This is a genomic window from Pseudomonas sp. GW823-FHT06B06 (assembly GCF_058795195.1).
This window is the reverse complement of the sequence record NZ_JBXAHO010000010.1, coordinates 1-55460: the sequence shown is the minus strand read 5'-3', so window position 1 is coordinate 55460 and position 55460 is coordinate 1. Positions and strand designations below refer to the sequence as shown.

At 57.1% G+C, this 55460-nt stretch carries 57 protein-coding genes and 2 pseudogenes (1 of these 59 running past the window's edge); 28 read left to right on the top strand and 31 right to left on the bottom strand.

Translation table 11 applies throughout. The features are described 5' to 3' along the window. The 9 genes and pseudogenes from lhgO to AC1Q8Q_RS11290 form a co-directional block, all read left to right on the top strand. A protein-coding gene (gene lhgO / locus AC1Q8Q_RS11330) for an L-2-hydroxyglutarate oxidase (protein ID WP_023048104.1) crosses the window boundary here: on the top strand, window positions 1–918 show its 3' portion. It extends 312 nt beyond the left edge of the window; only the last 918 of its 1230 coding nucleotides appear in the window; its start codon lies beyond the left edge, outside the window; it ends in the stop codon at window positions 916–918. Between the two features lie 238 nt (window positions 919–1156). Then, window positions 1157–2524, top strand: coding sequence for an aspartate aminotransferase family protein (locus AC1Q8Q_RS11325; RefSeq protein WP_023048105.1), 1368 nt, complete (start codon window positions 1157–1159; stop codon window positions 2522–2524). A gap of 109 nt (window positions 2525–2633) precedes the next feature. After that, window positions 2634–4085, top strand: coding sequence for an NADP-dependent succinate-semialdehyde dehydrogenase (gene gabD / locus AC1Q8Q_RS11320; protein ID WP_024075423.1), 1452 nt, complete (start codon window positions 2634–2636; stop codon window positions 4083–4085). 786 nt (window positions 4086–4871) lie between these two features. Next, window positions 4872–5183 (top strand): annotated as a pseudogene (locus AC1Q8Q_RS11315) (endonuclease); the annotation flags it as partial. After that, window positions 5165–6118, top strand: a complete 954-nt coding sequence (locus AC1Q8Q_RS11310; RefSeq protein ID WP_024075422.1) for a branched-chain amino acid ABC transporter permease — start codon at window positions 5165–5167, stop codon at window positions 6116–6118. The pseudogene AC1Q8Q_RS11315 and the gene AC1Q8Q_RS11310, both read left to right, overlap by 19 nt. After that, window positions 6115–6873 carry an ABC transporter ATP-binding protein gene (locus AC1Q8Q_RS11305; protein ID WP_023048108.1) on the top strand — a complete coding sequence of 253 codons (759 nt, stop codon included), beginning with the start codon at window positions 6115–6117 and terminating at the stop codon, window positions 6871–6873. The genes AC1Q8Q_RS11310 and AC1Q8Q_RS11305 overlap by 4 nt, the downstream gene beginning before the upstream one ends. Further along, window positions 6873–7589, top strand: a complete 717-nt coding sequence (locus AC1Q8Q_RS11300; RefSeq protein WP_024075421.1) for an ABC transporter ATP-binding protein — start codon at window positions 6873–6875, stop codon at window positions 7587–7589. Before AC1Q8Q_RS11305 ends, AC1Q8Q_RS11300 begins: the two co-directional genes overlap by 1 nt. A gap of 539 nt (window positions 7590–8128) precedes the next feature. Continuing rightward, window positions 8129–8521: pseudogene (locus AC1Q8Q_RS11295) on the top strand (methyl-accepting chemotaxis protein); the annotation flags it as partial. 368 nt (window positions 8522–8889) lie between these two features. Next, window positions 8890–10341: an aldehyde dehydrogenase gene (locus AC1Q8Q_RS11290; RefSeq protein ID WP_023630205.1), complete on the top strand. Its 1452-nt coding sequence runs from the start codon at window positions 8890–8892 to the stop codon at window positions 10339–10341. A gap of 222 nt (window positions 10342–10563) precedes the next feature. Here AC1Q8Q_RS11290 and AC1Q8Q_RS11285 read toward each other — a convergent pair whose 3' ends face one another. After that, complete coding sequence (locus AC1Q8Q_RS11285) at window positions 10564–11640, bottom strand: DUF2955 domain-containing protein (RefSeq protein ID WP_078451698.1); 1077 nt, start codon at window positions 11638–11640, stop codon at window positions 10564–10566. Next, window positions 11630–12691 carry an HlyD family secretion protein gene (locus AC1Q8Q_RS11280; RefSeq protein WP_023663266.1) on the bottom strand — a complete coding sequence of 354 codons (1062 nt, stop codon included), beginning with the start codon at window positions 12689–12691 and terminating at the stop codon, window positions 11630–11632. Before AC1Q8Q_RS11280 ends, AC1Q8Q_RS11285 begins: the two co-directional genes overlap by 11 nt. A gap of 147 nt (window positions 12692–12838) precedes the next feature. Between AC1Q8Q_RS11280 and AC1Q8Q_RS11275 the strand changes: the two genes are divergently transcribed. Then, window positions 12839–13774, top strand: coding sequence for a LysR family transcriptional regulator (locus AC1Q8Q_RS11275; RefSeq protein WP_023629250.1), 936 nt, complete (start codon window positions 12839–12841; stop codon window positions 13772–13774). Between the two features lie 156 nt (window positions 13775–13930). Then, window positions 13931–14158: a DUF2790 domain-containing protein gene (locus AC1Q8Q_RS11270; protein WP_023629249.1), complete on the top strand. Its 228-nt coding sequence runs from the start codon at window positions 13931–13933 to the stop codon at window positions 14156–14158. A 73-nt stretch (window positions 14159–14231) separates the two neighbouring features. Here the strand turns inward: AC1Q8Q_RS11270 and AC1Q8Q_RS11265 are convergent, their stop codons facing one another. Further along, window positions 14232–15134 carry a LysR family transcriptional regulator gene (locus AC1Q8Q_RS11265; protein ID WP_023629248.1) on the bottom strand — a complete coding sequence of 301 codons (903 nt, stop codon included), beginning with the start codon at window positions 15132–15134 and terminating at the stop codon, window positions 14232–14234. Window positions 15135–15261: 127 nt separating this feature from the next. On the opposite strand from AC1Q8Q_RS11265, the gene salA reads away from it, so the two are divergent. Further along, window positions 15262–16551 (top strand): salicylate 1-monooxygenase, encoded by a 1290-nt coding sequence (gene salA / locus AC1Q8Q_RS11260; protein WP_024075419.1) that lies wholly within the window; start codon window positions 15262–15264, stop codon window positions 16549–16551. 73 nt (window positions 16552–16624) lie between these two features. Then, complete coding sequence (locus tag AC1Q8Q_RS11255) at window positions 16625–17971, top strand: MFS transporter (RefSeq protein ID WP_023629719.1); 1347 nt, start codon at window positions 16625–16627, stop codon at window positions 17969–17971. Window positions 17972–18749: 778 nt separating this feature from the next. Here the strand turns inward: AC1Q8Q_RS11255 and AC1Q8Q_RS11250 are convergent. From AC1Q8Q_RS11250 to AC1Q8Q_RS11230, 5 genes are all read right to left on the bottom strand, one after another. Further along, entirely contained in the window at window positions 18750–20042 is a 1293-nt protein-coding gene (locus AC1Q8Q_RS11250; RefSeq protein ID WP_028688854.1) for a tyrosine-type recombinase/integrase, read from the bottom strand. A gap of 277 nt (window positions 20043–20319) precedes the next feature. Beyond that, entirely contained in the window at window positions 20320–21495 is a 1176-nt protein-coding gene (locus AC1Q8Q_RS11245) for a site-specific integrase (protein WP_223194055.1), read from the bottom strand. Between the two features lie 335 nt (window positions 21496–21830). Further along, entirely contained in the window at window positions 21831–22802 is a 972-nt protein-coding gene (locus tag AC1Q8Q_RS11240) for a DNA replication terminus site-binding protein (RefSeq protein WP_102685583.1), read from the bottom strand. 197 nt (window positions 22803–22999) lie between these two features. Further along, the gene (locus tag AC1Q8Q_RS11235; protein ID WP_043094363.1) at window positions 23000–23185 is read right to left on the bottom strand and encodes a hypothetical protein; all 186 of its coding nucleotides are present in this window, start codon (window positions 23183–23185) and stop codon (window positions 23000–23002) included. 59 nt (window positions 23186–23244) lie between these two features. Then, window positions 23245–24747, bottom strand: a complete 1503-nt coding sequence (locus AC1Q8Q_RS11230) for a 3'-5' exonuclease (protein ID WP_033050535.1) — start codon at window positions 24745–24747, stop codon at window positions 23245–23247. A gap of 147 nt (window positions 24748–24894) precedes the next feature. Here AC1Q8Q_RS11230 and AC1Q8Q_RS11225 point away from each other — a divergent pair, with 147 nt between their 5' ends. Both AC1Q8Q_RS11225 and AC1Q8Q_RS11220 read left to right on the top strand, forming a co-directional pair. Then, entirely contained in the window at window positions 24895–25215 is a 321-nt protein-coding gene (locus AC1Q8Q_RS11225) for a hypothetical protein (protein ID WP_102685584.1), read from the top strand. A gap of 100 nt (window positions 25216–25315) precedes the next feature. Continuing rightward, complete coding sequence (locus tag AC1Q8Q_RS11220) at window positions 25316–25657, top strand: hypothetical protein (protein WP_016502326.1); 342 nt, start codon at window positions 25316–25318, stop codon at window positions 25655–25657. Between the two features lie 170 nt (window positions 25658–25827). Here the strand turns inward: AC1Q8Q_RS11220 and AC1Q8Q_RS11215 are convergent, their stop codons facing one another. Further along, on the bottom strand, window positions 25828–26694 hold the full coding sequence (locus tag AC1Q8Q_RS11215; protein WP_011154372.1) for a replication initiation protein: 867 nt from the start codon (window positions 26692–26694) through the stop codon (window positions 25828–25830). A 1024-nt stretch (window positions 26695–27718) separates the two neighbouring features. Between AC1Q8Q_RS11215 and AC1Q8Q_RS11210 the strand changes: the two genes are divergently transcribed. The 8 genes from AC1Q8Q_RS11210 (at window position 27719) to AC1Q8Q_RS11175 (ending at window position 35187) form a co-directional block, all read left to right on the top strand. Continuing rightward, window positions 27719–28198 carry a hypothetical protein gene (locus AC1Q8Q_RS11210; protein WP_023049062.1) on the top strand — a complete coding sequence of 160 codons (480 nt, stop codon included), beginning with the start codon at window positions 27719–27721 and terminating at the stop codon, window positions 28196–28198. Window positions 28199–28407: 209 nt separating this feature from the next. Beyond that, window positions 28408–29541: a ParA family protein gene (locus tag AC1Q8Q_RS11205; protein ID WP_033962545.1), complete on the top strand. Its 1134-nt coding sequence runs from the start codon at window positions 28408–28410 to the stop codon at window positions 29539–29541. 153 nt (window positions 29542–29694) lie between these two features. Beyond that, complete coding sequence (locus tag AC1Q8Q_RS11200; protein WP_031312470.1) at window positions 29695–30711, top strand: ParB/RepB/Spo0J family partition protein; 1017 nt, start codon at window positions 29695–29697, stop codon at window positions 30709–30711. 390 nt (window positions 30712–31101) lie between these two features. Then, window positions 31102–31407, top strand: coding sequence for a hypothetical protein (locus AC1Q8Q_RS11195; RefSeq protein WP_023049065.1), 306 nt, complete (start codon window positions 31102–31104; stop codon window positions 31405–31407). A gap of 929 nt (window positions 31408–32336) precedes the next feature. Beyond that, window positions 32337–33320 (top strand): ParB/RepB/Spo0J family partition protein, encoded by a 984-nt coding sequence (locus tag AC1Q8Q_RS11190; protein ID WP_031312472.1) that lies wholly within the window; start codon window positions 32337–32339, stop codon window positions 33318–33320. 65 nt (window positions 33321–33385) lie between these two features. Continuing rightward, window positions 33386–34012, top strand: coding sequence for a hypothetical protein (locus tag AC1Q8Q_RS11185; protein ID WP_023049068.1), 627 nt, complete (start codon window positions 33386–33388; stop codon window positions 34010–34012). A gap of 186 nt (window positions 34013–34198) precedes the next feature. Next, a complete protein-coding gene (locus tag AC1Q8Q_RS11180) occupies window positions 34199–34558 on the top strand; it encodes a histone-like nucleoid-structuring protein, MvaT/MvaU family (RefSeq protein WP_023049070.1) in 360 nt (119 codons plus the stop codon). A 143-nt stretch (window positions 34559–34701) separates the two neighbouring features. Further along, entirely contained in the window at window positions 34702–35187 is a 486-nt protein-coding gene (locus AC1Q8Q_RS11175; protein ID WP_023049071.1) for a hypothetical protein, read from the top strand. Window positions 35188–35236: 49 nt separating this feature from the next. On the opposite strand, the gene AC1Q8Q_RS11170 is transcribed toward AC1Q8Q_RS11175, so the two are convergent. From AC1Q8Q_RS11170 to AC1Q8Q_RS11125, 10 genes are all read right to left on the bottom strand, one after another. Then, window positions 35237–36493 carry a tyrosine-type recombinase/integrase gene (locus AC1Q8Q_RS11170; RefSeq protein ID WP_023049072.1) on the bottom strand — a complete coding sequence of 419 codons (1257 nt, stop codon included), beginning with the start codon at window positions 36491–36493 and terminating at the stop codon, window positions 35237–35239. Further along, complete coding sequence (locus tag AC1Q8Q_RS11165) at window positions 36474–36899, bottom strand: hypothetical protein (protein ID WP_023049073.1); 426 nt, start codon at window positions 36897–36899, stop codon at window positions 36474–36476. The genes AC1Q8Q_RS11170 and AC1Q8Q_RS11165 overlap by 20 nt, the downstream gene beginning before the upstream one ends. Window positions 36900–37258: 359 nt before the next feature. Further along, entirely contained in the window at window positions 37259–37945 is a 687-nt protein-coding gene (locus AC1Q8Q_RS11160) for a GNAT family N-acetyltransferase (RefSeq protein ID WP_102685585.1), read from the bottom strand. Between the two features lie 25 nt (window positions 37946–37970). After that, entirely contained in the window at window positions 37971–38360 is a 390-nt protein-coding gene (locus AC1Q8Q_RS11155) for a hypothetical protein (protein WP_102685586.1), read from the bottom strand. 123 nt (window positions 38361–38483) lie between these two features. Then, window positions 38484–40217, bottom strand: coding sequence for a DUF4942 domain-containing protein (locus AC1Q8Q_RS11150; RefSeq protein WP_158247791.1), 1734 nt, complete (start codon window positions 40215–40217; stop codon window positions 38484–38486). Window positions 40218–40275: 58 nt separating this feature from the next. Next, a complete protein-coding gene (locus tag AC1Q8Q_RS11145) occupies window positions 40276–40626 on the bottom strand; it encodes a hypothetical protein (RefSeq protein WP_102685588.1) in 351 nt (116 codons plus the stop codon). 12 nt (window positions 40627–40638) lie between these two features. Continuing rightward, a complete protein-coding gene (locus tag AC1Q8Q_RS11140) occupies window positions 40639–40914 on the bottom strand; it encodes a hypothetical protein (RefSeq protein WP_033045049.1) in 276 nt (91 codons plus the stop codon). 14 nt (window positions 40915–40928) lie between these two features. After that, window positions 40929–41213, bottom strand: a complete 285-nt coding sequence (locus AC1Q8Q_RS11135; RefSeq protein WP_102685589.1) for a hypothetical protein — start codon at window positions 41211–41213, stop codon at window positions 40929–40931. Between the two features lie 13 nt (window positions 41214–41226). Then, entirely contained in the window at window positions 41227–41466 is a 240-nt protein-coding gene (locus AC1Q8Q_RS11130) for a hypothetical protein (protein WP_033045051.1), read from the bottom strand. A 53-nt stretch (window positions 41467–41519) separates the two neighbouring features. Beyond that, entirely contained in the window at window positions 41520–42020 is a 501-nt protein-coding gene (locus AC1Q8Q_RS11125; protein WP_102685590.1) for a hypothetical protein, read from the bottom strand. A 122-nt stretch (window positions 42021–42142) separates the two neighbouring features. On the opposite strand from AC1Q8Q_RS11125, the gene AC1Q8Q_RS11120 reads away from it, so the two are divergent. Beyond that, window positions 42143–42862, top strand: coding sequence for a hypothetical protein (locus tag AC1Q8Q_RS11120; protein WP_102685591.1), 720 nt, complete (start codon window positions 42143–42145; stop codon window positions 42860–42862). Between the two features lie 15 nt (window positions 42863–42877). Here AC1Q8Q_RS11120 and AC1Q8Q_RS11115 read toward each other — a convergent pair whose 3' ends face one another. From AC1Q8Q_RS11115 to AC1Q8Q_RS11075, 9 genes are all read right to left on the bottom strand, one after another. Beyond that, entirely contained in the window at window positions 42878–43075 is a 198-nt protein-coding gene (locus AC1Q8Q_RS11115) for a hypothetical protein (protein WP_102685592.1), read from the bottom strand. A 165-nt stretch (window positions 43076–43240) separates the two neighbouring features. Beyond that, window positions 43241–43498: a hypothetical protein gene (locus AC1Q8Q_RS11110; protein ID WP_047297019.1), complete on the bottom strand. Its 258-nt coding sequence runs from the start codon at window positions 43496–43498 to the stop codon at window positions 43241–43243. 116 nt (window positions 43499–43614) lie between these two features. Further along, on the bottom strand, window positions 43615–43968 hold the full coding sequence (locus tag AC1Q8Q_RS11105; RefSeq protein WP_084341938.1) for a hypothetical protein: 354 nt from the start codon (window positions 43966–43968) through the stop codon (window positions 43615–43617). Window positions 43969–44034: 66 nt separating this feature from the next. Next, the gene (locus tag AC1Q8Q_RS11100) at window positions 44035–44427 is read right to left on the bottom strand and encodes a hypothetical protein (protein ID WP_102685593.1); all 393 of its coding nucleotides are present in this window, start codon (window positions 44425–44427) and stop codon (window positions 44035–44037) included. 269 nt (window positions 44428–44696) lie between these two features. Beyond that, window positions 44697–45227 (bottom strand): protein-tyrosine phosphatase family protein, encoded by a 531-nt coding sequence (locus AC1Q8Q_RS11095; protein WP_102685594.1) that lies wholly within the window; start codon window positions 45225–45227, stop codon window positions 44697–44699. Window positions 45228–45253: 26 nt separating this feature from the next. Continuing rightward, complete coding sequence (locus AC1Q8Q_RS11090; protein ID WP_102685595.1) at window positions 45254–45934, bottom strand: hypothetical protein; 681 nt, start codon at window positions 45932–45934, stop codon at window positions 45254–45256. A gap of 77 nt (window positions 45935–46011) precedes the next feature. After that, window positions 46012–46893, bottom strand: a complete 882-nt coding sequence (locus AC1Q8Q_RS11085; RefSeq protein WP_102685596.1) for a prohibitin family protein — start codon at window positions 46891–46893, stop codon at window positions 46012–46014. 298 nt (window positions 46894–47191) lie between these two features. Next, on the bottom strand, window positions 47192–47428 hold the full coding sequence (locus AC1Q8Q_RS11080; RefSeq protein ID WP_033045061.1) for a hypothetical protein: 237 nt from the start codon (window positions 47426–47428) through the stop codon (window positions 47192–47194). After that, window positions 47425–47751, bottom strand: a complete 327-nt coding sequence (locus AC1Q8Q_RS11075) for a hypothetical protein (protein WP_060763795.1) — start codon at window positions 47749–47751, stop codon at window positions 47425–47427. Before AC1Q8Q_RS11075 ends, AC1Q8Q_RS11080 begins: the two co-directional genes overlap by 4 nt. A gap of 133 nt (window positions 47752–47884) precedes the next feature. Here AC1Q8Q_RS11075 and sppA point away from each other — a divergent pair, with 133 nt between their 5' ends. Then, window positions 47885–48820 (top strand): signal peptide peptidase SppA, encoded by a 936-nt coding sequence (gene sppA / locus AC1Q8Q_RS11070; RefSeq protein ID WP_060763794.1) that lies wholly within the window; start codon window positions 47885–47887, stop codon window positions 48818–48820. A gap of 66 nt (window positions 48821–48886) precedes the next feature. Here sppA and yejK read toward each other — a convergent pair whose 3' ends face one another. Together yejK and AC1Q8Q_RS11060 are read right to left on the bottom strand one after the other, a co-directional pair. Then, window positions 48887–49888: a nucleoid-associated protein YejK gene (gene yejK, locus AC1Q8Q_RS11065; protein ID WP_043859657.1), complete on the bottom strand. Its 1002-nt coding sequence runs from the start codon at window positions 49886–49888 to the stop codon at window positions 48887–48889. Window positions 49889–49912: 24 nt separating this feature from the next. Beyond that, complete coding sequence (locus AC1Q8Q_RS11060; RefSeq protein ID WP_060763793.1) at window positions 49913–50458, bottom strand: hypothetical protein; 546 nt, start codon at window positions 50456–50458, stop codon at window positions 49913–49915. A 260-nt stretch (window positions 50459–50718) separates the two neighbouring features. On the opposite strand from AC1Q8Q_RS11060, the gene AC1Q8Q_RS11055 reads away from it, so the two are divergent. Further along, window positions 50719–52209 carry a DEAD/DEAH box helicase gene (locus AC1Q8Q_RS11055; RefSeq protein ID WP_033045069.1) on the top strand — a complete coding sequence of 497 codons (1491 nt, stop codon included), beginning with the start codon at window positions 50719–50721 and terminating at the stop codon, window positions 52207–52209. A gap of 103 nt (window positions 52210–52312) precedes the next feature. Here the strand turns inward: AC1Q8Q_RS11055 and AC1Q8Q_RS11050 are convergent, their stop codons facing one another. Beyond that, window positions 52313–53371 (bottom strand): RNA-guided endonuclease InsQ/TnpB family protein, encoded by a 1059-nt coding sequence (locus AC1Q8Q_RS11050; RefSeq protein WP_102685597.1) that lies wholly within the window; start codon window positions 53369–53371, stop codon window positions 52313–52315. A 166-nt stretch (window positions 53372–53537) separates the two neighbouring features. Between AC1Q8Q_RS11050 and AC1Q8Q_RS11045 the strand changes: the two genes are divergently transcribed. Further along, the gene (locus AC1Q8Q_RS11045; protein ID WP_028622355.1) at window positions 53538–53993 is read left to right on the top strand and encodes a hypothetical protein; all 456 of its coding nucleotides are present in this window, start codon (window positions 53538–53540) and stop codon (window positions 53991–53993) included. Continuing rightward, the gene (locus tag AC1Q8Q_RS11040; RefSeq protein WP_028622354.1) at window positions 53990–55456 is read left to right on the top strand and encodes a 3'-5' exonuclease; all 1467 of its coding nucleotides are present in this window, start codon (window positions 53990–53992) and stop codon (window positions 55454–55456) included. Before AC1Q8Q_RS11045 ends, AC1Q8Q_RS11040 begins: the two co-directional genes overlap by 4 nt. Window positions 55457–55460 lie beyond the last annotated feature (4 nt).

Below are 55460 nucleotides of genomic sequence, written 5' to 3'. Positions count from 1 at the left end.
CTTTGGGAGCGCACTGCAGCCAATGGTCTGGAGCGCGAGTGGCTGTCTGCGGAGCAACTGAAGGAACGCGAACCGAACATCACCGGAATCGGCGGGATCTTCGTGCCCTCCAGTGGTATCGTTAACTATGCCGAGGTCACCGCTGCCATGGCTCGCGAGTTCCAGAGGCACGGTGGCGAGATTCGCTACGACAGCGAAGTCATCGGCCTGGAAGAGCGCGCCACGGAGATGCGGGTTAAAACCCAGCATGAAGAAGTCATTGCACGCTTTTTGGTGACCTGCTCGGGTCTGATGGCCGACCGCATTGTATGTCTACTGGGCTTAGATCCTGGCTTTAGCATTTGCCCGTTCCGTGGCGAATACTATTTGCTGCCTGAGCAGCACAACCGGATCGTCAATCACCTGATCTACCCGATTCCCGATCCCTCCATGCCGTTCCTCGGCGTGCACCTGACGCGAATGATCGACGGCAGTGTGACAGTCGGTCCCAATGCTGTGCTGGCACTCAAGCGTGAGGGCTATCGCAAGCGTGACATATCTTTGTCCGACACGTTCGCAATGCTCACCAATCCGGGCATTCTTAAAGTGCTCAAGGACAATCTGCGGCCCGGCCTGATCGAGATGAAAAACTCGCTGTTCAAGCGTGGTTATCTACAGCAAGTACGCAAGTACTGCCCCAGCTTAACGCTGCAGGATCTCAAGCCTTACCCGGCCGGCGTCCGCGCCCAAGCGGTTTCAGCGGACGGCAAGTTGATCGAGGACTTCCTGTTCCGCAATACCCGCCGTAGCGTCAACGTCTGCAATGCACCATCGCCGGCGGCTACCTCTGCAATTCCCATAGGCGCCTACATCATCAAGCAGATTGATGCACAGCTGCAGGGGCTACCCAGGTTTGTAAAAAACCAACATCCCGCATGAGGCAGTGCGGGGCGAATTCGGCAGTGCACTGGAACGAACAAGACTGTGCGCAAGACGACAAGCCCCGCACCGGCTCAGTCTAATAGGCTATCGGCTAGTGCACTTAACGTCCCCGAGCCAAGTCATCGTTACTGAACTCGTTACCGAATTGAAGTGTGTGATTGTGATCAAAAGCCGGATGCCTACTTATAAGGCTACTCCCAGAAACCATGCTTGTTAGTCATATTGAGAGCGCCCCATGAACCAGTCAGTATCCTCGCTGCCAGAAAAAGACATTCAGTATCAACTGCACCCCTACACCAATGCTCGCCTTCATCAGGAGCTTGGCCCGCTGATCATCGAGCGCGGGGAGGGTATCTATGTTTATGACGATCAGGGCAAGGGTTATATCGAGGCGATGGCTGGGTTGTGGAGCGCCGCGCTTGGCTTTAGCAATCAACGTCTGATCAAGGCAGCTGAGCAGCAATTCAACACCCTGCCGTTTTATCACCTGTTCAGTCACAAATCGCATCGCCCGAGTATCGAGTTAGCCGAAAAGCTGATCGAGATGGCGCCGGTGCCTATGAGTAAGGTGTTCTTCACCAACTCCGGTTCCGAGGCTAACGATACTGTAGTGAAGATGGTCTGGTACCTCAATAACGCTCTAGGCAAACCAGCCAAGAAGAAGTTCATCAGTCGGGTCAACGGCTACCACGGCATCACCGTCGCCAGCGCAAGCTTGACTGGCCTTCCAGGCAACCAGCGCGGTTTCGACCTGCCGCTTCCAGGCTTCCTGCATGTCGGCTGCCCGCACCATTATCGTTTCGCCCTTGCCGGTGAAAGTGAAGAGCATTTCGCTGACCGCCTTGCCGTCGAGCTCGAGCAGAAGATTCTCGCCGAAGGCCCGGAGACTATCGCAGCGTTCATTGGCGAGCCATTGATGGGCGCTGGCGGTGTCATAGTGCCGCCTCGTACCTACTGGGAGAAGATCCAGAAAGTTTGCCGTAAGTACGACATCCTGGTTATCGCCGATGAGGTAATCTGTGGATTTGGGCGTACCGGGCAGATGTTTGGCAGCCAGACCTTTGGTATCCAGCCGGACATCATGGTGTTATCCAAGCAACTGTCATCTTCTTATCAGCCGATAGCGGCGATTCTGATCAATGCCCCAGTATTTGAGGGCATCGCTGATCAGAGCCAAGCGCTTGGCGCGCTTGGGCATGGGTTCACCGGCAGCGGTCATCCGGTAGCTACTGCCGTGGCCTTGGAGAACCTGAAGATTATTGAAGAGGAGAGCCTGGTCGAGCATGCGGCGCAAATGGGCCAGTTGTTGCGCAGCGGCCTACAGCATTTCATCGATCATCCCTTGGTGGGCGAAATTCGCGGTTGTGGACTGATCGCTGCGGTAGAACTAGTTGGCGATCGCGTGAGCAAGGCGCCGTATCAGGCGCTAGGCACCCTCGGACGCTACATGGCCGGCAGAGCCCAGGAACACGGCATGATTACTCGCGCCATGGGTGATGCCGTGGCCTTCTGCCCGCCGTTAATCGTCAACGAACAGGAAGTCGGAATGATTGTAGAGCGCTTTGCCAGGGCGCTGGACGACACCACTCAGTGGGTTGGTTAGATCAATCCGGGGGAGGAGAGAATTGCTTTTATGTGGCTCTCCTCGGCTTAAATTCATAGCTTGGAAAATAGCTGAGCAGCACTGAATGCAGTCTGCGAAGGAGCACGCCATGCAACTCAAAGATACCCAATTGTTCCGCCAACAGGCTTATATCGACGGAACCTGGTTGGACGCGGACAGCGGCCAGACCATTCAGGTCACCAATCCGGCCACCAACGAAGTTATGGGTAGTGTGCCGAAGATGGGGGCAGCGGAAACCCGTCGAGCCATCGAAGCAGCAGATCATGCCCTGCCAGCCTGGCGTGCACTGACAGCTAAAGACCGCGCCAACAAACTGCGCCGCTGGTTTGAACTGATGATTGAAAACCAGGACGACCTGGGTCGTCTCATGACCATGGAGCAAGGTAAGCCACTTGCCGAAGCCAAGGGCGAAATTGCTTTCGCGGCGTCCTTCCTTGAGTGGTTCGCCGAAGAAGCCAAGCGCGTGTATGGCGACGTAATTCCCGGCCACCAACCGGACAAACGCCTGATCGTGATCAAACAGCCCATCGGCGTAACGGCAGCGATTACACCCTGGAACTTCCCGGCAGCCATGATCACCCGTAAAGCCGGCCCGGCCCTGGCCGCCGGTTGTACCATGGTGCTCAAGCCAGCGTCGCAAACGCCTTATTCGGCGCTGGCGTTGGCAGTGCTGGCCGAGCGTGCCGGGATCCCCAAAGGCGTGTTCAGTGTAATCACTGGCAGTGCTGGCGAAGTCGGCAGCGAACTGACTAGCAACCCGATCGTGCGCAAGTTGAGCTTTACTGGCTCCACCGAAATTGGTCGCCAGCTAATGGCCGAATGTGCCAAGGACATTAAAAAGGTGTCGCTAGAACTGGGCGGAAACGCGCCGTTCATCGTATTCGATGATGCCGACCTTGATAAGGCAGTGGAAGGCGCACTGATCTCCAAATACCGCAACAATGGCCAGACCTGCGTGTGCGCCAACCGCCTGTATATCCAAGACGGCGTATACGATGCCTTCGCCGAGAAGCTGAAAATCGCGGTAGCTAAGTTGCAGATTGGTAACGGTTTGGACGAAGGTATCACCACCGGCCCTCTGATCGATGCCAAGGCGGTGGCCAAGGTCCAGGAGCACATTGCCGACGCCATTAGCAAGGGTGCCAAGCTACTCGCTGGTGGTAAGCCGCACGCCCTCGGTGGCACTTTCTTCGAGCCGAGCATCCTCATTGACGTACCGAATAACGCCGCCGTAGCCAAGGAAGAAACCTTCGGTCCGCTGGCGCCGCTGTTCCGTTTTAAGGACGAGGCCGACGTGATCGCGATGTCCAATGACACCGAGTTCGGCCTGGCCTCGTACTTCTATGCCCGCGATATGGGGCGCGTGTTCCGTGTGGCCGAAGCCCTAGAATACGGTATGGTCGGCGTCAATACTGGGCTGATCTCCAATGAAGTTGCGCCTTTCGGTGGTATCAAGGCATCCGGCCTGGGTCGCGAAGGATCCAAGTACGGCATTGAGGATTACCTGGAGATCAAGTACCTCTGCCTGGGTGGTATCTAAGAGCCCGGCGAATAGGCACGTGATTCTCGCTCAGGCCCCACTTGGCGAGCATCATTAATCTTGGCCCGGTCTATAAAACCCGGGCATGCTACATCGGTTGTGGCGCAGACAAAGATTGACGCGGGCTATTTCTACGTCACCGTCTACTTCTCACGGCTGTTGCCGCGCAACCAGAGTCTGGAGGCCTGTATCCGCGTCGACAGCGCCCCCTGTTCGAGCTAGGTGCCTAACATTTCTAACGATTGAGCGTTGCGCGGAGTCCTACACCTAGGCTCTGCGCCTTTTTAATCCCGCCGCGCTAGATTAGGCGAAGTAATGCTGCCTTCACAGCCAGTCCTGCTGGTATGGATAAAGGTGATATCCATCACCTATGCCATGTTAGGGGCGACGGTGAACTCTCTCTAAGATGGTTTGGTGCGATGATTTAAGGCGCCCCAGCGACCGTTGATTGCATCCAATGTGCTCATTAGCTTTTCTGTTCGAGCTGGCTGTTCCTGTGCGAATAGATCCTGTGTGTACTCATCACGCTTACACAGGTCTAGCAGCAACACTTGGGCTTTGGCATAGCTGAAACCCTCTCGTTACAGCCTTTTGATTCCCTCCTGTGCCGCTGCAATGATCAAACGCGTGTCATCGGTCGGGTAGGGCAGTTGGCAAAGCAGGCCGTTGGCGTACTTACCATCATTGAATTCGCTCGGTCGCAATCAGGCGAGCATTCGGGGCTTGGATCACGATCCCTCCAGTCGTAATAGCCACTGGCAGAAATCTTCAAGCAGAGGCACATAAGGTCGTAAGAACTGCGTAGCTGGTGACCCCGTCTTCCGTGCCATGAAAGTTGACCTGACCAACCGCTATCCGTCAGTCGGTGAGGCGAAGCAACTTCCTTTATGGCATGGTGCCACAGTCCCTTATTACGGAACGTGTAGTACCCGCATTGATTTCGTAGGGCGAGCAGCAGTGCCGCGTGATGAAGTGAAAGGCTTGGTCGCTTGCCCGACCTTCTACACGTAGGATCGCTATGGCATGTCCATGTCCTGTCAGCAACAGCAACAGCAACAGCAACAGCAATTGCTTATGGCTTGGGATCGACAGTATCCTTCCACCTGCAGCAACTGACCCACATCATGATTCTCGCCCTGGTCGCTCTCAGCCTCGACCTGTTGGTGGGCGTGACCGGCATGGTCAGCCTGGCCCAGGCGGCCTTCTTCGGCATCGCCGGCTACAGCCTGGTGTTGTTCGCCCCGGAGTTCGAGGCGGTGAACTTCTGGCTGGCGCTGCTGCTGTGCCTGGGCGTCAGCGCCGCAGCTGCGCTGCTGATGGGCCTGCTGATCATCCGCACCTCGGGCATCTTCTTCATCATGGCGACCATCGCCTTCTCGCAGATGCTCTATTACCTGTTCCACGACTCGGCCTTCGCCGGCGGCTCGGACGGCATCTACCTGTTCCTCAAGCCCGAGGTGGCCATCGCCGGGGTGCATCTGCTCGACCTGGAGAACCCGCGCAGCCTGTTCTACCTGGTGCTCGGCTCCCTGGTGCTGGTCTATCTGCTGCTGCGCACCTTCCTGCGCGCGCCGTTCGGCCGGGTGCTGCTGGGCATCAAGCACAACGAGGAACGGGTCCGTTCCATGGGCTACAACCCGCTGTTCTACAAGCTGGCGGCCTTCGTCATTGCCGGCACCATCGCCGGCTACGCCGGCATGCTCTCGGCCACCCAATACGGTTTCGTCAGCCCCGACCAGGTCGGCTGGCAGCTCTCGGCCCACGCCCTGGTGATGGTCATCCTCGGTGGCATGGGCAGCCTGTTCGGCGCCATCTTCGGCGCCTTCGCCTTCGAGGGCCTGCACCATCTGTTCGCCGGCCTGACCCCGCACTGGGAGCTGCCCATGGGGCTGGTGGTCATCGCCATGGTTCTGTTGCTGCCGCGCGGTCTCGCCGGGTTGCTGCTGCAGCTCTGCGACCGGCGCACAGCCACGGCCTGCGACGCAAGTACGGTATCCACCCCCGACGCGATGAAGAAGGAGGCCGGCGTATGACCGCCCATGTTCTAGAAACCCGCGGACTGAGCAAGGCCTTCGGCGGCCTGCGTGCGGTCAACGACATTTCCCTGAGCGTGGCGCCCTGCGAGGTACACGCGATCATCGGCCCCAACGGCGCCGGCAAGAGCACCATGGTCAATCTGCTGTCCGGCCATCTTCAGCCCAGCGCCGGGCAGATCCTCTTTCACGGCCGCGACATCACCGGCTTGGCGCCCAACCGGGTGTCGCACCTGGGCATCGGCCGCAGCTTCCAGCGCACCAACATCTTTCCCAGCTTCACCTGCCTGGAAAACTGCTGGCTGGCGGCGCAGTCGCGGCTGAAGAACTCCTTTCGTTTCTTCCGCCGCTGCGAGGCCTATGTCGAGGTACGCGAGCGCGCCGAACGGGCGCTGGAGCTTTGCGGCCTGGCCGCCCACCGCGACACCCTGGCCGATGCCCTGAGTTATGGCGAGCAACGCCAACTGGAGATCGGCATGGTACTGGCCACCGAGCCGAGCTTCCTGCTGCTCGACGAACCCATGGCCGGCATGGGCAAGGACGAATCGGCGCGGGTGGTCGAACTGCTCGCCAGACTGTCGCAGCAGTACGCCATGGTCCTGGTCGAGCACGACATGGATGCGGTGTTCAGCATCGCCCACCGTCTCACCGTGATGGTCAACGGCGAGCTGCTGGCCAGTGGCCCGCTGGACCAGGTGCGCAACGATCCGGCGGTACAGCAGGCCTATCTGGGCGACGGCGAGGAGCAATTCTGATGAGCGCACAAGCCCTGGTGCAGGCCACCGGCCTGCACACCTATTACGGCAACAGTCATGTGCTGCATGGCGTCGACCTGCAGATCCAGCCGGGCGAGACCCTGGCGCTGATGGGCCGCAACGGCATGGGCAAGAGCACCACCATTCGCTCGTTGCTCGGCCTGACGCCGGCGCGCCGCGGCGAGGTGCTGATCCGCGGCGAGCGCTGCAGCGGCCGCGCCACCCACCAGATCATCCGCCGCGGTATCGGCTATGTGCCAGAGGGCCGCGGCATGTTCCCCAACCTGAGCGTGCGCGAGAGCCTGATCATGGCCGCCCGCCCGGGCCTGGACGGGCGCCGCGACTGGAACCTGGAGCGGGTGCTGGCGACCTTCCCGCGCCTGGCCGAGCGCTTCTCCCACCTGAGCGGCAACCTTTCCGGCGGCGAGCAGCAGATGGTCGCCATCGGCCGCGCGTTGCTGACCAACCCCGAACTGATGATCCTCGACGAGGCCACCGAGGGCCTGGCGCCCTTGATCCGCAAGGAGATCTGGGACGTGATCCGCCTGATCAAGGCCAGCGGTATCGCCACTCTGGTGGTGGACAAGAACGTCAACGTGCTGCTCGACCTGACCGACCGCAGCATGATCATGGTCAAGGGACGGGTGGTGTTCGACGGGCCCAGCGTCGAGCTGAAGTGCCAGCCGCAGATCCTCCAGGAACATATTGGCCTGTGACGCCGGGGAGACTGACGATGAACGAGAAGACCGACGCCCCTGCCCGAAACTGGCAGAAGCCGCTGGCGGCGTTGCTGCAAGCGACGGCGGCGCTGGCCGCAGCCGGCCTGCTGCTGTTGGACAGCGGCCTGCACGGCCCACTGGCGGCCCTGGCGCTGGCCGGCGTCGCCCTGGCCGGCCTGCTCTACCACAGGTTGCCGCCGATCCTGGTCGAGTTGCCGCCACCAGCGCCAGCGCCAGCGCCGCCACCGGCGCCTGAGCCTGAACCGCCGGTGCTGCTGGCGGCGCCTGCTCCCGAGCCGCCTTCCGACCCTGGCCTGCCGCTACGCGCACCCCTGGCGAAGTTGCTCGAGAGCATCCTGCGCACCGAGCAGGACATGCTCTTCGCCACTGAACTGGCGCGCGCGGGCGGAGAAAAGGTGCAGTTCAGCGCCGCCAGCATCCAGGCCTGCGAGGCGGCGATCCGCGAGCTGGCCGGCTACATGGGCACCATCGATCAGGTATTCGACGAACTGTCGCAACAGTCGATGCGCATCGGCGCCATCGTCGGCAGCATCCAGGACATCGCCAAGCAGACCAACCTGCTGGCGCTCAACGCGGCCATCGAGGCGGCCCGCGCCGGTGAGCATGGCCGCGGCTTCGCCGTAGTCGCCGACGAAGTGCGTCACCTGGCCCAGCGCGCCAACGAGTCCAGCGGCGAGATCCAGCAGATCGCCGGCAGCCTGCAGAAGTCGGCGCAGGAGGCGCGGACGGGAGTCGAACACATCGGCCAGTCCACCAGCACCGGCCTGGAGAAGTCCGCCGCGGCCCTGGGCGCCATGGCAGAGATGCGTGCCGGCGCCGCGGTGCGGCTGGAGACGGTCGAGCGCATCGTTCGGCGCCTGAATGAGCAGCGCACCTTGACCCAGGACATGGTCGAGCTGCTGGGTTAGCGGGCTATCGCTGAAGTGGGCACCTTGCGACCCCATCGTTGTGACGCAGTCTTCGTCAGCCGATTCGACTGGCTGTGGAATCACGATCTGCAGCAAGACCTGAACTTGGCCTACAGCCGTTTAGGCTGGAAAGCGGCCCTGGCCGCATGACTCCGCCATTGCCGTGGACGTGATGCCTTCTCGCCTGGAGTTGGCTCGCAGGGTGGGCACAACGCCCATCTTCAATAGCCGGGTAGCAGATCCGGCTACGCGTAGTCGCGCAATCACTGACGCAGCTGCGCAGCGCAGTCCCATTCTGCGTATGCCCGGAGCTGCCGACTGAATGCGGTCGCGTCACACAATTTTCCTACTGTCTAAAAGGTCTAGAAATGAGTGCACAACTGGTAATCGACAATATCAAGCTGGACGCTACCGGAGGCAAGACGATCCAACGGCTTGACCCTGTGTCCGCCAAACTGGTCAGCACTGCGGCTGCCTGCACCCTGGAAGACGCAAAACGGCTCGCGGCCTCATCCGAGCGAGCATTCCGCAAATGGTCCAAGACCGGACCGACCGAGCGGCGTCGTCTCCTGCTCGCAGCAGCGGATGTCCTCGAGGCCAAGATGTCGGAATTCTGCCGGATCATGGCTGAGGAAATTGGCGCATCGCAGCTCTGGGCGCAGTTCAACGTAGGTGCATCGGCGAATCTGCTGCGCGAGGCTGCAGCGCTCACTACTCAAATCAAGGGTGAGACGATTCCAACCGATAAGCTTGGCGCTTTCTCGTTGACGCTTCGCCAGCCGGTGGGCACCGTGCTGAGCATTGTGCCGTGGAATGGGCCGGTGATCCTGGGGGCTCGCGCTATCGCGTATCCGCTGGCGTGCGGCAATACCGTGATCTTCAAAGGCTCGGAAAACAGTCCTCGCACTCATGCCCTTGTGGCCGATGCCTTCATTGAGGCAGGCCTGCCGGCGGGTGTGCTCAATTTCCTGATTACCGCGCCCGAAGACGCATCGGCTGTCACCGAAGCGTTGGTGGCCCACGATACCGTGCGCCGGGTCAACTTCACGGGCTCCACCAAGGTCGGCCGCATGATCGCCGAAACCTGTGCGTCCCATCTCAAGCGCTGTTTGTTGGAGTTGGGTGGCAAGGCTCCTTTCGTAGTGCTGGAGGATGCCGATATCGACGGCGCAGTGAATGCCGCAGTATTCGGCTCGTTCCTGTATCAAGGGCAAATCTGCATGTCGACCGAGCGTTTCGTGGTCGATCAGCGTGTTGCCGACGAATTCGTGAGTAAGTTTTCCGAGCGAATCGGCAAACTGGAGCTTGGCGACCCCACCGCATCTCCGACCTGCGTAGTCGGACCGGTCATCGCCCAGGGCTCGGTAAAGCGGATCAACCATCTGATCGAAGATGCGCTCGGCAAAGGGGCTGTCATCGCCGCGGGCGGTATCGCCGACAGTGCCTTGATGCAGCCCACGCTAGTCGACCGCGTGACCAAGGACATGGAAATCTACGACGAGGAAACCTTTGGTCCTATTACCACGATCGTTCGTGTCGACGGGGCAGAGGAGGCGTTGGAAGTGGCCAATGACACGGCTTATGGCCTCTCATCTGCAATTTTCAGCGCCAATGTCTCCAAAGCGCTTGAGCTGGCAAGTCGGTTGGATGCAGGTTGTGTCCACATCAACGGCGCCACCGTACAAAACGAAGCGCAGGCCCCCTATGGTGGTATGAAGCAGAGTGGATACGGCCGTTTCGATGGAAGCGCTGTGATTGACGAGTTCACAGAAATCAAGTGGGTCACTGTTGAGCCATCTGATCAGCCTTATCCCTTCTGATGTTTCGGGGCCGGCGGAGCAAGTGGATTCGCCGGTTCACGCGCGTTCGCATCATTTCTCCCAGATGATCGTAAAACGCTCGGATCCACGGCCAAGCGCGTCTTGCCGCGAAAGTGTTGCACGCGTGATAACAAATTGTAGCGGTGCGCGGTCGCCGGCTTTGTGTACGAGCAGGAAAAACGCGCGCTGATCTGACAATCGCCGTGGCCGCAGCTGTTGGCTTCAATGGCTGCTGTGGCGAGTAGTGACAAAGCGGTTGAGCAAGCGGTGCACCATGAACACGACGAACAGGGTCAACAGCACCGAGACACACACCGAACTCAGCCGGTAGAGGGTCGCAAATATGATGTCGTGGCTGGGCGTAAGCGACTGGCCGAACAGGATGGCCAGGGTGGTCAAAGCGCCGAAGCCGACGCCGGGCACCCCCTTTTCCAGCATGTGCCAGCGCGCGCAGACCATGGCGGCGATCCATAGCAGCAGGGCGACCAGCGGCAGTAGGTCGTGGTGATCATAGAGCAGCAGCATGATCAGCAGGGCAATCACGCAGCCGAGCAGGGTGCCATGCGCACGGGTACGGCCGGCGAAGCGTGAGCCGTTCCAGTGCATGGGAAACAACAGCAGGATGCTGGCGACCTGAGCCGACAGCGAGTCCTGCAGATCCAGGCACTGGAATACGCTGAACGACAGCGTCGCCACCGTTGCCCCGAGCAGTGCCTCGTGGCGCCGACTGGCGCGGTCTTTGGGCGGCGGCGTGCGTGCGGGGCGCGGCTCGCAGTCGGGAAACAGGTAGAACATCAGCACGGCGATCGCTGCGGCCAGCACGATGGCCAGGCCATTGCTCCCAAGCATGGCGATGACGTCGGTGTGCGGGTAGCTGGCGAAGTTCAGCTGGATCGACAGAAATACTGCGCCGAGGGCGCCGAACAGGAAGTTCGGGCCGCTGGCCATCAGCGCGAAACGGTAGAGAAACAGCAAGAACACCAGCGGAATCATCAGCAGCGGTCGGCCGCCGAACAGACCGTAGAGCAACGCGACCTCCAGGCTGACGACCAGTCCCTGGGTGAAGAACTGGCGCATCAGGTGGGCAGTCAGGCGCGGCACCAGGCCGAGCAGTAGCATCGGATAGACGCAGAAGAAGGCACCGTACTGCAGGTCGAACAGCTTGCACAGGACAAAGGCCAGACTGCCGCCAGTGGCGATGCGCAGACACTGGCGCAGGTCGTTCTTGCCCAGTGACAAACGGGGCGCTGTGGCCCTTTCGGCAAGTGTGTGTGCCGCCGCGGAGGGTTCAGTAGACATAGTGCAACCAACTGATCAGGCGGATCTGCAGCGTAGCGGCGAGGTTCACCAGCGGGTTGTCGAAGGGCTTCAGCTGAACCGTGGCCTTAGCCCCGGTGGGCAGCAGGAACGGCAGCTCTTCATCGAGTGCCAGGTGCACGCGTTGTCGTTGCGCGTCGCGAACCCAGCGCTCGGATTGCGCGGGCGTTGCCAGCTCGCCGTTGGCATCGATCTGGCCTTCCCGGACTCCGGCGTCGAAATGACTGACCCGGGCGCTGAACAGCTCGCCTGGACGGGCGTCGAATACGACCACGGCTGGGGTGTCGACGCCGATGTAGCGCAGGGACTTCTCGCGGAAGTCGGCGATGATGTCCAGGCGGTCCTCGACCAGAGCGGCCACCGGCGTTCCTGCCGCGACGAAGGTGCCGGGGGTGAGCTGCAGGTTGCTGAGCACGCCGCCACGTTCGGCGCGAACCTCGCTGTAGTCCCGCTGCAGGTGCGCCCGGAGCAGTGCATTGCGGGCTTGGCGTAGCCGTAGATTGGCACCGTCGGCGCCGCCGCGACGGGCCTGCAGTTCACGGACTCTGGCCTGCGCCGTACGCAGTTGGGCCTGGGCCATCAGATGCTGCGCTTCGGCCGCATCGTAGGCCTGGCGCGAGACATGCTGGCGTTCGAGCAGGCGCGACAGGCGTAGGGCCTGAGCGCCCGACTCGTTCGACTTGGCTTGGGCCGCGCTGACCTCGGCACGGGCGGCGGCCAGCAGGGCATCGAGTTCAGTGTTGTCCTGGTGTGCCTGTTCGAGCGCCAACTCGGCCCGCTGCACCTCCAGCTCGAATGGCTGCGGATCGAGGCGAAACAGTAACTGGCCAGGTTGTACGTACTGGTTATTGCTCACCGCCAGCTCACTGACCTGGCCTGCGACCCGCGGCGCGACCTTCAGTACCGGTCGGGTCAACTGCGCCTGTGGTGTCAACGGCATGCTCAGGTCGGCGGTTAGGAAGTAGATGAAGCAACAGGCTAGGGCCGAGATAGCGATTTGAACCCAGCGGGCAAATCGTTGATCGGGAGTCATGAATACCTCGGTTAAGCAAAGCGTCGGGGGACGGGCGCACGCTGGAAAGTCCGGGCCGGCCCGCGAAGGCGGCAGTATATTTCCCATGCTTTCATGCAAAAATAGCCGTCTTATGCAAAGAACACTTACTAAATAGGTAACAGTCAGATGGATGTTTTTCAGGCAATGCGGGTGTTTACTCGCGTGGTGGACGCGGGCACCTTCACGGCTGCTGCACAGACGCTGGGCTTGTCCACCGCGCAGGTGTCGCGGCAGGTGTCCGAACTCGAAAGTCATCTGCAGGCACGCCTACTGCAACGTACCACCCGCCGGCTGGGGCTGACCGAGGTAGGCAGCCGTTACCTGGAGCGCTGTCGGCATATTCTCAGCGAGCTGGAAGACGCTGGCGCCGAGGCCGGTGGTGCCTACCTGATGCCCAGGGGGCGCCTGCGGGTGCACGCGATCACCGGTTTGGGCACCCATCTACTTGCACCCTTGGCCGCCCGCTATAGCGAGCTCTACCCGGAAGTGAACCTTGAGCTGACGCTCTCCCAGCGCCACCCTGACCTGCTCGAGGAGGGGCAGGATGTGGTCATTACTCTGGCCCGGGAGTTGCCCGACTCCGAACTGGTCGCTCAACTGCTCGGCACTACCTACAGCGTGGTCTGTGCGGCGCCGAGCTACCTGGGGCAGCACGGTATTCCGATGACTCTCGACGAGCTGAGCCAGCATCGCTGCCTGCGCCTGCTCGACCCGGTTTTTGGCGACAGCTGGACCTTTACCGACAACGGCGTCGAGCGGGCGATCCGTCTGGGAGAAACATTTCAGGTCAACGTCGCCGAGGCGATGGCCCAGGCGGCAGGAGAGGGTATGGGTATTTGCGTACTGCCGGACCTGATAGCGGCCAAGGCCTTCGCACAGGGCCGACTGGTACGCCTGCTGGCCGAACATCGCCTGCACGAGCGGGGTATCTATGCGCTGTACCCGTCGCGGCGCTTTCTCGATGCCAAGGTGAGAACCTGGGTGGAGTTCCTCAAGGAGCAATTACCCCTGGTATTCCGCGGTAATCGAACCCTGGTGGAAAACCCCACCTATTGGGCGTGACCCTGGGAGCAAACCGGTGTGGCCAGGGTTGATGCCCTGTCGCTTAGCGCTCTTCGATTATTACGCTAAAGGCAAAACTACCTTGCCTGGAGTTCGCTGTTTCTTGCCGGAACCACTCCTTAAGCTGATGCTCATCGAGTCATTACGAGGTGCAGCATGAAAGCAAGATACTGGATGATCGGCGTGACACTTGTCGCTCAGTGGGCAGTCGCCGACGATGCGCAGCCATACCATTATGGCCAGGCCATGGATGTCGCCAGGGTCATTTCGATCGAGATGCCTCAGGGCTGTGAGGTGGGCGAGGCGACCATGGTCTATGAGGATTCACACGGCGAGATCCATACCCTGGTGTATCTGCGCCAGGGCGAGAGCTGCGTGTATTGAGTCCGTCGCAGGACTCGGCAGTCAGCCCGATCCCTCATGGCAGGCAATGGGCTGTCAGGCACTTCGGGCGCCGTCAGTCCGCAAATAGCTCGAACATCAGTTGCCTGAGCCAGCGGTTGGCGGAGTCTCGGTGATACTTGGCGTGCCAGAACAGGTTGATATCGATTTCCGGTAGCTGCACGGGGTGGGGCAGGGCCACCAAACCGAAGGGCTGGACGCAGCACTCGGCAAAGCGCTCGGGTACCGTGGCCAGCAGATCGGTGCGCTGGAGAATATGGCCCACAGCGACGAAGTGCGGCACTTCGAGACGGATGTCCCGCTCTATCCCCAGACGCGCCATGTGTGCGTCCACTTCGCCGTGGCCGGTGGTGGCGGCGATGACCCGCACATGACCGTGAGCGCAGAAGCGCTCCAGCGTGAGCGGCTCGCTGGTGACGGGGTGGTCCTTGCGACACATGCATACGTAACGATGATGGAACAGACGGCGAGTGAAGAAGCCTGCCTGCAGGTGTGGCAGCAGGCCTACGGCGAGGTCGACGGTGCCGCTCTGCAGCGCCTCGATCAGGGATACGGAGGTGTTGCGCACGGTACTGATGCGGCAGCCTGGTGCCAGGCGGGAGAGGGCATCCATCAGGCGCGGGGTGAAGTAGATTTCACCGATATCGGTCATCGCGATGGTGAAGGTGCGTTCGCTGGTTAGCGGGTCGAAACTGTCTTGGCGACTCAGCGCCTCGCGCAGGGTATGGATGGCCAGCGACACTGGCTCAGCAAGTTGCTGGGCGTAGGGGGTAGGCTCCATACCCTGATAGGTACGCACGAACAGGTCGTCCTGCAGGGCTGTACGCAGGCGCCTGAGGGCGTTGCTCACGGTGGGCTGGGTCAGACCCAGGCTTTCCGCGGCGGTGGAGACGCGGCGGTCGATCAGCAACTGGTTGAACACCACTAGCAGGTTCAGATCCAGGTCGCGCAGGTCCATGGTCTGCCTCATAGGTTGGTAGGAATATTCAGGTTTGAAATAGTTTGTATGCAGGCTGCGGTATTTATCAATATTTCTCGTGCGCCCATGATGACTTCACTCCAACAACAACATCATGGGTACAAACATGATCACCAAGCCTGCCCTGCGTATCGGCATCATCGGCGGCGGTATTTCCGGCGTCGCCCTGGCACTGGATCTGTGCCGCCATTCCCATCTCGACGTCCAGCTCTTCGAATCCGCACCGGCCTTCGGTGAGGTGGGAGCGGGCGTTTCCTTCGGTGCTAACGCGGTGCGAGCCATTGCCGGTCTCGGCATTGCAGAGCCTTACGCCCAGGTTGCCGATCGCACCCCCGAGCCCTGGCAGGACGTGTGGTTCGAATGGCGCCGCAGCGTCGACGCCGGTTACATTGGCGCGAGCGTGGCTCCTGGCGTGGGGCAGTCTTCGGTGCACCGGGCGGATTTCCTCGACGTGCTCGCCAGCCGACTGCCGGAGGGCATTGCCCGATTCAATAAGCGCGCCGTGGGCGTGGAGCAGCACGGCGATGAGGCCTGTGTGCGCTTTACCGACGGTAGTGAATATCGCGGTGACTTGCTGATCGCCGCCGATGGCATCAAATCGGCTATTCGTGGCCATGTCCTCGAGGGTATCGGGGCCCCGCCCGCCGTGCCGCGCTTCAGTGGTACCTGCGCCTACCGTGGCATGATCGATAGCCTGCACCTGCGCGAGGCCTACCGTGCCGCTGGCGTTGACGAGCACTTGGTGGACGTGCCGCAGATGTACCTGGGCCTGGATGGCCACATCCTTACCTTTCCGGTTAAGCGGGGGCGCATCATCAACGTGGTGGCCTTCGTATCTGACCGCAGTCAGCCCGCGCCCACCTGGCCCGAGAATTCGCCCTGGGTTCGTCAGGCCAGCCAGCGTGAGATGCTCGACGCCTTCGTCGGCTGGGGCGATGCTGCGCGAATCCTGCTGGAGTGCATTCCCTCGCCAACCTACTGGGCTCTGCACGACCTCGCCGAGCTACCTGGTTATGTCCACGGCCGTGTGGCGCTGATCGGCGATGCCGCCCACGCGATGCTGCCGCACCAGGGCGCCGGGGCAGGGCAGGGGCTCGAGGACGCCTACTTCCTCGCCCGCCTGCTGGGAGATGTTCAGGTGAGTCGCGGCAACCTCGATGAGTTGCTGGCTGCCTACGACGCCTTGCGCCGCCCGCGTGCCTGCCGCGTGCAGCGTACCTCCTGGGAAGCCGGTGAACTTTACGAACTGCGTGACCCGGCAGTGGGTGATGACAAACAGGCGCTGGGAGCTACCTTGGCTAGCCGCTTCGACTGGTTGTGGAACCACGACCTCGACGCTGACGTGCGAGATGCCCGCGCTCGACTAGGTTGGACAGCCCTGAGCCACTGCGCCTAGTTGCGCGTCGTTCTACCGGAATCGGCCTCGATGCCGGTTCCGGCTCTATAACAATGACAAGAAGAGCTATGCCATGCGTGATATCGACGTTTCCGCCCTGCTTGACGGGGCCCGCTTCAATACCTTTCACGGGCGCGTGCTGTTCTGGTGCGCGCTGATCATTATCTTCGATGGCTATGATCTGGTTATCTACGGCGTGGTGCTGCCGTCGCTGATGCAAGCCTGGAACCTCTCTGCGCTGCAGGCCGGTCTGCTAGGCAGCTGCGCATTGGTGGGCATGATGCTCGGTGCACTGTTCTTCGGCCCACTGTCGGACCGGATCGGGCGCCGCAAGACCATCATGACCTGTGTGGTCCTGTTCAGCGGTTTTACCGTGATCAACGGATTCGCGCGCACTCCCGAGGAGTTTGCCATTTGCCGCTTTTTCGCCGGGCTTGGTATCGGTGGGGTGATGCCCAATGTGGTGGCGCTGATGAACGAGTACGCGCCGAAGAAAATCCGCAGCACCCTGGTGGCGATCATGTTCAGCGGTTACTCGGTGGGGGGCATGCTCTCTGCGGGTCTGGGCATGGCGTTGATGCCCAGCTGGGGCTGGCAATCGGTGTTCTTCGTGGCGGTTGTACCGCTGCTGGTGCTGCCGTTGCTGGTGCGCCAGCTGCCGGAGTCGTTGAACTTCCTGCTGCGCCAGGGGGAGGTCGAACGCGCCAAAGAGCTGCTGGCCAGGGCAGAGCCCGACTACGTGCCCAAAATGCACGACCGGCTCAATCTGGCAAAGGGGCAGGCGGGCAAGGTGGCCATCTCCCAGTTGTTCCAGGATGGTCGCGCACTGAAAACGCTGATGCTCTGGGTGGCCTTCTTCTGCTGCCTGCTGATGGTCTACGCCCTGAGTTCCTGGCTGCCGAAGCTTATGAACGCTGCCGGCTACGGCCTCAACTCCAGCCTGGCGTTCCTGCTGGTGCTGAACTTCGGCGCCATCTTCGGGGCAATCGGCGGCGGCTGGCTGGGAGATCGCATAGGCCTGGGTCGGGTACTCCTGGCGTTCTTCGCCACCGGTGCGCTGTCGCTGAGTCTATTGGCGCTGAAGTCACCGCTGCCGGTGCTCTACCTGCTGATCGGCGTGGCCGGGGCCTGCACTATCGGTACGCAGATCCTCGCCAATGCCTGCGCCGTGCAATTTTACCCCGCGCATATCCGCTCCACTGGTCTGGGCTGGGCGATGGGAATTGGCCGTATTGGCGCCATCATCGGCCCGTTGCTGGGCGGAGCTTTGCACGCCGCGCAACTGCCGTTGCAGGCGAGCTTTCTGGCGTTCGCGCTGCCGGGGCTGGTGGGCGCCGCCGCCATTATGGGTTTTCTCTGGCACCGGCCGGGTCAGGTCTGCACGCTGATGGAGAAACCTCTGGAATCGACTGCCGGCTGATCCACTGCTATCAGGAACTGAGCACCGCACCCATGTCGGGTGTGGTGCTCTGGTTGACCGCTCGCAACCGGCATATGGAACCACCATGGTCTCGGCTGCTATAGATGCCGATCCGCTGTGCGTAGTCGGATCCTAGGCTAGGCGTTGGATCATGAGAAAGCCTTGAGACTCGAAGCGGCTGCCAACTCGATGGTTAGCAGGTGCTGAGGCGCCGGTCATCACATCCATACTTTTCAATGAACGTGACGGTTGCGCTGCACGTAGCCGTACTGACAGATCTTGAGCAGATTAGCCGGATCATAATCAGGACGCCCCGTACGATGAGACCGGGCCTTGTCGAACCCCAACGCCTGAAGATCGCAGCCTGCGAAATGGGTGGGTGAAGTCCTGCACGGGATTATCAAAGCACAGAGAGTCATCGCTGCCGGCCACCAGTTCTTCACTGCCGCGAACATCGAGAGGCTGGTACATCTCGGAGCCAAGTACAGCACGAAGGCTGCAATGATCGACGATCTTCGAGACGGTCGCTGAAGACCAGTAAGACCAAGACCTCAGCGATTTCGGACGCATCTCCCGTGATGACTTTTTCAATGACGACGGAAGCGCGACCTCCTGATTTCTTGCTGGCGCAGAAACGCGCCAGCAAGCAGATGGCATGTCCGCGAGTCGAGGTCGAGCATGCGCTGGTTGCATAACTCACCCATCACCTGAGCCAAGGAAAATTTTCTCGTTCTCAAGCTATGCGCGATGGCTAAACAAGTGTGTGTTTAATGGGCGTCTAACGTCTGATTGGAAGGCTTTTCACCGAGTGTGCCCGTTGTTCGTCCAGCGAGTTGTAGTACGTATTTTGGGTAGTGCTGAGACTATTGTGACGAAGGTCAGCCTGGAGGTCCTTCATCTCTCGATATGGTGCATCAAAGGTTGCGGAGGTGTGGCGTAACCAATGCAGTGAAGCTGAACGCAACTGGTCTATTTCGTCATCGCTCCAGCCTTCCTCAGCCATACGCCCCATAGCGCGATCAAATAGCCCTTGGAGCAGCAGGCGAATATGTCGATCAGATAGCCCACCACGCCCCTTCAGGGAACTGATCAACGGTGTTTTCTCGTGGGCAGATGGCTGGGGGGAGAGCTGTAAATGCTGGCGATAGCGTATCAGGTAGTTCTGGATGTATTCGTCGCGGATGCTGATCTTGGCGGCCTTGTTGCCTTTGCCCACCACATGAAACCACCAGTTGCCCATGCTATCGCGGCGGATGTCGCCCATGGTAGGCGTCCAGTTGTCACGCCCGACCAGATCGGAGACTCGCAGGTACATGGAGAACAGAGTCGCAACGATGAACAGAGTGCGTTCGTGTGTCGGGTCGGTCGCGGCCATCTGCTCGGCAGTCTCGATCACGTAGCTCCACTGCAGCGGAGTCAGGGAACGTGACGCCACATCCAAGGTGTTGCGTTGCTTGTAGATGGATTTCTGTTTTACCGCCCGGAAGGGGTTCACCTCGGTGAGACCCTCATCAATCGCGTGTTGGAAGAAGCTGCCGCAGACTGCGAATACCTGAGCCACCGATCCCTGGGACAAGCGGTAGGGACGGGAGGGAAGGGCGGCAACGGCCTCTTCGGCAATCTTGCGTTCGCGCTTGGCCACAGTGTGACTGAAAGGTCGCCATTGCAAATTGACGATGTAGGTGTCCGTGTCGAGCTTCTTGCGACCACCCACGCGCAGGAAGCGGGACTTTACGACCGGACCTATCCAGTCGGCGGGCGGGTTGAGGCAGAACTCCATGAAGGCCTCGGCGTCCCGGCGACGCAGTTCAACAAGGGGCTTGACAGCCACCAGTAGGGACCAGAGCAGCAGCCGCTCGACGTGGGTTCGATAGGAGTTGAACGTGGCTTCGTTGCCGGCGTAGGACTTCAGAAATCCCCGAACGGCGCGATAGCCCTCGACGGCCTGGAGCTCATCGGCACAACCATGGAGGAAGTCCCGAACCGCTGGAAGCTCGCCATTGAGGTGAAGAAAGTTGAGTTCGTGGAAGCGATCAAAGGTCTCGAAAAGCGGCTGGGGATGCTGCGACATGAAGTGGTTCAACCTGGGCGAATGCGTCTATATCGGTCTTTCAGCGTAGTATAGAGCAATATCCGGGTCTGGTGATTATCGGATATTGCTTAGATTTCTCCGATCAATCCTCGCTGTCCTTCTTAAAATCTGTAACCCCATGATCCTTACAAATAATACGTTTAATAACATGCAGTTACGATTGGAGTCGGATTTTTAAATGGGAGAAATGAGTCTGCCGGGCGTCCCGCCAGAGAAGCTTATAGGCCAGGAATTTAAGCTAGCGGGGAACGCTCTATCAACCATAATACCTTCCATAGGTATAAGCCAAGCTGAAAATGCCTAGATATTTCTGCAACTCGGCAGGGCGGAAGCTTTGCGCACGAATCTTTGCGCCGCTTTCTTTCAAAAAACGCATACTGCCACCAAGCAGGATATTCCAGTGCTCACCGCCTTTGTCTGTAGAAGTAATGCTTGCATGAGCTTTCATAAGCGCTTCTTTAACAATGCTTCGTATTTGTCGCACGGAAAGACCGGGGCGCCCGTGACTAGCCTCCAAGATAGGGATTTCTTCGTTCTGCTCTGGGAACGGGGGTAGTCCTCGGCTTTTTCGATAGCGTCTCAAGTAGGGCAGGAACTCTGGAGTGACTTCAACTTTCCTTAGCAGCCGACCTGGCGCCTCTAGTATCAACCACCATCTGGCATCGTCTAGAACAAAGCAATTCATGCATGGGCAGTAGTTATCAGCATTTGCAAGGTCTGCAGCATGCAAACACATAAGAGTCGTTGCTGCTATTATAAAAAGAGCACGCTCACCAGCAGGATCACCCAGCGCATGAAATTCTAGCGCTTGCAGAACCTGACCTAATTGCTCGGAAGTTAAATATCGTTCCACAGGGTAAGTAGCGCGCATTCCTCTTCCATAGAAAGTTCGTGATGATATAGCTGGATTTATCGCTATCACATCTTCCTCGCAGAGAAAACCATAAAATGAACTACAAACGCTACGAATGAAACGCAAGGTTTCCACTTTAGGGCTGCGCGCCCCTACATCTTTAGATGCTCGAATATTGAAAGGCCGCCATGATTCATTGAAAACCGAATTACCATCGACTTGAGCGAATCTAGCGGTTGTAGAAAATCCAACCCAATTTGAAGGTGGCATCTTGCAAAAAGTAATAAAATTCGTAAACGTCTCTTTATCTAGTGTCAGTACAGTTTTTTCGGCGACAATCCAGCTCCATAGGAGCAAACGTTCAACGAATGTTCGGTAATTATTAAAGGTTCCAAGCGGGTGACTATGATATGCAAGAAAGCGGATAGCGCATTTTAAGTCCGTTTCTACATCAAGATTAGCGGAGAGACTACTGAGGAAGGCTTCGATGCAGGGGTAGCGAGCGTAGTACAGCCCGAGATCGAGAGACATACTTTCGGGACCAGCAAGGACAGGCCGAGGGTCTATGACTTTTGACATTGACGATCCCATTGGTCTAAAAGGAAGTCACGAGTACTCTTGAAAAATAGCACAGTATTTAGTCTTCTTTTTAGGCTTTTTAAACAGGCAAAAGCCTCATCAGGATTCTCCTTTTTTAACCGTTAACGAGGGGGGGCAAGGGAAACCTTGACAGCGGAGAATGCTGCATCTCACTGATATCTTGGTATTTTTTTTAATCAGTCATTTTCTACTTTTTCATCAGGCGTCACATCAGAGCATGAAGAGATAATCTTAGCACCATAATTATTAGGGTGCTAATCATTGAACATAATCCTTATTATGCGAAGTCTAAGCTGTTGATTTTGAAGGGTAATCTATCGGTCTGAGATGTTTTTTACTGACTCTCGGTACGTCGATAGCACCTCGGGTGTCTCTGGCGCGCCGGGCTCCTGAGCAACTGGGTCCGCAGTGGATGAGGCTACGAAAAAGCGCCCCCCAGGGAGTGCCGGCAACCGTTGCTTTACGTCTGGCCGTTTTGCTGATCGCGAGTCTCTATCGAAGTTCTTGAGGCCAACGATCCTTGCAGCGGGTTGCCCATCGAGTACGAAGAATGGAAGGTTGGCATGCAGCATTGCGTCATACCGGCTGCGCTCGGAAAACCACAGCATGGCCCGCGGATGCGGAGCGATGGGCTTCGGCACATCCAACATATCGGTTTCAGCCATGTTCGCGATGCTGCGCAGATCGATCCACTGGGGGCTATTCACCACCGGCTCGCCGGTGGCCATAGATTTTTCATGGGCCTCGGCGAGCAGCACCTCACGGACGTGGGCAACAGTGACACGCTCTTTACCTGAGGTGTGACCGGCCCAGGTGAATGTGATCTGTCTTGGGGCAGCATCAAAAACCTGGATTGCGCGCTTCAGCTGGTTGAGAGAGAAATTTTTCCCCAGGGCCTGGCGCATGATGTGAGAACGGCGGCTGACGGCAACGTTGCGAAACACTCGCTCAGCCTCGATCGCATCCACCAGCTCGCTCTTGCAGCGGTTCACCGCCCTGCCCTCATCGAGTATCGATCCGGAGAGGATAAAGTACCCCGGCAAACGCAGCACGGTTCCTGGAGCCTGGCCGAGATCGCGCTCAAACTCGCGTAACGCCTCTACAGCGGCCTTGATCGCGTCAGTTCCTGTCAGTACCTGGACGTGGATTCGAGATGGCGTCCTCTGTTCAGTGAGGAGCGGGATGCGCCATATCATCCCGCCGACAACCAATGCGGGCCACTTCTCATTGAAAGCCCCAACGGTTTCGACCAAGCGCTCGTAAGCGGAGACAATTGCGTCAGTCATCTAGGATTCCTCATAATACCACCCCTTCACTACGGCTATACCGTATGCCCTCCTCCCCCTCCGCACCATGTTAACCAGGTGCGACGCCGAGGGTGCGAAAAGCGATCTCGCGATTGAAGGGGTGGTATTATCGAGTATCCCAAAATCCGCTCATAAAAAAACCCGTTCGAAACGGGCTTTTTTTGCTACGTGTCAGCTCAACGAATTTGGACTGCCTCAAGGGACAACAGATCCTCAATGTGATCCGCTGCATCGGCCCGCAAACGGCTCTCCAACCTTTCTCGACTGATGTGTTCAGTTTCGCTCGGCTCAACGAGCAAGACTACATAGCCTTGATTCCGCAGCTGCTGAAGCAAAGCTGCCTGGTCGCTGGAAATGGGCATGAAAATATCTCCTGTGATCAGTGGGTGATTTTCAAAAGTCGAAGCATGCTCGAGGAGCACTACGCGGCAGCCACCTGTTTCTTCCTGAAAACCATCGGGGTATTTGGCTTGCGGCCGTCACGCCGGTCGACGAACTCTTTCATGATCTCCAACATCGTCGAGTTGACAGCAAGAACTCGCATGGCGCGGGTACACGCGACGTAGAGGAGGTTCATCTCATCAATCCATGGTTCCTTTTCGTTCTCTGGATTGAATGGATCGAAGGTGAAATCCTCAGCCAGTTGCACCGCATCCCACTCCAAGCCCTTCGAACGATGTGCGGTGCTGAGGGTGATGGTGGCTTCAAGCTCATCAGTGACCGCATTGCGCCGCAGCTTGGCAAACAACTCCGGGAGATCCGCGCTGTACTGCTCGATGATCTTGATCGAGCGGTTCATCTCAGGGTCTTGGCTTTCATCGGCAATCTGCTTGTAGAGATCGTAATCGGGATATTCCTGGAGGAGTTTTTTCCCCTTCACTCGGTCACGCCACCCCTTCGATAGCGCATGTAGGTCTTCAAGATCCTGGAGGTTGTAACCCTCGATCCCCCCAACCCAGTAGATCTTTGCACCAGTCTCTACATTGGCCAGCGCCGTCTCGATCACTCCAACCACCGTCCGGCAGAGTACGGTGCGATGTTCAAGGTCAGCAGGTAGTGCCTTGGAAACACGAGTCTCGCCGCCAAGCCCAGCCAGTTGGCGGGATTCACCCTTGAACGCGAGAACCATGTTGGCGACGTGCGCAACGGCAGACCCGAACCGAAACGACTGAGTGAGGTAGTGGACTTCCGCTTTGTCGAGCCAGGTTGCATTGAGAGCATCTACGGCCCCCCTGAAGCGGTACAGCATCTGATGGCCATCACCACAAACGACTACGCCCATTCCGTATGCCGCCTGCTGCGCAAGCACACCAGCAATCACTGGATTGATGTCCTGCGCCTCGTCTCCAAGCGCAATATCGTAACGATCCCGCAGATTTGGTTTCGAGAGTGCCCAAAGCTTGAGATAGCCGTCGTGAGTGATATTCGCAGCCTCGTTTTGGATGTCGCACATTTGCAACCAAAGCTGCCTGGCTCCCTCTACGATGCTGCCGGCGGCGCGCTTCATTCGCTCCGTTTTGAGCTTGTTGACGGGGCAGTGACATAGCTCGATGTCGTCATCCGCGCTGGCCAAATAATTGTTCAGCGTCTCTTGCACGCTGCGCACCAATTCCCAGTTCTGTGAGCCGATAATTCTTGCGATGTCGGTCAGGCGCAGGTTGCTCGTGAGCTTGTGTCTGTACTTCGATCCGATCGACGCATAAGCCAAGCCGTGGGCTGTTTTGCACGTCACGTTCGGCGGAAACTTTTGCTTGGCAGCAATCTCGACGCTTTTGTTGTAGCAGAGGTAGAGCAGACGGCATTGAGGCCGAGCCTTGGCATAGCCAACAAGCGTGGTGGTCTTCCCAGTTCCAGCAAAAGCCACAAGCTTGACGATACGGGCCAACGAGTTAATCGCAGGCCCCTGTTCGTGGGTGAAGTTCATCCCTTGGATCTCCGTTCTGATATGCCTCCATGGTTGCATAGCCACGCACAAACCCAAGCGGGGGCTGCTAGCTCTGCCATCTACAGGATTTGGGTATTCCTGGAGAGGTGGCAATGTCTTCTCACACCCGGAATCAGAGCAGCAACCATGACTTACGACGAGACCCTTGCTTCCTATCAGCGTCTTCTTGAAGCCAATCCAGGGAAAGCATTGCAAATCGGCGACGATTGCTACGCGGTGCTGATCAACGGAACTTTGAGCGGGGCATACGCCACCCTGGATGGGGCTGTTGATCTTGGGACAATTTTCCACTTTGATCGAGAAGCTTGGGATGCCGAATGCGAGTGTTGGGACGGTGATGTTTCTGGCATGCAAACAGCATTTTGCGTAGCCACTCCCTCCCTTGTTGATCTTCCGCAACCACCCGCGGGGAATGGCACGCCCAACCAAGGGAAAAAAGAATGCTAGGGTTTGCCGCCAATCCGATGCCGAACAAAGCCAGGGGAATTCCGTTTGGGATTTACGGGACTGCTGGCAGGATGAATGCAGATCAAGGGAGCCGTAGCTTATGACAGCCATCCAACTTTTCCAGCAGCGCCAATCGGAGCCGGTATGCACCGATCTGATTCAGATGATTCGTGACGGCATGATTCGCCGGCTAAAGCGATTTGTTGTAGAACCTTACGATGACGGCATCACCTGGGGGATTCAGACAGTCGCCATAGCAACACCTGATGCTGATGACGGCGACCAGTTTCCGGTGGTGATTGTCGACCTCCACGAAGACGACCAGGCTGCAATGTCATTTGCCCTGAGCGTCTTCGACGCGCTAAAAAATGCAGGCCGAGCATCAGGCGAGGATGTATGCCAATGGCGGCGAAGCCTCTTCACGCTTGTGCCTAATTACTGAGCACTGCGCGCCCCAGACCAGGCCAAGAAAAACCCGCCATTAAAGGCGGGTTTTTTGTGGAAGTGGCACCAAAAGGACGGCAAATGACGATTCGAATACCTAGGCGGAAAAAAACGGCACCGGCGACACTGCTCAAAAAGGCACAAACGGTCGTCAGATGACGACGCAAGCTAATCTGGTTGCTCTCCTTCCTCTGCCGAAACAGCGAACAGCAGACCGGCTTCTTGTGCTTCAGCCAACTCACCCAAAGGCTTCGTGATCAGCCATTCGCTTTCTTCGGCAGGGTCATACTCAGGAAGCGGGGGAAGATCTTCAGGGTCAAGTTCCAGATTAAGCGGGAGCTGTGCGAGGTCACAGAAGGTGAACTTGATTGCGATCACCTTCCGCCCTTCCCTCCTCAACTCGTAGCTGACATCCAGGTTGCTCTTAGTCTTCAGCTCCTCAACTGCCGGATCTATGACTCTCTGGCGAAGGTTGTTGAATCGTTGATAGGCATCCGACAAGCCAAGGGCGACCCGCAAGGCTTCAACCTCGATGTAGGCCCATCCAGTCTTCCGAAACTGCATCAGCATCTCGAATAGCCGGAACGAATGGCTTGAGTCCAGGCAGGCAACGCGCCGTAGATCATAGCTGGTCACTTTGCTGTACAGCATCGTGAGATAGGGCATGACATGGATGGTGAACGACAATTCAACGCGACCTTCACCATCCAGATATTTGGCCCGATCAACCCACCGCTTTCGCTCCATTCCAGACCCGTCAAAGGTCTTGATATCGCGCTCGTATAGCTCATCAGCTGCCACTTTCATCTGCTCATAGGCATGCCTGAGCTGGACGCCGTAGATATCCGAATAGTCCACGGCCGACACTGACACCTTTTTCGGCATGGGCCTTCTTGGATCGAGCTTGCTAATAGCCGCGAGGATCAATCGCTGCTCGTTGAGAGTCAGCCGGTACGATGCGGTAATCAGCGTATTGGATTTCGTGACCCGGAGCGGCTTAGGTTCCGGCTTGGTAGGTTTGGGTAAATTGGACATAACTGGCCCTACGATTAGTAACGAAACCCTACAGAGAGTTTCCCCTGTAGTCGATACCCAGGATTTTTTTAATCTCTCGACCCCAGTAACCACGGGCCCCGCAGATCACCACCTGTTCACTTGGCTCGGCGTCGCATGAATCTGTAGTCGATAGATAGCAGCCGTAATTTGTAGTCGATAGGCTTCCGTCCACCCCGTACAACAGCCGTAATCTGTAGTCGATGGTGCGCGGCACCTTCGATCCGCAGCCGTAATCTGTAGTCGATAGCAAAGAATTGGGTGGCACTGCTACGGGCAATGGCCGTCCAGGCATAGCCGTAATCTGTAGTCGTATCGAGCAAATGGCTGCTATCGCAGCCGTAATCTGTAGTCGATAGGCTCAGGTGAGGACAGGAAAGACTATTTATTGGCGATTCCACGCAGGAGTGGGGCAAAACATCGAGAAACGTCAAAGAAACGGCGAATAAATATAAATATCATTTAAAAACAAGGACTTACAGAGTTTTTGCTGTAGGCAAAGGCCAGGCTGGCAAATTCAGAGCACAAAATGGCTTGAAATCGAGCCATAAAAACTCAAACTCGTGCTACGTGCACAACCCAACAGCCGGAATCTGTAGTCGTTAGACGCAGCCCAGGGCCTTCATCTAGCCTGTGGATAACGGCCGGAATCTGTAGTCGTCACAGCCGGAATCTGTAGTCGCATCAGCCGTAATCCATAGTCGCAAAGCCGGAATCTGTAGTCGCAATGCCGTAATTTGTAGTCGATAGTCCTCTGGAGGCCCCGTGGCACAAGGGCTCCAGCCTTCTAAAAACAAGAGAACAACAAGAGAAAAACAATTAAAAGGCTTTTAAAACTGGAAAGCTGATTTTCTGAAGGTTGAGAAGCAAAGGCCAAATCCAAAGCCAAAAGCAGACTCAGAATCCGAGGGCCGTTTTTCCGACGACAATTCGGTTCGAAAGCAGCACACCCACCAGGTCGGCGAGGAGAAAATGATCCCAACCGAACACGACCTGGAGGAACCCAATGAATACTGCCGCTTTCGCGGGCGTCGCAGCTTATCTGCTCAGCATGGCTGCTATAGCGCCGGAGCCGGTAAGCCTAGCTGTAGGCGTTACGACGATCGTAGACGTCCAGCAGCACTACACCATCATCGACAAGATTGGTACTTCCTACACCGGCGGGCCGGTACTTAACCTTTCAGAGTGGGAGGTCAACCTCGAGGGTGTCACTGACATTCAGCTGGCCTTCAACGCTGAAGGGGTCCTGGATGTCGCTACGGTAAAAGCTGACAAGCTCCACCTGGAGGAGGTGCTGAATGGCTTGAAGAGCCAGCTGCAAATCAGCACTGATGAATCCAGCCTTGGCTTTGAGAACGTGACATTCTTGTCTGGCTCCACCGAGGTGGTTGTCGAATCGCATCCCCTGGATACCCAATTCACAGTCAATTACATCAGCGCCGACTTCAAACGCGCACGCACCCAAGCTCAAAAACAGTACGCCTAACTAAATCACAGAACAGCCCTCCTCTTTCCATACAAAAACCAGTTCGCTTCAAACCATAAAAAACAGCCATAAACCCGAACTGATCGGCAGGATACCTAGCCATCAGTTCGGGATAAGCAGCGGAAAAAAGGCCCGTACCATGATTTAGCCTTGAAAATATGGCGTTACGTATTATCATCCCCCTGTATTCAGCAAATGCAGGGATTGTCATGCAGCAGTCAAGCGAGCAGTTTGAAGAAGAAACGGTCAACTACACCGACTTCGACGCCCTCCTCTATCCCCCCCAGTTCGCGGCCGACTGCTTCGGCCTTACCACCCGTCGCCTCAAAGATATTGAAGACGAAAACGGCATCGAGATTCGCCGGGTTCCGCGAGGTACTGTCACCTCAAGGGCTTATACGCTTCGCGATATTTTTGACATCGCTGCGCTTCGCCGAGCGAAAGGCTACGCAAAGGGACTGCCTCGGCAGATTGTTATCTCAACGTTCGTGCAGAAAGGCGGTACCGGAAAGACGACAACCTCAGTCAACTTTGCTGTATTCCTTCAGCTTGCAGGTCTGAGGGTGCTTTGCGTTGATAACGATCCTCAGGGCGATTCGTCCAGCGTGTTTGGCTACGATCCAGATCTCGCACTATCAGATCTCGAGGCGATGGGAATACCAGCCGATCGCTATGTCGCCGGCCATTTTGGCAGCCTCCTGAGTCCCGATCTCCGGGTGAGATGCTTTGATCCGATGACTTTCGAGGAAGTCGTCAAGAAGCCATTCGGTGAGAACGGGCCACACCTGATTCCTGCCGATGCATATCTGGAAGACCTGGCCGTGGCACTCGATGCCGAAAACAATATGGACTTCTGGTACGCCGGGTGGCTTGAGCGGGCGCGTAGCGGAGAAATCCCAGGTGTCGATATCTCCTCTTATGATGTGATTCTGTTCGACAACGCGCCTACCGCCTCCAGGCTCACCAAGAACTCTATCGTTGCCAGCGACTTTGTGCTCTGCCCCGTGCGGATGGACAAATTTTCGTTCCGGGCTCTGATGCGGCTTAACGACTGGATGGTCCGATTTGCGAAAGCGTATCGCCGCTCTCCAGGAGTGCTCGCTATTCCTACGATGTTCATCCGCAACCGCAAACGCATCCTCAGTAACCTGGTTGTCCTGAATGATCTTTTCCCTGGTCGGGTATCAGAGGAAAAACTCTATTACTCCGAGGATTACGGAAAAGCACTTGATCAAGGCGTTCCCCTGCTTGTCTGGAAAGGTGCGTCTTCCAAAACGATTGACTCGATGCGCAGCGTGTTTGGTGAAGCGCTGAAACGAATACGCGATCTGGCCGCGCAGTGATTGAGGTGGTGCTCGGAGCACCAGGGTCGTTAGATTTGAGTGGTGCTCGGAGCACCACCAGCGAAAATCAGAAAATAATGGTGCTCGGAGCACCACTTAAATCTTGAGAATTGAGTGGTGCTCGGAGCACCACCACTAGGTTTCGGAGGAAATATGGCCAAGTCGGAGGATTACCCAGGTCAAAAAAAGACCCCCCCTCAATGGGTCACTGGAGTTCGCCCACCCGCGGAAATTGCTGAGCCTAATCTCAGGGTCTCCGTTGCAGACATGCTCGCCGCACAACGGGCAGAACAGGAGGTCAGTGCGCCAAGTCCGGCCGCAGTGTTAGCTCCAGCACCAGGTCATAATGATGAGGCTGTTGCCGCAAGTGATAGCGGCGTTCTTGCTGAGGTGAAGGTCGATTCGATTCGGGTATCTCCGTTTCAACCTCGTTTGACCTTCAGCGAAGCAGCTATTGAGGATCTAGCGAACTCGATCGCCTCTGTTGGACTGGTAAAGCCGTTGACGGTCCGCCCTGTCGGGGATGGAGTTTATGAGTTGATCGGCGGCGAGCGCCGTTGGCGTGCTCACAAGCTGCTGGGCAGGGAAACCGTGACCGCCTATGTACGCTCCGTTACGGATGCAATGGCGAAGATTCTGGCCCTAACCGACAACGAGGGACAGGAAGCTCTGACCGAGTATGAGCGCGGCCGTTCTTATGCCGCGATCATGCGAGCAGGGGAGGAAAGCTCGATTCGTGCTCTCGCGCGCAGGGTAGGGGTCAACCATTCGATAGTTAGCAGGTGTCTTCTCCTAATGGATCTGCCAGAGGAAGTGCGAGCAATACTCGACACGAATCCGGGGCTTATCGGCGGGAAATGGGCAAAGGACTTCATTGAATTCAGTCGTACCGAGCCGGCGCTGCTTCTGCAAGCAGTTACCTCTATGCGCGATCATCAATGGACGCAGGAGCATGCCCTACGATGGTTAGCGAAGGAGCTTGCCTCGCGTGATCAGCAGAAGACGCCGGGCAAGTTCACCGATAAAGAAATCAGTGGGATAGGCAAGGTTCGTGTAGATGGGAAAAAAGTCGAGTTTCGATGCGAGAAAACGGTAGATGCGAAGCGGCTGGCGGAACAATTTGAGGCTTTCTTGAAGACCATTGATCGCTCCCTGATTACAAGCGAATGATTATCAGTAGTGTCGTAATGAATTATTTCAGACGCGAAACTGGTTAGAAAACGCGAACACGAAGGCGAAATGCCATGACAGAATATGGTTTTCAGACTTCGAGATAGGGATATATGGCAACCGCAGTCGCGCAACCAGAGCTCAGGGTGCAACCGCAGACACGATTCACCACGCTCGCACAGCTGTCAAAAATTGAGCCTGAGCATTTGCTCGGCCTGAGCCGTATCGAGCTGTTTTCTGTGATTTCAGAGCACTGGCTGAAGTGTTCGGCCCCAGCGCGGATTCACATGTTGAGCAGCGAAGATCGGTTCATCCGAGGCGAGGCGCGGGCTCAAAACAAAGCACTAAGCGTCACGCAAATTTGCGCAGACCAAGCGCCAGGGGTTATCTATGAGCAATTCAACCAAACACCGTATCTCGCTGGCGTATGAGCACGAAGGTGAGGTGCGGCAGGCTTCAGCTGAGCTGAACCTAACGAAGACCAGCATCATCTTTAGCGGACTCCCGAGCATAAAATTCAAGGTCTCCCTGAGCGATCCTGAACAGGTCATATTGCAGTTGCCGACAGACCGCAAAGGAAAAAAACCAACGGTGTCTTGCGACATCTCCTCGATTCCTGAGCTGGAAGCGGCGATGGCAGAGGTGCGCAGGCAAGGCTGGCTCAGGCCGAAGGTGTCGGTGAGTGAGTGCGAATGAACCGTGGCCGATGCCTAGATCCGAGCTCGATCCGATCGGAGTCGATATTCAGGACGCGCACAAGCTCATTCGCTTCCCTGGTTGCTTGAGCGCGCGCGGAGAGTAGGGCGAGCGCCATGGGCTTAGCTCAGAAGCTCAAAGGTTGGCTATCCACGGGCCATCCCATACTCCGGACGGGAAATGATCTACATAGATCTCCGCGATAACCTATGCTTTTACCACCGCCAGTTCGCTTTCCTTCTGTAGGAACGGGTCGGCTTAGCGGCGCTCAGAAAAGCTCAAAAAACATCAAATTAATGAAACTTATCACGCCTTAAATGGTCTGTGATGGCCTAATGTTTGCTGTAGACATGGCCCTAGCTTATGCTGTGCTGTGAGACAACTTTTTATAGGTGTTGCCGTCCTGCAACCAGTTTACGAGCTGAAAAGATGACGAACCTTTGACGCCGTTTTTGTGTAGTGATGCAGGACTGTATATTTATACACTGATTAGCATGCAGCCTTTGCCTTGACAGAAAATACCGAGATTCAGCCATGATCACAAAGATGCCGCCTCATGTAGTCAGAAGCTTTCCCTACTGGGAGACGCCACCAGAGCCGGGCCAGGATTTACATGAATTGAAATGGGGTGTCATGGAAGTCCTTTCAGACAAGTCGCTTAGATTCGTTGACACAAAACCAGATCAGGAAGCTCTCGAGGAATTAATAAGCCAACTTCAAGAGAAGATTTAATATTGATTTAGATTTGTTTTACTGGCTTCTGTAGATCACAACCCCTGCTTAAACGGCAGGGTTTTTTTTGCGCGAATGTCGACGCCGGGCCAACAAGGTGGCCGCAAATTCAGACGCAAAAGCGACCTGAAAAGGCGTCATTTATTTATGTGTTTGACATATCGTTCCTTGATAAAACCTGGAGCGAGAAGCTGCTTATGCAAAGCTATGATTTGGAGTTTCACGACTACGCTCAGCTATTTCCGCTAATTATCGGTGATGACTACCAAGCCCTGCTTGAAGATATCGATACCAACGGACAGCGTGCCCCGATCGTTCTCCATGAAGGCAAGATCCTTGATGGGCGTAACCGATATCGCGTTTGCAAGGATCTGCTGATCGAACCCCAAACAGAGGAATACACTGGAGATGATGCGCTGGGTTACGTCCTCTCTCTGAACCTCTATCGCCGGCAGCTCACCGTGGCACAACGGGCTTTGATCGCTGCCGAGTTGTCCTCGCTGCGTGGGTGCAGCGCTATCACTGTTGACCTGGAGAAGGCAGCCGGGCAGGAGTTGGAAGCCGCAAAGATGGCTATTGAGGAGGCAGCCAAAGTCCTGGGTATCAGCCCACGCTCTGTGTCTTCTGCCTGCAAGGTTGTCCGGGACGGCACCCAAGAGCTGTTGGATGCTGTCAAATCTGGTGAAGTGAGCGTATCCGCAGCGGAACAGGTGGCTAAGCTCGAAAAAGAGGCTCAGCAAGAGTTGTGTAGCCGCGGGCCTAAGGCAATACGTAAGGCCGCGAAGGACATGAGAGAGGAGGGCAGAGCGAAACCTACGTTGTCCAATAAGTCACTTCCGCCCCCAGAAAAAAGCAGTGACCTGCCACCGCCGGTGCCGCTTGACGATGATGAAGATGCTGATTCAGCACACGAAGTGCCGGCTAACCAAATAGCCGCGATCGAGCAAGAGTCGGACATTTTCTATACCTCGGAGAGAAAGCCAGCGGCTCAGCTACTGTTCGAAATGGCTGATGCAGGAATGCAGTTCGGTCGAGAAGCTGAGGGCGTTGCCGACGACATCATGAATGAGGTTGAGGAAGGCCTCGATCTTCAGTTCCTTGCGTTTGTTGTGGACGTAGCAAAGAGGCTGGAGAATCGGGTGAAGGCAAAAATGCAGGCCAGATACGCTGAGGAGACGTGAGGGTTGGGATTTTTTGGAAGGGTGATTTCATAGGTTAAAGCCCGAACAGAAAAGGAGTACCCCACATGCAAACACCTCAGGAAGACACCGTAATGGATTTTGGCCCGAACCTCTTCGGTGGCGAGGGTGGCTCCGCGTCCAATTCTTCCGCTGATGATTCAGGTGCTACGAACGACGCTCCAGATGGGGCGGCGAGTATTTCTCAGCAGATGGCTAAAGGTTGCACCGAAGAGGAGACAGCCGAGGCCGCCGGCGGCCAGGCGGGAGGTGACGATGCTCCCTCGAGCAGCAATGGTGCATCTGGCGTGAATACTGAGAAGGCAGCCACTCAAACCAAGGCAGGGAAGTCCGAAGTAGGCACCAAAGCCTTGTCCAGTGCGAAAGCGGCCGTGAAGGTTTTCGAAAGCATCAATGGGTTCGACGAACAAAGCGCGACTCAGCGTACCGTTGTTCGCGATCTGATGCTGAAGCAGTCCGAAGCCATGGAACTCAAGCTCCAGGGCAAGAAACCCCCTGAGGGTGAAGACTTTGATGCCATTGCTAAGCAGCTCCGGCGCGAGAACAACCGCCTCGACTCCCTGCTTGAAGGAAAGGAATCACTGTTCGGCAAGGCCCGGAAAGCCGCCGAAATTGCGATCGAAAACATGCAGGGCGTAATTGCCGAAATCAACCGCTTGGAGGAGGAGGGTTAGCCCTCCTGGACGACATGAACAAGAAACTCTTCGCCAACATTCAGTTTTATGCCTTCTGGCCTTCCGCCGGATTCCTTGCAGGCTATGCATTCCTTGCAACGGCAGGCATGATTTAACCAGCAGCTCTAGCAAGCCTGGCGCATCTCGTCACGGCTCAGGCCATGAAACCAAAACCAAGGAGACAAGATGTCCCTCATCACCGAGTACCGAGCCACAGAGGAAGCCATCAAGGAGCTTCAGGACCGACTGGAGAAGCTGAGCGGAAATGAAGCCCTTTTGAAGGAGATGGAGTTCGAGGAAAAGCTACGATCCTTGATGTCTGAGTATGGCAAGAACCTGCGTGACATCATCGCGATTCTTGACCCGGACTATCGCAAGCAGGTTTCCCATCAGCCTGGCAAACCTCGTGCCCAACGAGCAGTCAAGATCTATCGGAACCCCAACACGGGTGAGATCGTTGAGACCAAGGGCGGCAACCAGAAGACGCTCAAGGAATGGAAGCAACAGCATGGAGCTGATGTAGTCGAGACATGGCGAACCCAGTGAGCCGGCGCTTGCGCTGAGCTTCCAGAATAGAAGGCCGGTGATCCCGGCCTTTTTTATGAGCTCGATTTGCCCACGGGAATTTGGGTTTTTCCAATTGAATGAGAACTTGAAATGGAGGTAAATAACTATCAACGGAGGATCAGATGGAAAGCACTGAAAACGTCGATGAGCGCCTGTTGGCCGCGGTTATGGATGAAGCGCAAACAGACTTCAGCATAGCCAGTATTGCAGTTGAGAAGATCCGTCAGGGAGCTGAAAGCATCGCTGCCGGCATGCACGGTCGCAACCATGTAAAGGCGTCATTCGAGCATTATGACGGTACACCGATGTCGCCTGAAGAAGCTTTGGCTCACCAGTGTGTTCATGCAGCAAGTATCGGAAAATCCCTCGGCCAGGAATTTCTTCTGAAGGCACCTGCTGCCCTCCTGGAGCAATTCTCCGCCGTTGCAGGGAACCGAAACGTTGCTGACAGTGGGGCAATGCTCGCCGGCCTGCTGCATGGGTTCATGATTGCCTTTGCCACGAGGGAGACGGAGGATAGAGCGCTGAAGGCACTACTGGAGGTAGCTCGGATCTGCGACGAGGCAAACAATATTCGAGGCACCACCTTCGGCCAAGCCAGCGAATAAGCTGGCTGTTACTCGGGCGCTCCTAGCAGAGCGCCCATCATCTCCTCCATCAGGCAGCCGGCTGGACCTTGGCCGGGTCAGACCCCGGATTAGGGGGCATCTCCGAAACTTCCGACACTTTACCCCTCACCTGGGGAGCATTGGCGGCAAGAAATCTACCCCAATCCTCCATCAGAGCGCGACGTTTATCCAGCAAGTCACCTCGGTTATATGCTGCTTCGACCTTACTGTTGAGGGTGTGTGCGAGAGCCATCTCGCAAACCTCTCGCTGGTGATCGGTTTCTTCCGCGGCCCACGTCCGAAAAGTAGATCTGAACCCATGCGGTACCACTCCATCGACCTTGAGCTGATCGAGCACCCTTGCCATTGCGTTGCCGGGAATCGGGCCTGTGCGCCAGGAGTTGAGAAATATCCATTTGGCATGCTTTCCGACCTGCTGCCGTAGCACCTCGATCATTTGGTCCGTAAGTGGTACCCGGTGAGCCTTGCCCGCTTTCATGCGTCCTGCCGGGATCAACCAGATTTTCTCCTCCCAATCTATTTCTGCCCACTGGGCCCCACTCACCTCCTGGTTACGTGTTGCTGTCAGAATTGCGAACTCAACAGCACGAGCTGCTGCACCATCCAGCGAGTCGAGCCTGGCCAGCAGCTCGGCCGTTCGTGAAGGTGTCGGAGACGGGAAGGGGACTACCGTATGCGATTGCTTGGGCAAGAGCTTGTCGAGGTGACCGCGCCACCGTGCGGGGTTTTCGCCTTGCCGAAGCTTCAGTGCCTTGGCTGCATCGAGCACGAGCTCAATGCGATTCCGGATGCGGTTCGCAGTAACCGGGATCTTGCTCCAGATCGGCGTCAGCACATCCAGGATATCGTCCGTGTCGACCTCGGCTATCCGAAATCCGCCTATGACAGGGTAGACATGCTTCGTGAGGGAATTCTGCCATTGCTGGTGATGCTTCTTGGACCAGCTCGAGGAATGCGTGCGTATGTACCTTTCTGCCGACGCCCGAAATGTGTGGCTCGTTGTGGCTCGCGATGCTTTGGCAGCTTTGGCCTTCGCGCGTTCAGCGGCTGGATCAACGCCGCGTGCGATATCGAGTCGGTACTTGTCAGCCTCCAGTCGTGCGTCTCTGAGGCTCAAGGCAGGAAACGTACCCAGGGCAAGATCGTGCCGTTGCTTCGCAAGCATATAGCGAAAGACCCAGCTCTTCCGCAGGGTAGCTGATACACGAAGAATCAACCCCCTTCCGTCCTGGTAGGAGCCGGGCTGGTCGACATCCTTGACGAACTTAGGGGTTAGTTTGCTCATGAGGTGCCCCCCCGGTCACCGGGCCGTTCCTTTCATCCGCCGGCACATCATCCTGAAAAGCGAGAGAAATGTTCTCCGGCCGAATGAGGTGAGGACACGCAAGCTCGTACCTACCATCTGAAACGAGGTGTAAACCTGAGCGATCGACGGCAAGAACGGAAATCGCTCCAGGCTCGTCATCGAGCGCTTCACCAAGCCAGTTACTGAGTGCGTCCTCTACTGCCAGCATCGACCCGAAGAAATAGACCATTTCCTTGGCCTCACCGAGTAGCGCGGAGCGAGGCCCAATCTGCGGCCGTAAGCCATCACGAAATATGGACTCGAGATGACGGGTTGGCGTGACGTGATAAATCTCACCAGAAATCGGCTCGCTTTGAGCGTGCTCATTCGAATCATGGGTTTTCACTACGGATTCCTCGCGGCTCGTTGGTTCGCAGGCGCTGATACTGCGATCGCGCCAGATCTCGCCGGAATGTAGGAGGATAAGGTATCCCCATACAAATCGGCTACAGGCCAGAACCTATAAGACGTTTGGAAAATCCCAAATGATATGTCCCACACCATAGCCCACAGTTGCGCTCGAGCTGTTTGACCCTACCAGGAATGAAGAGGACCCAGCCCGGCGAAAGCATGTATGTTTGGAATAGAAGAGGTAGGGGAGGAGGGGGAGGGGCAACCAACCCGGCAGGTGGCCTAAGTTCTCGGCCGGGTCGTTGCCTGACCAACCTATGTAGATGGATCATGAACCGCTAAGTCCGACCGTGGTCAGTAGCCCGTTTTCGATGCCGCTGTTTTGCGTTTCTCAACGAAAGCCGTGACCTCTTTAGAGATGCGCTTTGTTTCCGCGTCATACTCATCATTGATAGCGACTGCTCGCTTAGGGCCGAGCTCGTTGATCAAGCGTTGTGCTTCCAGCGAAACGGCTCTTTGACTGTTCAAGTAATTGGGGTCTATGACATTCATATTGTACGAGTCGCCAATTCGCATAGCGACTTGAGCTCCTTGGGACTCGCACATTACGAATCCGATCTTTTCATACGCTTCTACGAGTGTTGGAAAGCAGCTGAGTGCTATATCGGTGAAGCGTGGTTTCAGGCTGTCAATCATCGCAGTCATGACCCCCTGATTGCGATGTGCTGAATCAACGCAGATATAATTTATTCCACAAGCAGTTGCGGAGTCATTAGCTCGGCTCAGGGTCATGAAACCTATAACTTTTGATGCAACATTTACAGCGATTACTACTTCAGAATTGATCTGAAGGCTAATTGCTGGATCAAGCTGAAGGGCGATATCAGTCAGCATCCAGGCGCGAACTACGCCGAACATGGGGTGATCAGCGCTGATTGGCCGGTTGACCAAATCTAGGCTATAGCGTTCAGCCATCCGCAGTATTTCTTCCTTCTGCGAATGACTAAGTGTTCTAAGGCTTTTGATTGCAACAACTTCCATGATTACTCCTTTGTGCTCGCTTCGATTATCTGCTTTCAACAATATGCCACTGACCGTCCCAGTTTCGGATTTTGCATTTAGCAGTCATCCCACGCCCTGTATGGATGCCTTGAACAACGCCCTCACCAGGCCCCGTGCTGGCAAAGTTCACACGGCCACATTCTTTGAAGGCGACTTGGTTCATGAATCCCCCCCTGCTTTGAACTGCGTCCTTCCCAGCTGCTGTATCGACCGCACGCTGGCCGTTTGTGATGCGAATAGCTTGAATCACCGTCGAGCCGTCTTCTGCTTTGCTGTAGCGCAGAGTGCGCTCGTGCTCGACAGCAGCGGTACCGGCTGCGCCCCCCGAATCTCGCGACGAATCGCAGCCGACCAGCGAGAGGCCAACAAGGGCGTAGATGAACAATTTGCGCATAGATGAAGCTCCAGTGATTTGTCGCATAAGCATGCCAGCGCGGGAGAAATTGCCAACTCAAGTAGGTGCATTTACTGCACCGCGCTATAGCCGTCGCCCGTCTGGGTAAAGCGGGTGTGGTGATTACAGGGGCTTTCTAGTGGCCTTGAGCAGCAGAACGCTGATAGATGTACCGTCGAATGCGTTATCAATCGCCTCGGAGAATTCGAGCTTGAAGCCAGGTAGCAGATCGGCAGCGAGCCTCCGGGCGCTTGTCGGCAGCACTGCCCCAAGTCGTCCGCCGGTTTCAATAAGTGTGCCGGCGTGACGGAGGTGTTCATGCCAGCGGCCTTCGCTGTATGGCGGATTCATGGCGATCACGCTGAAGGAGGTACCAGGTTTCCAGGCGAGGAAATCCCCCTCGATGACGTTGTGTCCTTTCTCTCTCAGTATTTGGCAATGCAGCGGACTGACCTCGACGCAACGGGTGCGATCCTTGGGCAGCAGATCAGCAATGCCGCCCTGGCCAGCCTGAGGTTCGCATACAGTGTCGAGCAGGCTGATATCCAGCCAGTCCACTAGGCGCTGTGCGAGATTCGGAGGGGTCGGGTAGAACTGATAGCTCTTCTGGTCGGGAATGCTGCCACGTGCGGCAACCTCTGCAACAGCGTCACGCGGGTCATAGTCGAACTGCCAGTAGGTTAGGCGGCCATGCTTGGGGCAGGTGGTCAGAACCCCGCCCAGAGCCGCCATGACGCTGCCCACCTCATCAAGCAGGTGTTTGCTGTCCGCACGCTCGCGCACGGAGATACACAGCGTATTGGGTACGTTAATTCGGTCGTATTCGCGGCGGAAGTTGGTCGTCTTCTCCAGGTAGCAGTATGTCTCAGCGCTGCTGAGCAGCGATGTCACAGCGTTCGATAGGGGGCGCTCGTAAAGTGTCTTGCTGTTGAAGCCAGATGCCTTCGGCTTTGCTGGGCGCTTGCGGAAGCTCTCCGGGATGGCCATCGGGTGCAGGAACGCCAACACGCTATTGAGCCTGTATGCCATGTCCGGATGGACTTCAAGGTGAGCGGTACCCACCTTGTATGCCCTAACGCGAACGCTGCCGCCATCTATCTCAACCCACTCGCCCCGGCTTGCCCGTGCCAGGTGCAGGATGCGAGTGGTAGAAGCACGGCACGGATCATCGCGGCCCATGAACTTGGCTACCACCATGCGTAGATCGTGGATATAGCCCTCACGGTCATGATCGGTCGATCCCCAGTCGTTATAGACGTGGCTCATGATTGCGCGCTTGTAAAAGCCTTCTGGCTGATTGGTCACATGGGTACGCGACAGGGCTCGGAAGATGCCATCAACACGCTCGGCCAAGAATTCAACACGGCGGGAGAGGAGGCTTTGAATCGTTGCACGCAGGTTGTCGAGATTGAACTCTGGCATATCCAGCTCAGGGTTCTCGCCGCGTTTGTATTTGTGGTCGCGCCAGGCGTTCAGGGTTTTGTGCCATTGGCTACGGCGGGCCTGCGGCATGTGCTCCATAAGGTCGGTTTGATTGAGCGCACGCTGCCAATAGGCTGCGGTCAACTCGTTCAGCGCGCCCTCAAGCTGGAATATTTCGCCGAAGGCGCTGGTATGGCGAATGCTTGCGCTACGACCGTACTGGTCATTGCCATTACCATCGAAGAAATAACCCAGCACACCAGAAACCTTTTCCTGGGTGATGATCCCATGTACCTCAATGACACGGGCCTTCTCGCGCTCGTAATCGCCGGCCAGCAACGTCAGCGCGTCAAACTGAACGGGGGCAAAAAATTGGTCGATGACATCGCCATGAAGGACTGGACTGGAATGACGGTCGTTCTCGAAAAGCTGCATAAGTGAAAACCTCCTTGGTTTCCACCAACTTCTCATTGTCCCGAAAAATCCCAAGCTGTCAGTCGATCACGACTTCTCTCGCTGAATCCCAGTCGCTGGGGGCAGCATCTCCAGTGGCGAAGGCAAATCGCATACCCACGGTCGGCCTGCCTCTCTTCATGAGGTATGCCGCAGCGCCTGCGCACATCGACTCGTGCCCCGAGGACTCATAGCTCCCCTCATCGTCCCAGTTGCCACCCCGTTTTGAATGCACGGTCTTGTGACACTGGAAAGTCGAGTGATCATCCTCGATCAGGGTAGAAATAATCCCCTCCAAGCGCCCGCGGCTTAGCGGAATGGCTCCCTCCTTCAGGAACGGGCAATTCGCACATGGTTTTTTCAGTCGGTAGTGCTGCTTGATCGGATTCACTGAACCGTTTCCTTAGCGCGAAACATCAATGGCGAAAACCTCGACTGGATCTGCCCCAAAGTGCGGATGAACGATCGTCGTCAAGCGATAGCCCTTCCAGGGCAACACAAGTCTTCGTGCGTCATCTCCGCGCTTCGGATAGCCACGTGTCAGCTCTATCTGGTCGAAGCTCTGCCCCTCCAAACGCCGACGCCAATAGGGTGTGGCAGCCCGAAATTCTTCCGGCTTGACGCCAGCCTTGATCGCGTCGAAATACTCGCCTTTGAGTGGCAGCGTCAGGGTTCGCATGGAGCGGGTTCCTTTCAGTTCGTTACGGTCACGGGGTCAGGCGCTGGGTAGGTCACGTTAGTAACCGGCGCAGCGCTGTCGCGCAGTTTCCGCACCGGGCGGCCGTGCGCGGCGTCGGCATAACCCAGGCGGGCGATACGCTGCGCGCGGTAGACCAGGCCGAGCGGGTTGGGCCAGGGCCTGCCGGCTTCGTAGCGCTTGCGGCCGGCCATATAGGGAACGTCAATATGCAGCGAATCGAGGCCCGCCGACTCAGCGCACAGGCGGGCAATGTAGCGGTCTAGCAGGTCGGCACGCATGGGGCGAGTTCCCTCAGTAGCGGGCTGGATTGCCTTTGTACTGCCAGCGCTCGATCAGCGCCGCAGTCCATTCAGGCCCCAGGCGGGCCAGTGCTTCGGCGATAGTGTCATTGCTCTGGTTCAGCAGCTCGGCGCTGTTCGCGGCCAGTGCGACATAGAGGTATTCGCCACGACTCAGGGCACCAACACAGTCAAGGTCGCCCTTGGCCACGCGCAGCGCCAATGCGTCGAGGTAATCCAGTTGATCGGCCATTTGGTCATTCTCCTTCTGTGGTTGGGTGTCGCTATCGGTTGGGTTTAGGGTGTCTATTCAGAGCGTTCGCGTTGAATCCAAAGCTGATCCTGACTGAACACGATGTAACTGTCCCGAGCCTCGGGCACTACCTTTCTAAACTGCGCATCTGTCATGTCGTCGAGCCGGCTGAGGTCGCCACTAGCGCTTAGCCGCTCAATCACCTCGGTGGTGAGCCCTTCGTAGCGGTTGAGATAGACGATTGCATCCATCCCCGCACGTTTCGCGCTCGCGATTATGGATTTCCAGTTACCGCCGCGATCTTTGCTTCGGCGAATATTCTTCGCCTTCAGATAGGCTCGGATGACACGGGAACCCTTGCCAGCACGCATGGAGGCCTGTTCTGAGGTACCAAAATGAAGCCCACCGTCGACCGTTTTGGACGGATCAAGGGTGTCGAACTCCCCATTGGTTCGATGTTCCAGCAGCAAAGGAAAACCCGAGGAGTCAACCACCACGGAAGGGCTGAGCCATTTTTTGAAGTCATCCTCAGCCGAATCTAGCCCGCTGCGCATAGGTTTTCCTGTTGGAGAGCTACTAAGATGTATGGATTATCCCACTTGCCAGGCACAACCCAAGCACCTGGCCTGAAGCAGGATTGAACGCCACTGGCTGTCCGGACGAGCGAAGAGTGAAAATGGGAAAAGATAAAATTCACTGGAGAATCAGCGCGGAGGATGTCCTGGCCGTTCTGGAGTATTACAACGCCGCTAGCCTGAAAGCCCAACAAACGGCGCTTTCTGGCACGGCGACCCAGCTTGAGAAATTGTTGGGAGGCCCACTGCATAAACTCCTCGAGCCGGAGGAGGCTGACGCTATCCGAAAGGCTGGAGAGATCGTCCGCTCGATCAATATTCGTGTTGAGCACGCCAAAGAGATCAAGCGCCGGGAGGAGAAGCAGAGGGAGGCTCGGCTTAAGGCTCGCAAGGCCCTGATTGACGCCGAGGTTAGAGCTGCAATCCCGAGGCCCCAGGCAACGGCGGAGGACGCAATACGGATTACAACGCTGGCGATGGCGCTTCACCAGGAGAAATTCATCCTGGATTTCTATGATGTCCCAACCATGACAAGTCAGTACCAGGAGCGACTACAGCGAGCGCTCAAGGAAAAGGCACTGGGTGGCTACGTCGATTTCGCTTATACAGACATCGTGCGCGGATTATCTGAAATCCTCGACTATCGGCAGAGTGGGAGTCCAAAGGCGGACATTGCGGCCGCACTTAGCTTGTGTGAAAGCTGGAAGCCAAAACACCGGACGGCGCAGGAATTCCTGGAGTTTGTCCATCGCCAAATAGCCATTGAGCACTCGGCCAACGTAGAGAGATTGCCGGCCAAGAAGAAGCCGGCCGGCAGGTAGCCACAGCAAACCATCTCACAGCAATTCAGGCTGAGCCTGAAGGCGGGCCATGATTCGGCTGTTCATGGCCTGCCGGTCTGCGGCCATTCTGGCCTCTCTGGCGGCACCTACGCCGTTGAACTGGTTGACGACATAGATCAGGTACAGCGGATCGCTCGGGCCTACCCAGGCGTTCCAGGCTGCACGGCATTTGGCTCGGGTCTCTGCATTCAAGGCGAAATACGCAGCTTCGGTTCGACCTGGTGCAAACGGAGCGGGTTAATACCGCTTTCCCTGGTCAACCCAGCCTGCTTTCACAAGCTCCGACCTTCAGGCCGGGGTAGTTGACTCGCTCTGTGACAGTGCGTTTTTCCTGACGAAGCAGGTACTTCTTGAATCTCATGACCGACACTCCAGCGCCCGGCGGGTAAGAGCGGCCAGCAGTAACCCCAGGGCGCACCAGGTGGCCAACATGAGTAAGCCGAGGAGTGCGATGCCAGCGGTGCCGAAAAGCCCGCCAAAAAGCAGCAGGAAAGCCTGAGGCGCGGCTGCGAACACCCCAGACCAGATCAGCGTGGCATTGGCCACCCCGGCTAGGAACATGAGCCATGCAAGGTATTCCGGCAAATAGCTCGACTTGAATGAAGGGGACTGCATGAGGCAACTCCTTGTTGTCAGAGGGGGAGATGCCTTCAGGCTATTTCCATTCCGGAATATCCCAAGCCAACAAAAAGCCCGGCGAACCGGGCTGAGATTGCTCTAGGTGCTAGTCCTCAAAATGCAAGCTCTTGCTGGCGGTCTGCGTAGCCGCACCAACGGGCGAAGCAGTCGGGATTTCCTACCTCCATCTCTATGTTTCCTGCATAGCCGTGGGTGCGCGCGTCACGGATCAGCTCTGCGATAACTTCGGGACTGTCTCCCATCTCGAAGCAGGTATCAAAAGTACGCTCGCCCAGCCCTTCAAACCCACGATCCCACAACTGGTAGCTGGTGATCTCATGCACGAGATTGTGGCGGTAGGCCAGCTGAACAAAGCGCACACGAGCTTTGAAGCCCGAAGCGGTTGTAAGGCCTACCTTGTCGCGTAGACCAAACAGTTCGGTGATGGTGGCGGTGGTGTAAGACATATGGCGATCCGAGTTATCCAGGAGATGCCATCAGGCTACGGCATGAGCTGGGAATCCCAACCAAACTCAACGAGCCACGGGAGGGCCGATGCCAAGCGGCGGCATGATCAGGATTTCGTAGACAGAAGGGGGCAGGGGATCAATTTGCACCCTGATGCCGGTGTATTGGGCTGAAGGCCTCCCATCCAGAGGAAAAACGCCGTGGGGAATTTCAGGATCGGTGCCGAGCCACATCCGGGCGCGGTAGTCGACCCGGTAAATCCCAACCTCGATCCAGTAGTGGGGAGAAACGGCCCGGCCAGCAACGAGCAGTTGGCCAAGCATGCCTTGGTAGGGAATTCCTGCCTGAGCCAACCGGGTAGCAACCAGCCTGCACATCCCATCGCACTCGACAGGTGCGCTATCCAAGGATTCTAAGAGCCTATCCAGGACTGCGGCGGTGATCGGGCGGTCAGTCATAGTCCTTTGCCTTGAGGAATGTTGATCGTTCGTGAAGATGGCCAGAGTACGGTGGCTAGAGGGAAACCCAATTGCTGGTTGAGCGACAGTGCGCTGCTCAAAGAAAAGCCCGCCTAGGGCAAGCCTGGCGGGCTTCGGAAATAAAATGGGCAGCTTCAGCGACACCACAGACGAGACAGGTGAGGGGAGGAGTGTCTTGGGAGCGTAGCTTCTACCATGAAGCTGCCCAGGGCCTAATTTACCATGACTCGCTGCGGTCTTCTGCTCTCTCAGGAGAACAGCGATTTGATTGCCGAGAGAAGGCTTCGCTTTGGCGCTTCTGGTTCCGCTGGAGTGCTTGCCGCACGGTAGGCCGCCATCAGGTGAACATCATTGGCCAACATCCGGTAGACACACTGGTTTGCGTCTGGGGTCGGCTTATGCAGTTGGTACCCATGATGTTTGCTGATAAACAAAGCAACCGCGGCACTGCGGGATCGGCCGGCCTGGCAATTGACAGCGATATTTTCCCCTCTATCTGCAATTTCTCGTATGCGCTCCCGCAGCACGTCAGCCTTGCTGCTGAGCAGGTAATCGACGTAATTCCGCTCAAAATCTGGCCCGTATATCTCAATGACTTCTTCGTCAAAGCCAGCATCAATGAAGTGGTGGTAGCTCACGCTCTTCCAGCGTGCTTCGTCGATGCAGGCCTGATCTTCAAGGCCATCAGATATCGATATCAGATGGCAGTCAGGGCCTGGCGAGTATGCTTCAGCCTCGCTGCGCGATAAGAAGGTGCAGCTGGGTATGGTTCGGTGCATTTTTCTCTCCGTTGCCACCGGCATGTCTACTGGGTTACCGAGGCCCTGAATTTCGATACATCGCTGCGCTGGGCTTCCACTACGTTCTGTAGTTTGCCGACATGAAACGCGGCGATGACCGGGCTCTGAAGAAAAGCAACACCGGGAATGGTGTTTGGCAGCAGCGCCGTAACCTTGGTATGCAAATGTGCCCGGATCGGCTCATACCATGGCGCGTAACCACCCTCTCTCTTTTGGCTCGGATTGCGGTAGATGGACTGGCCGTCGCCCTCTGGCAGCTTGAGCATTTTCCGACACTCCAGTGACTCGTAGCTGAAACAGCCGATTTTCATATCACCGTCCAAGATGCCTTGACGCAGAGCACTTACCTCGGACGTTGCGAAGATGAAGAACATGCCCAGCACGACCAGGAAGAAGCCGGCCACGCGCAGGCTTAGCAGTTGCCCTAGCCCATACAGCGCAAGTAGTCCCCCCATTACGGAGCCATGCCAGTAAAGACCAACTCGAGGGCTGAGGAACGATGCGTTCCGCATATCTTCGTTGGTGATTGGCACCTGGAAGGTCAACCAGGCGGATGCGAGGACGCAGATCGCCAGCCACGCGAAGATCAGCAAGCCAGCCGTCGCGATGACAATGCTCATGAGCTTTTCAGCCTGAGTTAGCAGGGCCTGCTTGGGCATATCGGAAGAGGGAATTTCTGTGGACATTGGTAGATTGATCCCTTTTTCAATGACAAAGCCCGCGAGCTGGTCAGGCTTGCGGGCTTCTTGTGTGGGAGGAAGGATTACTTCTTGGCGTCGATGAACGGCAGGGTTCCGCCTGGAAGTACCGTGGTAGGCAGCACGCCGTTCCAGCGCTCGGCTTTGGTAAGCTCGACCAGGCCGGGGTTGCTGCCCAGGGCGCGGGCGCGGGCGTCGATGGCTTTTGCTTCCGCTTCACCGCGCAGCTGGATGCTTTCCGCTTCGGCACGTGCGGCGGCCAGTGCCGAATCCGCGGTAGCCTGGGCCTGGGTGACGACAATCCGCGCCTGGATCTGCTCAGTGGCCAGTTGCTGCTCGCGAGTCTTCACGGCAACCTCAGCGCGCATGCGCTCTTCGATCGACTTCTCGTAGGCGTCACTGAAGTCGATGTTCTCGACCTGCACACTGTCGATCACCACCGGCCCACTGACTGCGCTCTTGATTGCAGAGGCGATATCGGCAACCAGCTTGCCGCGTTGCTGTACGGCATTGACGGCGGTGTATTGACCGAAGACGTTTTCCACCTGTGTTGGGACATGCCGGCTGATTGCTCTTGTCAGCAGGCCGTCCAGATCGGCGTAGCCCTTGTAGACCTCCGCGACCTCGCCTGCCGGCACGTGCCAGCTGACCGAGACCGACAACGTTGCAGCCTGTTGGTCACGGCTGTATGCCTGCAAACCGTCCCACTTGGTGGCGTTGTTCTGTATCGAGATCGCTTTGGCGCTGTCGATGAAGGGGATTTTCCAATGCAGCCCTGGATCTGCCACCTCCATGAAGGCACCGTTGCGCAGGACCACTGCGCGTTCTTTCTCGTCGACGGTATAAAACGAGCCAAGCAGCAGACCCATACCTATAACGGCCACAATGGCAATCGAGCCGAGAGCCAAGGGAGATTTGGACGAGGATGAGAAATTGTTGAATTGCATTCCGATGATCCTTGTTGGTTGGTCGGCGATTAGTTTGTTAGGTATTGGCTGAGGAAGGTCTCGATTTCAGACGGTTTTTTCGCCTGAAAGCGGGCTGCGCTGTTTGCGGTTGTGCGGTGTTTTTCTCCTCGGTTTCAGTCGCGGTTGCATTGGCCACGTTATAGGCCGACTTAAAAAACCCAAGTCACCTCAATGCGGCCGGCTACCAAGCTGATTGAGTCGTGGGGCCGGCCGCGCAAGGAAAAGCGAGAACAAAAAAGGCGACACAGCCGGTCGCCTGATTTCTATGGGCCTCCTTTTAGAGGCTCTTCAACACACCCCAGTGAACTGGACGGCGATCCGCCTTTTCCAGTGCCTCCGCTGCTACCGAGGCTTGCTCGTGCGAACTCCACACGCTGTCGGAGCAACGCTCAACTCCGTGCTCCTGGTCTCGGAAAATCAGGTCAAAGGTCGGTGCCTCGTACTGGTCAGAGATATCCCGCACTACAAAGCGCTCGTGCTCGAGGTGATGTGTCACGGCGGATGCGGCGCTCACAGGCACGATCCTGCTTTCAGGGGAGCTGAGGATGCAGACCCCGAGGGGACTCCCAGCTGCTCCGCCGAATCACTCTTGGGGGGCAAGCTCGACGCCGAACCGTCGCGCTCTGGTTGGGAGATGGACGTTTCGATGTTGCAGCGACCGATCTCAATTCCAAGCTCATTGCTGGCCTGTTGGGAGAGATCTTGCAAAGCATCCTCAACAGCTAATTCGAGCTTGGCCTTCAGTCGAGAAAGTGCTTGTGGTGAGCCAGTAACTCCAATGGCCAGGCTGAGGTTAAGTCCAGCCTGATGCCGGGCTTGGGGCGTGACGACCTGCATAAATGGTTCTCCGTATAGGTTGATCTGCCTCCTTCTCTCACGATCGTCGAGAATCCCAAGTTCCCGTTGCCTGTTCAGGATTGCTTCTCCTCAGTGTTTAATAGCCGTGTATAAATTTTCTGACGGAAATCCCATGGATCAAAGCCTTGAAGTCTTGGAGCGAACGCTGCAAGCAAGCATCAAAGAGCAGCGCTCAGCACGTCGCTGGAAGAATTTTTTCCGTCTCGCGACTCTTGGGATCGTCGTGACTGCCTTTGTGGTCGGCGGAAGGGCAGACCTTGATGGCGTTGGGGCCGATGTGCCGGTAACAGCAAAAATCAAGGTGAGGGGAGTGATTGCGGATGGGGAGGAAGCGAGCGCTGAGAACCTGAAGCGTAGCCTCGGCAAGGCCTTTGAAAGTGAGAATACGAAAGCTGTGATTTTGGAAATCAACAGCCCAGGCGGTAGTCCCGTCCAAGCAGGCCATGTTTACGACGAAGTTCGCCGCTTGCGTGCACTGCATCCAGACACGAAGGTTTATGCCGTCATCACAGATCTGGGGGCCTCCGGTGGCTATTACATTGCCAGCGCAGCCGATGAGATATTTGCGGACAAGGCCAGTTTGGTCGGATCGATCGGTGTAACCGCGGCGAGCTTTGGTTACGTCGAGCTCATGCAAAAGCTTGGGGTCGAACGCCGCTCCTATACGTCCGGCGAACACAAGGCCTTCCTCGATCAATTCCAGCCTCAAAATCAAGAGGAGACGAAGTTCTGGGAAGGGGTGCTCAAAACAACCCACAACCAATTCATTCGCTCGGTTGAGGCTGGGCGGGGAGAGCGTTTGAAAGCGAAGGAGAATCCCGACCTATACTCGGGGCTGATATGGACTGGTGAGCAAGCGGTAGGACTGGGGCTGGTTGATCGCCTGGGTGATTCTGACTACGTGGCTCGTGAAGTCGTAGGTGTGAGCAAGATCGTTGACTTCACCCGCAAACAGAATCCCCTGGATCGCTTTGCCAGCAAGATCGGCGCTTCGGTTGCCGAACACCTCTCATTGCGGCTTGGGTTCGACGGCCTGAGCTTGCGCTAAAGCCCAGCAGGAACCCGGCCAGGCTAAGCAGTATCTGCCCCGTCCAGAGATGGACGGGGCATTTTTTTAGCCGCGCTTGAGTTGATCACGCAACTGAGTGGGTAGATTGCGAATAGTCAGCGTGCCGGCATTCTCGTCGTAGTCGATCTTGGAGCCCAGCAGGTGGGCCTCGAAGCTGATCGACAGACCTTCGGCGCGGCCGGTGAAGCGGCGGAATTGGTTCAGGGTGCGTTTATCCGCTGGGATCTCAGGTGACAGTCCGTAGTCGCGGTTGCGGATGTGATCGTAGAACGCCTTTGGTCGATCTTCATCGATCAGCCCGGACAGCTCCTCCAGCGTCATCGGCTCGCCCAACTTCGCCTGGCTGGTCGCGTAGCCAACCAGAGTATTGGTCTTCTCCCGCGCCTGCTCCTCGGGCAGATCCTCGCTCTCGACGAAATCGCTGAATGCCTTGAGCAAGGTGCGGGTTTCACCGGGGGCGTCTACACCCTCCTGGCAACCGATGAAATCACGGAAGTAGTCGGAGACCTTTCGACCGTTCTTGCCCTTGATGAACGAAATGTACTGTTTGGACTGCTTGTTGTTCTGCCACTCGCTGATGTTGATGCGCGCTGCCAGGTGCAGTTGGCCGAGATCCAGGTGCTTGGCTGGGGTCACGTCCAGGGCGTCGGTCACCGCCACGCCGTCGCTGTGGTGCAGCAGGGCGATGGCCATGTAGTCGGTCATGCCTTGCTGATAGTGGGCGAACAGGACGTGGCCGCCGGTGGAGAGGTTCGATTCTTCCATCAGCTTTTGCAGGTGCTCTACGGCAGCGTGAGTGAAAGATGTGAAGTCCTGGCCGCCCTCGATGTACTCCTTCAGCCATCGGCTGAAGGGATAAGCGCCGGACTCCGCATGGAAGAGCCCCCAGGCCTTGCCCTGCTTTGCGTTGTAGCTCTCGTTTAGATCGGCGAGCATGTTGTCGATGGGTGGCGACACACCCAGCTCGCTGTCGCGGGCGTGCAGGACGGCTGGAGTACCATCAGGTTTTTTGTCGATCTGATGAACGATGATGTGACGGATTGGCATGAGCAAAGTCCCTGTAGTTTGGGGTTAGTAAGGCGTTTCGTGGGGGTGTTTCGACAAATGGGCGGTGAGCACTTGCTTACTGAAGTCGGTCAGGATTTCAGGAGCAAGAACGGAACCGGTGATTGCAGCGGCGGGGCGAAAAATCCTCTTGCCGGAAGCCGTGAGCCAATCGAACACCATGAAGTGTTGGTGCGCTCCAGTTTTGAGAGGCGGCAGCGCCTGCCAGGTCATAGTTGAACTGGCGTATAGCGACAGTGCTGATATGACGGTTTGCGACTCCCCTGCATTGCGGCTCCGCTCGGGCAGAGCGTCATAGGCGCTGAGGGTTGCGCCGAGAACATCAGCGGGCTGAAGTCCGTCAAGATTCTTCAGATCCTCGCCGCTCTGCATTGCTCGATAGCCGTCCAGCGTCAGCTGGCCAACGAGTCGGGGGCCAGCAACCAGGTTGTATGAGTACAGCCAGAATCCAACGGCATTTCGTGCGCCGGCTGCTTCATCATCGATAACCCAGCTTGCATGCCGCAGCGACTCAGCAAACTTGCGAGCGCGCGCCTTTCCTACGTCATCCATCTACGACTCCTATCTCTTGGCCTGCGTCGACGCCTGTGCGAAAGCTCAGGCAATGTCGAACACAGTCGCACGCCGGCCGGAAAACCCAAGTCGAGATGCGAGCATCAGGAAGAGCCTGTATCGGCGCATTGGCAGGAAAAAATATCCGTCTCAATCAGGCTGCGCTCTGTTGCCGTCTCCATTCCACGGATCGAGCACCTGGCTTGGGTTATTTCGAAGCGATGGTTTCCTACCTGTAGTTCTTACAGCGGGAAACCTCGATGCAGCTCCGACCCTACCAACAACAGCAGGATTTTGAACTCCGCAAGGGCATAAGCCTTGGCGCGATCATTCAGATGCTGATGAGTCCTACGGGCTCCGGTAAGACAGAGGTGGCCAAGCACATCATTGCCGGTGCGCAGGCGAAGAACCGGAGGGCCTGGTTCATCGTCGACAGCGTGAAGCTGCTCGATCAGACGCTTGAGCGGTTCCACAAAGATGGATTGGTCGCCGGTGCGATTCAGTCAGACCATCCCTGCACTGACTATCGAAAACCCATCCAGGTCGCAACGATCCAGAGCTTGCGTCCGCGCCTGGACTACATGCTCAACCACCACAAACCACACCTTGTTCTCATTGACGAGGCGCATGTCATCCACGAAGCCCATATTGAGCTGATCACGTGGTGCCGGCGGAACAAGGTGCCAGTTATCGGGCTCAGTGCTACCCCTTGGCGGCGAGGCCTGGGCCGCATCTTTGACAGACTGGTCAACTGCATCTCCCTTTCCGAGCTGACAGACCAAGGTTTCCTTGTCCCTACACAGTGCTACGCGCCCTCCGTGCCTTCGCTGAAGGGGGTGAGCACGAAGCCGAATGGTGACTGGATCGAGGACGAGCTTGCCACGGTCATGGGTGACGCCAAGCTGCTTGGTGACGTGGTAACGCACTGGAAAGAACTGGGTGAAAACCGCAAAACGATGGTTTTCGCCTGCAACGTCCAGCATTCCAAGAAGCTCGCTGCTGAGTTTTTAAAAGCTGGGGTTGCCGCAGCTCATATCGATGGCTATATGCCTCCGCATGAGACCGAGGAGATCTTGCGCCAGTACAAGGCGGGCAAGATAAGGGTCTTGGTCTCAGTGGCTATGCTGATCAAGGGGTTTGATGACCCCTCGACCAGTTGCCTCGTGATAGCGCGGCCTACCAAGTCCCTGATGCTTCACTACCAGATGATTGGCCGCGGGCTGCGACTCTCGCCTGAAACTGGAAAAATCGACTGCATTATCATTGACCACTCCGGGAACCTCTTGCTTAACGGGAAGCCAACGGACGAGGTGCCCGATGCCATGGACAATGGGGAAGGGGAGCGTCTTGACCGCCGCCCGCAGGACAAAGGCGATCAGGAGAAAAAAACCAAGCCATGTCCGAAGTGCAGCTTTGTTTTCAGCGGATTGCTCTGTCCGAAGTGTGGCAATGAAATCGTAATACCGGATGGGGTGGCGGTGGCCACCGGCAAACTGGTGAAGCTAGACGATCGACGCAAAGTGCTCGGGCCGACCAGTAAACAGCACACTTTCTGTGAGCTGCTTGGGTACGCCCGTGAGACCGGCAAGAAAGACGGGTGGGCTCAGTACGCATACCAGGCATACATGAAAGAGCTGCCAGATCGCGCATGGATCGGTACCGTGCAACCCAAACCACCGAGTGAAGACATGAAAAGCTGGGTGAAGGGCTATAACGTCCGTCGCGCCAAAAGCAAACGCCGATTCGGGTGAGCCGGTGGCTTGGGATTATCTAGAGCCATGTTTCACTGCTTTCAGCTGGGACTTAACACCCATGCGATTTTTCAACAACCAAGGATTGACATCCTCCCCCGGCTTAAACGCCGGGGATTCCCTCTCCAGGACGCTCATGCCCGAGCGCGAGAATGTTCCTGGCCGCGTTCACGTCGCGGTCGTGAGTGACACCGCACTCACAGATCCATTCCCTTATTCCAAGCCCTGCGATACCTCTCGGCCTGCTGGCGGGCAATGCACCGCAACAGCTACAGGTTTGGGTGGTGTACGCCTCGTTCACGACCCTGAAGACGATGCCTGCGTGCGCGCATTTGTAGGCCAGCATCGTTTTCAGTTGACCCCAGCCGGCATCGAGCACCGACTTGGCCATCCTGGTTCTGACGAGTTTCTGCGGGCTGACATCGCCCACGATGATGGTGTTGCAGCGCTCGACCAGCGAGCGGCTGAATTTGTGTAAGGCATCCTTGCGCCGGTTGGCTATCTTGGCGTGGATTGCCCGCACCCGAGCTTTCTTGCCGGCACGCTGGGCGCTGGCCAGCTTGGGCTCCAGGTCGCGGTAGAAACGGCCATTCTCCAGCCGCTGCCCGTCGCTACAGGTGGCCACGTCCTTCAGGCCCAGGTCGATGCCAACGGCCCCTTGCCCCGTCGATAGCTGGGTCTCCAGCTCGACGACCACATTGAAATACCAGCGGCCTCGGGCGTCTTCGCTGAAGCTGCCGGAGCGGAGGCGGTACTGGCCCAGCCCGTAGCTGTCCCAGACCTTGAAGCATCTGCCATTGTGGAACACCTGGCCGTTCTTCCAGCTCGCTGCGCCGGATTTGAACGGAATCCAGCCGAGCGAGCGGCGAACACCGATCGATTTACGCCAGCTCAGCCGGGCCTTCTTGAACTGCCGGCGGCGCGTGGCGTATTCCCGCGACACTTCCTGCAATGTCTGCGAGTGCAGGCCCAGTTCCTTGCTTGCGCCCTGGGTATAGCGATCTAAGTCGTAGGCCGACAGAAAGACCCCGCGCTCACGGATCGAGCGATGGCTGAGTTCGTTCAGGTAGTTCCAGACGAAATTCACCTGCCGGGCCATCTGGCGCAGCAGCTGAGTGTGTTTGTCTCGAACGCGAACCTGGAGGGTCTTGGTGTGCTTCATGTCGGCAGCGTGCCATAGCTCTGGAATAACCCAAGGTGAGCCATCGCTATTCTCCGGCCGCCCCGATCTAGGGCGGCGTCTGCGTAATTCAGACCAAAAAACCGCCCGAAACCAGACCTTTCCCCGCGACCTGCATGAAACGATCTCCTCACCTAAGGAGACTCACATGCCCAGCGAAAAATATCTTCCGGCGATATGCCGATCACCACTCATTGACTACCTGGCAGGCATCGGCTCGCACGCGGTCATGATTCTGACGTTCAGGCACAGCGGCGAAGAGCTGCGCTCGATGTCCAGTCGTCACGCTGCCGGCTTGATGGCAGTAGCGGTTGGCATGGTCGTCGCCTGTACCCACCTCGCCCCGAGCTCCAGCTCCACGCATAGCTTGGCGCTTTACACACTATTTCCCCTCCTCATAGCAGCAGCAGCCTTACGCACCTTCGGAATGCATGCCGTTGCAGGGTATGCGACGTTCCTGGTGGTGACAGAGCCGGTAGCCCTGGTTGTTCGCCATCTCCCAATGGGCGACCTGATTGATGCCGTGTTTTCGTTCTGGTGCTTAGCAGCGCTGTCTGTCTACGGCGGCAAATGTGCAAAAAACAGAATGGAGTCGCCTCAATGAAGTCGACCGCAGAACAGCTCCCCATCATCGAATACCAAGGTGACCATCTGGTGGTGAAGGCCTATGCCGGGTGCGGCAAGACGACAACGCTTGTTGCCTACGCCAACCATCACAGCCACTTGCGCATGCTCTATCTGGCGTACAACCGCGCTATCCGGGATGAAGGCGCGGAGAAGTTTCCGAAAAACGTAGTGTGCAAGACATCCCACCAGTTGGCCTGGCCGCAGTTTGGCCGACACTATCAGCACAAGCTCGGGAACATCCGTCTGACGGATGCTGCCGGGCTCCTCAAAACACGGAACTGGGGAGATGTTCGAGACGCTATCGCTGTGCTCAATGCCTACCTTTCGAGCGCTGACGAAGAAATCAGTGAGGCGCATTATTTTGCTGCGCTCAGCGAGGAAGAGGCAGCGGAGCACGGAGCCGATCACCTCGACCGGACGATAAATTCTGCCCAGAAACTCTGGGACGAGATGATCGATACCGAGAGCAAATTCCCCTGCCAGCATGACGCATACCTGAAGCTCTTCCAGCTCAGTAATCCCCAGCTGCCGTATGACGTGATCCTTTTCGATGAGGCGCAGGACAGTAACCCCGTAACTGCCTCCCTGGTCGCTGGTCAGAAGGCGAGGAAGATATTTGTCGGCGACAAATGGCAGCAGATCTACCGTTGGCGAGGGGCTGAGAACGCACTTGATACGCAGATTGTGCAGGGCGCGGCGTCGATGTTCTTGACCAACTCGTTCCGGTTCGGGCCGATGATTGCCGGCGTAGCCAATGCGATCCTCAAACAGCAAGGGGAAACACGTCCCCTGGTTGGGTTTGGTGCCCGCGACAAAGTGACGACATCGCTGCCCTCTGGATGTAACCACTACACCGTGCTCAACCGCACGGTGATCGGCGTGATCATGACGGCCATTGATGCTGTATCTGACGGCCAAGTTGTCTACTGGAACGGGGGGATTGAGGCATACCAAATCTCCGACCTCGAGGATGTTTACCATCTGAAGGTCGGCCGCAAGGATGAGATCCGCAACAAGCGCCTTTTCGGGCAGTTCAGCGACTTTGGAGGGTTTGCCGAAGCGGCAGAGGAGTCGAAGGATGCCGAGATGAATCGGATGCTCAGGATACTCAAGGAGCACAACGACATTCCGAAGTTGATCTCGGCGCTACGCCGCAACTCAACGGATGATCCTCTTGATGCAGATGTGATTGTGAGCACCTGCCACCGCTCGAAGGGGCTGGAGTGGGATGTGGTTGTCTTGGAAGAAGATTTCCCAGACATCTTCGACGAAGAGAAGATCACCCCTGATCAGCGGGTTGATGAGTTGAATTTGCTCTATGTCGCAGCCACAAGAGCAAAGAAGGTGTTGGTGATCAACAGCATCACCCAGGTCGTGATCCAAAAAAGTCACGCTGAGGCCAAGCGGGAGATGGAAGCAGCAGCGGGGCAGCGCGCATGATCTA

What these genes read in the sequence shown, in the direction of transcription:
- gabD (WP_024075423.1), top strand. Translation starts at nt 2,634, where the DNA reads ATGCAACTCAAAGATACCCAATTGTTCCGCCAACAGGCTTATATCGAC.
- yejK (WP_043859657.1), bottom strand. Translation starts at nt 49,888, where the DNA reads ATGCCAATCCGTCACATCATCGTTCATCAGATCGACAAAAAACCTGAT.
- AC1Q8Q_RS11135 (WP_102685589.1), bottom strand. Translation starts at nt 41,213, where the DNA reads ATGCGTGCCGACCTGCTAGACCGCTACATTGCCCGCCTGTGCGCTGAG.
- AC1Q8Q_RS11290 (WP_023630205.1), top strand. Translation starts at nt 8,890, where the DNA reads ATGAGTGCACAACTGGTAATCGACAATATCAAGCTGGACGCTACCGGA.
- sppA (WP_060763794.1), top strand. Translation starts at nt 47,885, where the DNA reads ATGGATCAAAGCCTTGAAGTCTTGGAGCGAACGCTGCAAGCAAGCATC.
- AC1Q8Q_RS11180 (WP_023049070.1), top strand. Translation starts at nt 34,199, where the DNA reads ATGTCCCTCATCACCGAGTACCGAGCCACAGAGGAAGCCATCAAGGAG.
- AC1Q8Q_RS11250 (WP_028688854.1), bottom strand. Translation starts at nt 20,042, where the DNA reads ATGTCGCAGCATCCCCAGCCGCTTTTCGAGACCTTTGATCGCTTCCAC.
- AC1Q8Q_RS11235 (WP_043094363.1), bottom strand. Translation starts at nt 23,185, where the DNA reads ATGCCCATTTCCAGCGACCAGGCAGCTTTGCTTCAGCAGCTGCGGAAT.
- salA (WP_024075419.1), top strand. Translation starts at nt 15,262, where the DNA reads ATGATCACCAAGCCTGCCCTGCGTATCGGCATCATCGGCGGCGGTATT.
- AC1Q8Q_RS11220 (WP_016502326.1), top strand. Translation starts at nt 25,316, where the DNA reads ATGACAGCCATCCAACTTTTCCAGCAGCGCCAATCGGAGCCGGTATGC.
- AC1Q8Q_RS11170 (WP_023049072.1), bottom strand. Translation starts at nt 36,493, where the DNA reads ATGAGCAAACTAACCCCTAAGTTCGTCAAGGATGTCGACCAGCCCGGC.
- AC1Q8Q_RS11055 (WP_033045069.1), top strand. Translation starts at nt 50,719, where the DNA reads ATGCAGCTCCGACCCTACCAACAACAGCAGGATTTTGAACTCCGCAAG.
- AC1Q8Q_RS11200 (WP_031312470.1), top strand. Translation starts at nt 29,695, where the DNA reads ATGGCCAAGTCGGAGGATTACCCAGGTCAAAAAAAGACCCCCCCTCAA.
- AC1Q8Q_RS11095 (WP_102685594.1), bottom strand. Translation starts at nt 45,227, where the DNA reads ATGCACCGAACCATACCCAGCTGCACCTTCTTATCGCGCAGCGAGGCT.
- AC1Q8Q_RS11045 (WP_028622355.1), top strand. Translation starts at nt 53,538, where the DNA reads ATGCCCAGCGAAAAATATCTTCCGGCGATATGCCGATCACCACTCATT.
- AC1Q8Q_RS11140 (WP_033045049.1), bottom strand. Translation starts at nt 40,914, where the DNA reads ATGCGAACCCTGACGCTGCCACTCAAAGGCGAGTATTTCGACGCGATC.
- AC1Q8Q_RS11085 (WP_102685596.1), bottom strand. Translation starts at nt 46,893, where the DNA reads ATGCAATTCAACAATTTCTCATCCTCGTCCAAATCTCCCTTGGCTCTC.
- AC1Q8Q_RS11305 (WP_023048108.1), top strand. Translation starts at nt 6,115, where the DNA reads ATGACCGCCCATGTTCTAGAAACCCGCGGACTGAGCAAGGCCTTCGGC.
- AC1Q8Q_RS11155 (WP_102685586.1), bottom strand. Translation starts at nt 38,360, where the DNA reads ATGCGCAAATTGTTCATCTACGCCCTTGTTGGCCTCTCGCTGGTCGGC.
- AC1Q8Q_RS11050 (WP_102685597.1), bottom strand. Translation starts at nt 53,371, where the DNA reads ATGAAGCACACCAAGACCCTCCAGGTTCGCGTTCGAGACAAACACACT.
- AC1Q8Q_RS11210 (WP_023049062.1), top strand. Translation starts at nt 27,719, where the DNA reads ATGAATACTGCCGCTTTCGCGGGCGTCGCAGCTTATCTGCTCAGCATG.
- AC1Q8Q_RS11160 (WP_102685585.1), bottom strand. Translation starts at nt 37,945, where the DNA reads ATGGAAGTTGTTGCAATCAAAAGCCTTAGAACACTTAGTCATTCGCAG.
- AC1Q8Q_RS11240 (WP_102685583.1), bottom strand. Translation starts at nt 22,802, where the DNA reads ATGACTGACGCAATTGTCTCCGCTTACGAGCGCTTGGTCGAAACCGTT.
- AC1Q8Q_RS11230 (WP_033050535.1), bottom strand. Translation starts at nt 24,747, where the DNA reads ATGAACTTCACCCACGAACAGGGGCCTGCGATTAACTCGTTGGCCCGT.
- AC1Q8Q_RS11300 (WP_024075421.1), top strand. Translation starts at nt 6,873, where the DNA reads ATGAGCGCACAAGCCCTGGTGCAGGCCACCGGCCTGCACACCTATTAC.
- AC1Q8Q_RS11215 (WP_011154372.1), bottom strand. Translation starts at nt 26,694, where the DNA reads ATGTCCAATTTACCCAAACCTACCAAGCCGGAACCTAAGCCGCTCCGG.
- AC1Q8Q_RS11060 (WP_060763793.1), bottom strand. Translation starts at nt 50,458, where the DNA reads ATGGATGACGTAGGAAAGGCGCGCGCTCGCAAGTTTGCTGAGTCGCTG.
- AC1Q8Q_RS11285 (WP_078451698.1), bottom strand. Translation starts at nt 11,640, where the DNA reads ATGTCTACTGAACCCTCCGCGGCGGCACACACACTTGCCGAAAGGGCC.
- AC1Q8Q_RS11275 (WP_023629250.1), top strand. Translation starts at nt 12,839, where the DNA reads ATGGATGTTTTTCAGGCAATGCGGGTGTTTACTCGCGTGGTGGACGCG.
- AC1Q8Q_RS11265 (WP_023629248.1), bottom strand. Translation starts at nt 15,134, where the DNA reads ATGGACCTGCGCGACCTGGATCTGAACCTGCTAGTGGTGTTCAACCAG.
- AC1Q8Q_RS11245 (WP_223194055.1), bottom strand. Translation starts at nt 21,495, where the DNA reads ATGTCAAAAGTCATAGACCCTCGGCCTGTCCTTGCTGGTCCCGAAAGT.
- AC1Q8Q_RS11185 (WP_023049068.1), top strand. Translation starts at nt 33,386, where the DNA reads ATGCAAACACCTCAGGAAGACACCGTAATGGATTTTGGCCCGAACCTC.
- AC1Q8Q_RS11090 (WP_102685595.1), bottom strand. Translation starts at nt 45,934, where the DNA reads ATGTCCACAGAAATTCCCTCTTCCGATATGCCCAAGCAGGCCCTGCTA.
- AC1Q8Q_RS11120 (WP_102685591.1), top strand. Translation starts at nt 42,143, where the DNA reads ATGGGAAAAGATAAAATTCACTGGAGAATCAGCGCGGAGGATGTCCTG.
- AC1Q8Q_RS11075 (WP_060763795.1), bottom strand. Translation starts at nt 47,751, where the DNA reads ATGCAGGTCGTCACGCCCCAAGCCCGGCATCAGGCTGGACTTAACCTC.
- AC1Q8Q_RS11255 (WP_023629719.1), top strand. Translation starts at nt 16,625, where the DNA reads ATGCGTGATATCGACGTTTCCGCCCTGCTTGACGGGGCCCGCTTCAAT.
- AC1Q8Q_RS11225 (WP_102685584.1), top strand. Translation starts at nt 24,895, where the DNA reads ATGACTTACGACGAGACCCTTGCTTCCTATCAGCGTCTTCTTGAAGCC.
- AC1Q8Q_RS11205 (WP_033962545.1), top strand. Translation starts at nt 28,408, where the DNA reads ATGCAGCAGTCAAGCGAGCAGTTTGAAGAAGAAACGGTCAACTACACC.
- AC1Q8Q_RS11130 (WP_033045051.1), bottom strand. Translation starts at nt 41,466, where the DNA reads ATGGCCGATCAACTGGATTACCTCGACGCATTGGCGCTGCGCGTGGCC.
- AC1Q8Q_RS11100 (WP_102685593.1), bottom strand. Translation starts at nt 44,427, where the DNA reads ATGACTGACCGCCCGATCACCGCCGCAGTCCTGGATAGGCTCTTAGAA.
- AC1Q8Q_RS11040 (WP_028622354.1), top strand. Translation starts at nt 53,990, where the DNA reads ATGAAGTCGACCGCAGAACAGCTCCCCATCATCGAATACCAAGGTGAC.
- AC1Q8Q_RS11195 (WP_023049065.1), top strand. Translation starts at nt 31,102, where the DNA reads ATGAGCAATTCAACCAAACACCGTATCTCGCTGGCGTATGAGCACGAA.
- AC1Q8Q_RS11190 (WP_031312472.1), top strand. Translation starts at nt 32,337, where the DNA reads ATGCAAAGCTATGATTTGGAGTTTCACGACTACGCTCAGCTATTTCCG.
- AC1Q8Q_RS11270 (WP_023629249.1), top strand. Translation starts at nt 13,931, where the DNA reads ATGAAAGCAAGATACTGGATGATCGGCGTGACACTTGTCGCTCAGTGG.
- AC1Q8Q_RS11110 (WP_047297019.1), bottom strand. Translation starts at nt 43,498, where the DNA reads ATGCAGTCCCCTTCATTCAAGTCGAGCTATTTGCCGGAATACCTTGCA.
- AC1Q8Q_RS11150 (WP_158247791.1), bottom strand. Translation starts at nt 40,217, where the DNA reads ATGCAGCTTTTCGAGAACGACCGTCATTCCAGTCCAGTCCTTCATGGC.
- AC1Q8Q_RS11125 (WP_102685590.1), bottom strand. Translation starts at nt 42,020, where the DNA reads ATGCGCAGCGGGCTAGATTCGGCTGAGGATGACTTCAAAAAATGGCTC.
- AC1Q8Q_RS11105 (WP_084341938.1), bottom strand. Translation starts at nt 43,968, where the DNA reads ATGTCTTACACCACCGCCACCATCACCGAACTGTTTGGTCTACGCGAC.
- AC1Q8Q_RS11280 (WP_023663266.1), bottom strand. Translation starts at nt 12,691, where the DNA reads ATGACTCCCGATCAACGATTTGCCCGCTGGGTTCAAATCGCTATCTCG.
- AC1Q8Q_RS11325 (WP_023048105.1), top strand. Translation starts at nt 1,157, where the DNA reads ATGAACCAGTCAGTATCCTCGCTGCCAGAAAAAGACATTCAGTATCAA.
- AC1Q8Q_RS11175 (WP_023049071.1), top strand. Translation starts at nt 34,702, where the DNA reads ATGGAAAGCACTGAAAACGTCGATGAGCGCCTGTTGGCCGCGGTTATG.